General features: G+C 63.3%; 51 protein-coding genes (2 of these 51 cut by a window edge). 38 read left to right on the forward strand and 13 right to left on the reverse strand.

All coding sequences use genetic code 11. The features are described 5' to 3' along the window. From ABT23_RS05965 to ABT23_RS05995, 7 genes are all read left to right on the forward strand, one after another. Positions 1 to 6,123: the 3' portion of a filamentous haemagglutinin family protein gene (locus ABT23_RS05965; protein ID WP_296632552.1), read on the forward strand. 2,883 nt of this gene lie to the left of the window's left edge; the window shows 6,123 of its 9,006 coding nt (coding positions 2,884-9,006); the start codon falls outside the window, past its left edge; the stop codon is at positions 6,121 to 6,123. A 126-nt stretch (positions 6,124 to 6,249) separates the two neighbouring features. Further along, positions 6,250 to 8,004, forward strand: a complete 1,755-nt coding sequence (locus tag ABT23_RS05970) for a DUF2341 domain-containing protein (protein ID WP_296632554.1) — start codon at positions 6,250 to 6,252, stop codon at positions 8,002 to 8,004. A 9-nt stretch (positions 8,005 to 8,013) separates the two neighbouring features. Next, on the forward strand, positions 8,014 to 8,421 hold the full coding sequence (locus ABT23_RS05975; RefSeq protein WP_296632558.1) for a biopolymer transporter ExbD: 408 nt from the start codon (positions 8,014 to 8,016) through the stop codon (positions 8,419 to 8,421). A gap of 2 nt (positions 8,422 to 8,423) precedes the next feature. Continuing rightward, complete coding sequence (locus tag ABT23_RS05980; RefSeq protein WP_296632562.1) at positions 8,424 to 9,068, forward strand: energy transducer TonB; 645 nt, start codon at positions 8,424 to 8,426, stop codon at positions 9,066 to 9,068. A 39-nt stretch (positions 9,069 to 9,107) separates the two neighbouring features. Further along, positions 9,108 to 10,676 (forward strand): putative porin, encoded by a 1,569-nt coding sequence (locus ABT23_RS05985; RefSeq protein WP_296632564.1) that lies wholly within the window; start codon positions 9,108 to 9,110, stop codon positions 10,674 to 10,676. Continuing rightward, entirely contained in the window at positions 10,663 to 11,433 is a 771-nt protein-coding gene (locus ABT23_RS05990) for an ankyrin repeat domain-containing protein (protein WP_296632567.1), read from the forward strand. The genes ABT23_RS05985 and ABT23_RS05990 overlap by 14 nt, the downstream gene beginning before the upstream one ends. Positions 11,434 to 11,479: 46 nt before the next feature. Further along, entirely contained in the window at positions 11,480 to 12,160 is a 681-nt protein-coding gene (locus ABT23_RS05995; protein ID WP_296632569.1) for a hypothetical protein, read from the forward strand. Positions 12,161 to 12,333: 173 nt separating this feature from the next. On the opposite strand, the gene ABT23_RS06000 is transcribed toward ABT23_RS05995, so the two are convergent. After that, positions 12,334 to 14,253: an alkaline phosphatase PhoX gene (locus ABT23_RS06000; protein ID WP_296632571.1), complete on the reverse strand. Its 1,920-nt coding sequence runs from the start codon at positions 14,251 to 14,253 to the stop codon at positions 12,334 to 12,336. A 456-nt stretch (positions 14,254 to 14,709) separates the two neighbouring features. Here ABT23_RS06000 and clpS point away from each other — a divergent pair, with 456 nt between their 5' ends. The 18 genes from clpS (at position 14,710) to lon (ending at position 34,951) form a co-directional block, all read left to right on the forward strand. Further along, positions 14,710 to 15,018, forward strand: a complete 309-nt coding sequence (gene clpS, locus ABT23_RS06005; RefSeq protein ID WP_296632576.1) for an ATP-dependent Clp protease adapter ClpS — start codon at positions 14,710 to 14,712, stop codon at positions 15,016 to 15,018. Further along, complete coding sequence (gene clpA / locus ABT23_RS06010) at positions 15,019 to 17,271, forward strand: ATP-dependent Clp protease ATP-binding subunit ClpA (protein WP_296632578.1); 2,253 nt, start codon at positions 15,019 to 15,021, stop codon at positions 17,269 to 17,271. 156 nt (positions 17,272 to 17,427) lie between these two features. Further along, entirely contained in the window at positions 17,428 to 18,033 is a 606-nt protein-coding gene (locus tag ABT23_RS06015) for a hypothetical protein (RefSeq protein WP_296632580.1), read from the forward strand. Positions 18,034 to 18,374: 341 nt separating this feature from the next. After that, a complete protein-coding gene (locus ABT23_RS06020; protein ID WP_296632583.1) occupies positions 18,375 to 19,238 on the forward strand; it encodes an EpsD family peptidyl-prolyl cis-trans isomerase in 864 nt (287 codons plus the stop codon). Positions 19,239 to 19,356: 118 nt separating this feature from the next. Beyond that, positions 19,357 to 20,778: a mannose-1-phosphate guanylyltransferase/mannose-6-phosphate isomerase gene (locus ABT23_RS06025; protein WP_296632584.1), complete on the forward strand. Its 1,422-nt coding sequence runs from the start codon at positions 19,357 to 19,359 to the stop codon at positions 20,776 to 20,778. A 291-nt stretch (positions 20,779 to 21,069) separates the two neighbouring features. Beyond that, entirely contained in the window at positions 21,070 to 21,387 is a 318-nt protein-coding gene (gene flhD / locus ABT23_RS06030) for a flagellar transcriptional regulator FlhD (protein ID WP_296632588.1), read from the forward strand. Positions 21,388 to 21,437: 50 nt separating this feature from the next. Continuing rightward, a complete protein-coding gene (gene flhC / locus ABT23_RS06035; protein ID WP_018508397.1) occupies positions 21,438 to 21,992 on the forward strand; it encodes a flagellar transcriptional regulator FlhC in 555 nt (184 codons plus the stop codon). Between the two features lie 22 nt (positions 21,993 to 22,014). After that, positions 22,015 to 22,770, forward strand: a complete 756-nt coding sequence (locus ABT23_RS06040) for a class I SAM-dependent methyltransferase (protein ID WP_296632591.1) — start codon at positions 22,015 to 22,017, stop codon at positions 22,768 to 22,770. A 156-nt stretch (positions 22,771 to 22,926) separates the two neighbouring features. After that, complete coding sequence (gene motA / locus ABT23_RS06045; protein WP_296632593.1) at positions 22,927 to 23,787, forward strand: flagellar motor stator protein MotA; 861 nt, start codon at positions 22,927 to 22,929, stop codon at positions 23,785 to 23,787. Between the two features lie 53 nt (positions 23,788 to 23,840). After that, entirely contained in the window at positions 23,841 to 24,842 is a 1,002-nt protein-coding gene (gene motB, locus ABT23_RS06050) for a flagellar motor protein MotB (protein WP_296632596.1), read from the forward strand. 116 nt (positions 24,843 to 24,958) lie between these two features. Then, on the forward strand, positions 24,959 to 26,113 hold the full coding sequence (flhB, locus tag ABT23_RS06055) for a flagellar biosynthesis protein FlhB (protein WP_296632598.1): 1,155 nt from the start codon (positions 24,959 to 24,961) through the stop codon (positions 26,111 to 26,113). Then, positions 26,110 to 28,188: a flagellar biosynthesis protein FlhA gene (gene flhA / locus ABT23_RS06060; protein WP_296632601.1), complete on the forward strand. Its 2,079-nt coding sequence runs from the start codon at positions 26,110 to 26,112 to the stop codon at positions 28,186 to 28,188. Before flhB ends, flhA begins: the two co-directional genes overlap by 4 nt. After that, positions 28,185 to 29,384, forward strand: a complete 1,200-nt coding sequence (gene flhF / locus ABT23_RS06065; RefSeq protein WP_366366234.1) for a flagellar biosynthesis protein FlhF — start codon at positions 28,185 to 28,187, stop codon at positions 29,382 to 29,384. Before flhA ends, flhF begins: the two co-directional genes overlap by 4 nt. Before the next feature lie 14 nt (positions 29,385 to 29,398). Further along, positions 29,399 to 30,277 (forward strand): P-loop NTPase, encoded by an 879-nt coding sequence (locus ABT23_RS06070; RefSeq protein WP_296632603.1) that lies wholly within the window; start codon positions 29,399 to 29,401, stop codon positions 30,275 to 30,277. A gap of 2 nt (positions 30,278 to 30,279) precedes the next feature. Beyond that, on the forward strand, positions 30,280 to 31,020 hold the full coding sequence (locus ABT23_RS06075) for an RNA polymerase sigma factor FliA (protein ID WP_018508405.1): 741 nt from the start codon (positions 30,280 to 30,282) through the stop codon (positions 31,018 to 31,020). Further along, entirely contained in the window at positions 31,002 to 31,739 is a 738-nt protein-coding gene (locus ABT23_RS06080) for a flagellar motor protein (protein ID WP_296632606.1), read from the forward strand. Before ABT23_RS06075 ends, ABT23_RS06080 begins: the two co-directional genes overlap by 19 nt. A gap of 3 nt (positions 31,740 to 31,742) precedes the next feature. After that, complete coding sequence (gene motD, locus ABT23_RS06085; RefSeq protein WP_296632608.1) at positions 31,743 to 32,519, forward strand: flagellar motor protein MotD; 777 nt, start codon at positions 31,743 to 31,745, stop codon at positions 32,517 to 32,519. A gap of 59 nt (positions 32,520 to 32,578) precedes the next feature. Continuing rightward, entirely contained in the window at positions 32,579 to 34,951 is a 2,373-nt protein-coding gene (lon, locus tag ABT23_RS06090; RefSeq protein ID WP_296632611.1) for an endopeptidase La, read from the forward strand. Between the two features lie 218 nt (positions 34,952 to 35,169). Here lon and ABT23_RS06095 read toward each other — a convergent pair whose 3' ends face one another. The 6 genes from ABT23_RS06095 to ABT23_RS06120 all read right to left on the reverse strand — a co-directional run bounded on the left by ABT23_RS06095 (position 35,170) and on the right by ABT23_RS06120 (position 39,143). Next, a complete protein-coding gene (locus tag ABT23_RS06095; protein WP_296632616.1) occupies positions 35,170 to 35,793 on the reverse strand; it encodes a TlpA disulfide reductase family protein in 624 nt (207 codons plus the stop codon). Next, positions 35,714 to 36,298, reverse strand: coding sequence for a hypothetical protein (locus ABT23_RS06100; RefSeq protein ID WP_296632619.1), 585 nt, complete (start codon positions 36,296 to 36,298; stop codon positions 35,714 to 35,716). The genes ABT23_RS06095 and ABT23_RS06100 overlap by 80 nt, the downstream gene beginning before the upstream one ends. 143 nt (positions 36,299 to 36,441) lie before the next feature. Continuing rightward, positions 36,442 to 37,050 carry a glutathione transferase GstA gene (gstA, locus tag ABT23_RS06105; protein ID WP_296632621.1) on the reverse strand — a complete coding sequence of 203 codons (609 nt, stop codon included), beginning with the start codon at positions 37,048 to 37,050 and terminating at the stop codon, positions 36,442 to 36,444. A gap of 344 nt (positions 37,051 to 37,394) precedes the next feature. Continuing rightward, a complete protein-coding gene (locus ABT23_RS06110; RefSeq protein ID WP_296632787.1) occupies positions 37,395 to 37,922 on the reverse strand; it encodes a DsrE/DsrF/DrsH-like family protein in 528 nt (175 codons plus the stop codon). Between the two features lie 94 nt (positions 37,923 to 38,016). Continuing rightward, on the reverse strand, positions 38,017 to 38,250 hold the full coding sequence (locus ABT23_RS06115) for a sulfurtransferase TusA family protein (protein WP_296632624.1): 234 nt from the start codon (positions 38,248 to 38,250) through the stop codon (positions 38,017 to 38,019). A 287-nt stretch (positions 38,251 to 38,537) separates the two neighbouring features. Further along, positions 38,538 to 39,143, reverse strand: a complete 606-nt coding sequence (locus tag ABT23_RS06120) for a TetR/AcrR family transcriptional regulator (protein ID WP_296632627.1) — start codon at positions 39,141 to 39,143, stop codon at positions 38,538 to 38,540. Between the two features lie 120 nt (positions 39,144 to 39,263). Here ABT23_RS06120 and ABT23_RS06125 point away from each other — a divergent pair, with 120 nt between their 5' ends. From ABT23_RS06125 to ABT23_RS06135, 3 genes are read left to right on the forward strand one after another with little or no spacing between them, the layout of a single operon-like run. Continuing rightward, positions 39,264 to 40,091 carry a ScpA family protein gene (locus tag ABT23_RS06125; RefSeq protein ID WP_296632789.1) on the forward strand — a complete coding sequence of 276 codons (828 nt, stop codon included), beginning with the start codon at positions 39,264 to 39,266 and terminating at the stop codon, positions 40,089 to 40,091. Next, positions 40,072 to 40,764: an SMC-Scp complex subunit ScpB gene (gene scpB, locus ABT23_RS06130; protein ID WP_296632630.1), complete on the forward strand. Its 693-nt coding sequence runs from the start codon at positions 40,072 to 40,074 to the stop codon at positions 40,762 to 40,764. Before ABT23_RS06125 ends, scpB begins: the two co-directional genes overlap by 20 nt. Before the next feature lie 2 nt (positions 40,765 to 40,766). Beyond that, entirely contained in the window at positions 40,767 to 41,657 is an 891-nt protein-coding gene (locus ABT23_RS06135; protein WP_296632632.1) for a pseudouridine synthase, read from the forward strand. 39 nt (positions 41,658 to 41,696) lie between these two features. On the opposite strand, the gene ABT23_RS06140 is transcribed toward ABT23_RS06135, so the two are convergent. Then, entirely contained in the window at positions 41,697 to 42,362 is a 666-nt protein-coding gene (locus ABT23_RS06140; RefSeq protein WP_296632635.1) for a hypothetical protein, read from the reverse strand. A 172-nt stretch (positions 42,363 to 42,534) separates the two neighbouring features. Between ABT23_RS06140 and ABT23_RS06145 the strand changes: the two genes are divergently transcribed. From ABT23_RS06145 to ABT23_RS06170, 6 genes are all read left to right on the forward strand, one after another. Next, positions 42,535 to 43,653, forward strand: a complete 1,119-nt coding sequence (locus ABT23_RS06145) for a 4Fe-4S dicluster domain-containing protein (RefSeq protein ID WP_296632637.1) — start codon at positions 42,535 to 42,537, stop codon at positions 43,651 to 43,653. After that, complete coding sequence (locus ABT23_RS06150) at positions 43,650 to 44,498, forward strand: FAD/NAD(P)-binding protein (RefSeq protein WP_296632639.1); 849 nt, start codon at positions 43,650 to 43,652, stop codon at positions 44,496 to 44,498. The genes ABT23_RS06145 and ABT23_RS06150 overlap by 4 nt, the downstream gene beginning before the upstream one ends. Further along, positions 44,498 to 45,301 carry a sulfhydrogenase subunit delta gene (locus ABT23_RS06155; RefSeq protein ID WP_296632641.1) on the forward strand — a complete coding sequence of 268 codons (804 nt, stop codon included), beginning with the start codon at positions 44,498 to 44,500 and terminating at the stop codon, positions 45,299 to 45,301. The genes ABT23_RS06150 and ABT23_RS06155 overlap by 1 nt, the downstream gene beginning before the upstream one ends. Continuing rightward, a complete protein-coding gene (locus ABT23_RS06160) occupies positions 45,294 to 46,592 on the forward strand; it encodes a nickel-dependent hydrogenase large subunit (protein ID WP_296632644.1) in 1,299 nt (432 codons plus the stop codon). Before ABT23_RS06155 ends, ABT23_RS06160 begins: the two co-directional genes overlap by 8 nt. Beyond that, on the forward strand, positions 46,589 to 47,050 hold the full coding sequence (locus ABT23_RS06165; RefSeq protein WP_296632647.1) for a hydrogenase maturation protease: 462 nt from the start codon (positions 46,589 to 46,591) through the stop codon (positions 47,048 to 47,050). Before ABT23_RS06160 ends, ABT23_RS06165 begins: the two co-directional genes overlap by 4 nt. A gap of 96 nt (positions 47,051 to 47,146) precedes the next feature. Continuing rightward, on the forward strand, positions 47,147 to 49,375 hold the full coding sequence (locus ABT23_RS06170; protein ID WP_296632650.1) for an EAL domain-containing protein: 2,229 nt from the start codon (positions 47,147 to 47,149) through the stop codon (positions 49,373 to 49,375). A gap of 21 nt (positions 49,376 to 49,396) precedes the next feature. Here ABT23_RS06170 and prmB read toward each other — a convergent pair whose 3' ends face one another. Genes prmB through ABT23_RS06185 form a run of 3 tightly spaced genes read right to left on the reverse strand, consistent with a single transcriptional unit; the run spans position 49,397 to position 51,834 of the window. Then, positions 49,397 to 50,299 carry a 50S ribosomal protein L3 N(5)-glutamine methyltransferase gene (prmB, locus tag ABT23_RS06175; RefSeq protein ID WP_296632792.1) on the reverse strand — a complete coding sequence of 301 codons (903 nt, stop codon included), beginning with the start codon at positions 50,297 to 50,299 and terminating at the stop codon, positions 49,397 to 49,399. A gap of 20 nt (positions 50,300 to 50,319) precedes the next feature. Next, positions 50,320 to 51,480: a succinyl-diaminopimelate desuccinylase gene (dapE, locus tag ABT23_RS06180; protein ID WP_296632653.1), complete on the reverse strand. Its 1,161-nt coding sequence runs from the start codon at positions 51,478 to 51,480 to the stop codon at positions 50,320 to 50,322. 6 nt (positions 51,481 to 51,486) lie between these two features. Further along, complete coding sequence (locus ABT23_RS06185) at positions 51,487 to 51,834, reverse strand: ArsC family reductase (protein ID WP_296632656.1); 348 nt, start codon at positions 51,832 to 51,834, stop codon at positions 51,487 to 51,489. Positions 51,835 to 51,917: 83 nt separating this feature from the next. Between ABT23_RS06185 and ABT23_RS06190 the strand changes: the two genes are divergently transcribed. The 4 genes from ABT23_RS06190 to ABT23_RS06205 all read left to right on the forward strand — a co-directional run bounded on the left by ABT23_RS06190 (position 51,918) and on the right by ABT23_RS06205 (position 56,631). Continuing rightward, positions 51,918 to 53,714: an ABC transporter ATP-binding protein/permease gene (locus tag ABT23_RS06190; RefSeq protein ID WP_296632659.1), complete on the forward strand. Its 1,797-nt coding sequence runs from the start codon at positions 51,918 to 51,920 to the stop codon at positions 53,712 to 53,714. Continuing rightward, entirely contained in the window at positions 53,714 to 55,051 is a 1,338-nt protein-coding gene (locus tag ABT23_RS06195) for an MFS transporter (RefSeq protein ID WP_296632662.1), read from the forward strand. The genes ABT23_RS06190 and ABT23_RS06195 overlap by 1 nt, the downstream gene beginning before the upstream one ends. 2 nt (positions 55,052 to 55,053) lie before the next feature. Further along, on the forward strand, positions 55,054 to 55,482 hold the full coding sequence (locus ABT23_RS06200) for a GNAT family N-acetyltransferase (RefSeq protein ID WP_296632665.1): 429 nt from the start codon (positions 55,054 to 55,056) through the stop codon (positions 55,480 to 55,482). Positions 55,483 to 55,641: 159 nt separating this feature from the next. Then, on the forward strand, positions 55,642 to 56,631 hold the full coding sequence (locus ABT23_RS06205) for an NAD(P)-binding protein (RefSeq protein WP_296632668.1): 990 nt from the start codon (positions 55,642 to 55,644) through the stop codon (positions 56,629 to 56,631). On the opposite strand, the gene ABT23_RS06210 is transcribed toward ABT23_RS06205, so the two are convergent. Continuing rightward, positions 56,628 to 56,945 (reverse strand): chaperone modulator CbpM, encoded by a 318-nt coding sequence (locus ABT23_RS06210; protein ID WP_296632672.1) that lies wholly within the window; start codon positions 56,943 to 56,945, stop codon positions 56,628 to 56,630. The two genes, ABT23_RS06205 and ABT23_RS06210, sit on opposite strands and share 4 nt — an antisense overlap. 3 nt (positions 56,946 to 56,948) lie before the next feature. Continuing rightward, a protein-coding gene (locus ABT23_RS06215; RefSeq protein ID WP_296632675.1) for a DnaJ C-terminal domain-containing protein crosses the window boundary here: on the reverse strand, positions 56,949 to 57,050 show its final stretch. Its footprint extends 852 nt past the window's final position; 102 of the gene's 954 nt are visible here — the last part of the coding sequence; its start codon lies off the right edge, out of view; the stop codon is at positions 56,949 to 56,951.

Below are 57,050 nucleotides of genomic sequence, written 5' to 3' on the forward strand. Positions count from 1 at the left end.
AGCAAGCAGATTTCCGCCACGGCCGACGCGGTGAGCGTCGCTTCCGGTGCAACCCTCGACATCCGTGGCGGCGGTGATTTTGCTGCCATGGAATGGATACCGGGCATCGGTGGCTCGAAGGATGTGCTCGCGGCCGCCAACACCTATGCCATTATTCCTGGCGTGCTGTTCCAGCCTGGCGACGGCTATCTCAACGGCCTCGCGCCCGTCGGCGTGAATGCCGGCGCACCCTACACCATGGTGCACCTTGCCGCAGGCGCCGGTCTGCCCGAAGGGGACTACGCACTGTTGCCGGCCTATTATGCCCTGTTGCCCGGTGCTTATCTGGTGAAGGCGCAAAGCGCGGCCGGCTATACGAACCTCAACCCGGGCTATGCCGCGACGCAAGCCGACGGCAGCGTGATCGTGGCCGGCAGGCTGGGGTACGCGGGCACTGGCATACGCCAGTCTGTCTGGTCTGGGTTCAGCGTCCAGTCAGGCGCGGATGCGCTGACCCAGACCAGCTATCCACAAGCCGAGTATCTCGTGACCGGCAGCCAGTATTTCGTCGATCAGGCCGCGAAGAACAACACGTCCTTGCCGGCATTGCCGCAGGACGGGGGTCGATTGAGCATCGGCGCCCGGGGAAATCTGGCGTTCGAGGGAACGCTGCTGGCCGAGGCGGGGATGCGCGATGCGCTCGGGCAATACGGCGCCAACGGCCAGGTGGATATCTATGGGGCGAAATTTGCCATCGTGGACAACGCCGCCTCGGCTCCAAGCGGCTATACCAGCCTGAAAGCCGACGACCTGTCCAAGCTGGGAGCCGACTTGCTTATCGGCGGCAAGCGCACCGATACCGCAAACGGGCAGACGCTCGACGTTATCGCCAGTGACGTCCTCGTCGATCTCGATGGCGGGACCTTGCGTGCGCCGGAAATGTGGCTGGCCGCGACCGACACGCTGAACGTAACGGGTACGTCCACCCTGGAAGCGTCCGGCACGGTGGTCAGCCGGTCCGGCACGCTCAAGGTCAACGTGAACTCCGATGGTGGACAATATGGCGCTTTGCTGGGCCTGTCGGCTGCTGAGCTGGCACCCATCGTCAGAACCGGCGCGCTGGATACGGATCCTGCACATGGCAATCTTGATATCGCCGCCGGTGCGAAACTGAGCGCGAAGGGGGGATCCGTCGTCATCGATTCGACTGGCACGCCACACATGGCCGGCGTGGCGGAGAGCGATACCCTGGCGATCGGTGCGCGCCAGATCGCCCTCGGTGCCGTGCCCCAAAGCAGCACGGCGTTGACGCTGGGCAACGCGCAGCTGGCTGCGGCTGCGTTGGGCAGCGCGCGGAATTTTGTCCTGCGCAGTTATTCGAGTATCGATTTCTATGGCGCGGTGAACCTCGGCCAGACGGGCGGCGGCAGCTTCACGCTGGACAGCGCCGGTCTCGTCGGACATGCCGTGAACGGGACGGGGGCGGCAGTACAGTTGTCCGCCGGCCAGCTCACCCTGCAGAACCTGAGCGGTTCTGCTTATACGGGAACCGGTTCCGGCGCGGGCAGCCTTACCCTGAACGCCGACCGATTGGTGCTCGGCGACAGTGTGACGTCCGGCGGTCTCAACGATGGCGGCGTGACCGTGGCCGGTTTCAGCCAGGCCGACCTGAACGCAGGCGAAGTGTCACTGCAGGGCAGGGGCCTATTGACCGTCGCCGGCGATCTCAATATCGAGTCCGCGCGCGTCGCAGCGGCCGGCCAACAGGCGGATCAGCGGATCAAGGCCTACGATGCCGATACCCAGACCTGGCACGCCATCAAATTGACCCGGCCTGCCAACGCGCCAGCCCTGGCCGATGCACCGGCGCCGGGCGGCAAGCTCGCTCTTGATGGCAGTTCGATCGACTTCGACGGCAACGTCACGCTCGAATCCGGTCGTCTGGCGTTCGCGGCACATGGCGGGACGGCGAGCGACGGTGTCACGCTCAGAAGCGGTTCCAATATCGATCTCTCCGCCTATGAAAAGACATTTGCGCAGGGCACCGCTGACATCGTGGCCTCAGCCTCAGCTGGACGACTCACGCTGTCCAGCGATCATGGTTCCGTGGATGCCCAGTCCGGGTCGCGCATCGATCTGCAAGGTGGCGCAACGAGTGGCGATGCGGGCGTGTTGACCATCAACGCGGCGCACGGCACAGTGAATTTGAACGGCACTCTGCTGGCCAGCGCGGCCGGCGGCCAGCGGGCAGGCAGCGTTTATCTCGACACCGCGAGCCTGGCCAACTTCTCCATCCTCAACGCGGCGCTGGAGAACGGTGGTTTCGGGCTGAGCCGTTATCTGCGCGCACGCACCGGTGATATCGAGGTCACAACGGTAGATACCGCGACCGCACGGAACATCCAACTGGTGGCCGACGCAGGTGATATCGCTGTGAAGGGCATACTGGACGCCTCCGGCGTCGAAGGTGGGGGTAAGGTGGAACTCGACGCCGGTCAGGGCATCCACCTGCATGGCGGCAGCCGCATTCTGGCCAACGGCACTTCCGCCGACACCGGGGCCGACGCCGCCTATTCCGATGGCGGCGAGGTCGCCCTCTATGCACGCAATGGGCAGCTTGCGTTCGACAACGGCGCAGTGATCGATGTGTCCGCCGCCACGGCTGGCAAGTCGAGCAGTGGCGGGATCGTGTTCTCGGCGCCGAGGACGGCGGGCGGAAACGGCCTGCAGGCCACATTGGCGGGGCAGGTAAAGAGCACGGGCGGGACGGTGAGTGTGACGGGGGGACGTGCGCCCCAGCCCGGCACGGTCGTACTCGAAGGCTACAAGCGCTATACCGGCGTCGCGACGACATCCTCTGCCGCATCGACCTCAGGTGCAGTCTATGCGGATTACGATGCGTTCATGAACGCCGCCGATTCCATCCAGGGCGCGGCGCTGACTGCCCTCCAGGCCGGCGGTTCGGATGTGACAACCAACACATTGAAAGTGCGTGCGGGCGTGGAGCTCGTCAGCAACGGCGACATGACGGTCGATGCCGACTGGGATTTGACGAACGCCAACTGGCTGCGCACGGGCAGCAGCCAGTCGGCAGGGCGTTTGGCCCTGCGCGTCGCCGGCAATATCGACGTGAACGCCCGGCTCGGCCTGCCGGACGAAAGCGCGCTTCCGCCCGATTCGGGCTGGACCCTGGAACTGGCAGGCGGCGCGGATACCGCAGCTGCCGACGTGCTGGCGGTGATGCCCTCGACGACAGCGGGCGACGTGGTTCTGAACCCCGGCGGCAAGCTCACCAGCAGCACCGGCGATATCCGGATCGCCGCCGGACGGGATGTCAGGGCGACCACGCCAGCGTCGGTGGTGTACACCACGGGACGCGCAGTGGCCTTGCCCATCATGGCCGCCGATCCTGCACTGAACAAGAAATACTTCGCACCGGCGAGTGGCGTCAATTTCGTTGACGGCGGCAGTATTTCCATCAATGCCAAGCGTGATGTCACAGGCAGCGGCAGCTATGCCAACGTCAACGACTGGCTGCGGCGCAACACGGTCGTTCCCGGCACCACGCTCAATTCGTCGGTCAGCGTTGCGCGTGGCTACGCCTACCAGCCAGCCTACTGGTGGGTGGACCGCCTTGGCAACACGACCGCAAAAACCAAGGGGATAGAGGGGATCGCCACGCTGGGCGGCGGCAATATCGCCATCACGGCATCGAACACCATCAGCAATCTTTCGGTCGCCTCCGCCACTTCACGCTCGGCGTCGACCAGCGCGACCCTGGTGACCGTGAATGGCCGGAATACCATTCCGAGCGCGAACACCGTGTATGGCGGTGGCGACGTGCGCATCGACGCCGGCAGCGACCTGCTCGGCGGCCAGTATCTGATCGGACGCGGCCGCGCCAGATTCACGGCGGGCGGCGATATCGGCGGCCTCAATGGCGTCGCCGACAGCGCCACCGCACCGGCTTTCTGGCTGATGGGTTGGAGCGACGATCCGGCCTGGCGCGGCGCCCATGTCGACGTCGAAGCGCTGGGCGGCGTGATGCTCGGTAGCGCGGCCAATCCCACAATCACCGCAAGCCCGAAGAATGCAGGCGCCACGGTTTCGAACACGCGCCTGGGCTATCGGGGTACCCCCAGCTATTTCTTCAGCTACGCGCCCGAAGACACTCTGTCGTTGACAACGGTGGGCGGCAACCTGGTGATCGTGCCTGTCACCGAATCGGCCAGGAACATCCTGCCGCCGCGTTTCTCCGCCGCCGCCCTGGAAGGCAGCGTGAGCAGCGGTACTGGTCGGTTTGACGCCTCGAACGCCTTGATGGCCGGCGGTTCCAACGGTCTTGCTCAATTGCCGGACAGTAATGGCCTATTCCGTTTGTTGGCCGGCGACACCGTGCATGACCTGGTATTGCGGGCGGGCGACTATGATCCCGCCAACCTGGGCACGGCAAGCAGCCTGGTACTCGGGATCAGCGACTTCATCGCGCTGGGGAAATCCTATGCCTTCAATCCGCCGCTGGTTTCCGACGCTCGCATGGTCAAGCCATCCGTGCTGCCGGGTTATCGCTACGCTGTGGTGGCGGAAACGGGCGACGTCAGCGATGCCGCTTTCTACTTCCCGCAAAAGTCGGTGGTCATGGCCGGCCGTGACATCGCCAATGTGCAGCTCGACCTGCAAAATCTCGGCGACGATATCAGCAGGGTGGCGGCGGGCCGTGATGTGCTGTACTCGAACGTTCTGGGAAACGGCACGCAATGGGGATTGATGCCGCACATCCAGATTGGCGGTCCCGGAAAACTCCTGGTCGAGGCGGGACGGAACGTCAATCTTGGCGCAGTGAATGCCACCAAGTTCAGCGGCTCGGTGCTCGACTCGAACGACGTGACCCGCATCGATGCTGTTGGCAACACGACCAACGGCAGCCTGCAGACCGCGGGTGCGGCCTCGTTGATTGTCATGTCCGGCGTGGACACCGGTTTGCTCAGTACCGGGCAGGTCGATGGTCTGTTCAGCGTGCTGCGCAGTGTCGGCCAGTTTCAGGGCCTGCTCGGCCAGGTGCAGAGCAATGCGAAATCGACCGAGGCTGCCGTCGTCGAGGCGAACGCCGTGATCCAGGAGGCCAACCAGGCCATCGACGTGCTGTTTGCCGGCGCAGTCCAACCGGGTAGCCGCGCTGTGTATGAAGCGCCGATCGATCCGAATGCCGCTGCCGGGAGATCCGCAACAGGTCTGATGACCGATGCCTACAATGGCGCGCTTGCCGCGGCCAACAACGCGATCGCCGCGCTATTCAAGGCCGGCCGCACGGGTGACATCACGCTATACAACGCGCGCGTCAGCACCGGCACCAATCCGGGGGCGACAGGTGGCGACATCAACCTGCTCGCGCCCAACGGCAACATCAACGTCGGCCTGCCTACCGCCAGCAGCGGACGCAACATCGGGATCTATACGACCTCCGGCGGTGCCATCAATGCCTATCTGAGCGGCGACATGAACGTCAACCTGTCCAAGGTCGCGACTTTCCAGGGTGGCGACATCGTGCTCTACACCAGCGGCGACGGCAGCACCCTGGATGCCGGACGGGGTTCGCGCTCGGCGAGGACCAGTTCTCCGCCCCGGCTTGTCGCCGAACTGAAGGCCGATGGCACGCCGACCGGCAAGTTGCTGCTGTTACCGCCACTGGATGTCAGCGGCAGCGGCATCCGAACCGTCAGCTACGATCCGGACGGCTTCGGGCCACTACAGCAACCCGATCCGGGCAAGGTTTATCTGCTGGCACCGACTGGAACGATCGACGCCGGCGAAGCAGGGGTCAGTTCCGCCAGCGGACTGGTCGTGGCCGCGCTGCTAGTCAAGAATGCCGATAATTTCTCGGCGAGCGGAAGTTCCGTGGGAGTTCCATCCGTCTCGTCGGGCGTGCCGGCAGCGCCTGTTTCCGGTGATGCCGCAGCCAGTGCCAGTAAGGCGATGGATGCGATGGCTCAGGCAAATAATGCACTGGCTTCCGAAAAAGATGCAGACATCAAGTCGTTCCGTCCTAGTTTCGTTACCGTCGAGGTATTGGGTTTTGGGGGGGAATCCGCCGAATGCGGAAAGGACGATGCGCTCTGCCGGAAACAGAAAAATGGCGGCACTTGATTTCGTCTAAACAGGCCGCTCGAACCTGAGCCATTCGGCTCATGTCGGGTCAGGCTGTTTTCATGGCGACGCAACAGTCCGACGGCACACTCGTAGGCTTTGTTAATACCGCGAAGCCTGTCCGCCATGATCCGATTCCTGTTCCCCTTGCTGTTGATGTTGGCGGCCGCTCCGGCCCATGCGTGGTGGAACGGCGACTGGTCGGCGCGCAAGGCGTTCACGATCAATACGGCCGATTCAGGCGCAGGGGTGAAGGAAACGCAGGCCAACGTGCCGGTACTGATCCGCCTGCACACGGGCAACTTCGACTTTCTGAGCGCGAATCCCAATGGCTCCGATCTGCGCTTCGTGGCGGGTGACGACAAGACGCCGCTGAATTTCCAGATCGAGAAATTCGACAGCACCGCCGAGCAGGCCCTGATCTGGGTACAGGTTCCCAAGGTGGAAGGCGGCAAGGACAAGCAGCAGGTCTGGCTGTATTACGGCAACGAGGGCGCGCCTGCGGTTGGCGACGGCAAAGCAGTCTACGACCCCAGCTTCATGCTGGTCCAGCATTACGCGGAGGCCAGCGGTGCGCCGCAAGACAGCACGGCGGCGGCGATTCCATCCGGTACCTTCACCGCCACGCGCACTCCGGGCGGAGCGATCGGCGGAGCCGTCAAGTTCGATGGGACGCAAACGCTCGATATTCCTGCCGCACCGAAACTGGTCTATGGCGCGGTGGCCGGCATGACGATCTCGCTCTGGATCAAGCCAGACACGGCCGGCCAAACGGCTGAACTGCTGCATGCCGGGCAGACGCTGACGCTGGCACTGGAAGGCGGCAAGTTGGTCGCCCGTTCGGGCAGCGTCACGGTAAGCGGGCCGGATGTTCCCGCAACAGGCTGGAGCCAGGTGTCGGCGACCCTGGGAGACAAGCTTCGTGTGTATCTCAACGGTGCGATGGTAGCCGAGGCCGCAGTGGCGGCACCCGATGCGGCACTGGATCTGAAACTTGGCTCGGGCTTCAAGGGCGAGGTCGATGAACTGGAAGTGTCCAACATTGCACGCAGCGCGGATTGGCTGCGCCTGGCCGCGATGACGCAAGGCCCGGACAGCGACAAGGTGGTGCAGGCGGGCGAGGAAGAAAGCGAGGACAGCGGCGGCGATGCCTCCTACTTCGGCGTGATCCTGAAGAGCGTGACCCTGGATGGCTGGGTGGTGATCGCGGTGCTGATGGTGATGCTCGGCATCAGCATGTTGGTGATGGCGTCGAAGGCGTTGCTGGTGAGCAAGATCACCCGGGCGAACAAGGAATTCCTGGAAGCCTTCCATGATTTGAAGGCGCAGGATACGGCCAGGCTGGATGCCGACGACGATCCCGAGGATGCCGACCTGAAGGGCAGCGGCATGGCGGAGATCCTGTTCGGCCATCACGACCATCACCAGAACTCGACCCTGTACCGCATCTATCACGCCGGCATCCAGCAGGTGAAGAACCGCATGGGCAAGCGCACCGGCGTGGAACTGTCACCGCAGGCGCTCGATGTGGTGAAGGCCAGCCTCGATGCCACGGTGGTGCGCGAGAACCAGAAGCTCAACAGCCTGATGGTGCTGCTGACCATCGCGATTTCCGGCGGGCCGTTCCTGGGTCTACTCGGCACCGTGGTGGGGGTGATGATTACCTTCGCCGCGATCGCCGCCACCGGCGACGTGAACGTCGCGGCGATCGCGCCCGGCATCGCCGCAGCTCTGGTGGCCACGGTCGCGGGCCTCGCGGTCGCGATCCCGGCACTGTTCGGCTACAACTACCTGGGCTCGCGCATCAAGTCGATCAGTGCCGACATGCACGTCTTCGTCGACGAGTACATCGCGCGCATCGCCGAAACCTACAGCCGATAGGGGACGGACATGGCCGAGATCCGCGAAGACAACGAACCGTTCGACGATATCAACATCACGCCGATGCTGGACCTGGCGTATGTGCTGCTGGTCATCTTCATCATCATGACAACGGCGTCGGTGCAGGGCATCAAGGTCAACCTGCCGAAGGCGAGTAACACGCCGAGCCTGGCCAAGCCGAAGACCAAGTCGGTCACCATCGACGCCAACGGGCAGATCTATTTGGATACCTATCCGGTCAGCATGGCCGAACTCGAAAGCCGCCTGAAGAGCTTCAAGGCGATCACCCCCGATCTGCCGGTGGTGATTAAGGGCGATTCGAAGATCGCGTATGAAAAAGTGATCGACGTGATGGATTTGTGCGGCCGACTCGACATCACCCAGCTCGGTCTGGTGACGGCCAAGCAGACCAAATAACGATGCCGGCGCCCAAGCGATCCCTGCGCAGCCGGCTGCCGCTCATCGGCGGCCTGCTGTTCATGGCGCTGTTCACGGCGGGCGTGATCTGGGGCGTGATGCATTTCATCCAGGGCTCCGACAAGCCGGAGTCGCCAAAGATACAGACCATCTCGCTGGTCAGGCCACCGCCGCCCAAGCCGCCGGAAGAGAAGCCGCCCGAGCCGCAGAAGATCGACAAGCCGAAGGAAGAGGTCAAGCTCGACCAGCCCCAGCCACCTCAGCCCGAGGCACCGCCCCCGCCGCCCGGCGGCATACCCGACGGCCCGGCAGGCGGGATGGCGACTGATCTGGCCGCAGGTAGCGGGATCGGCATCGGCGGGGGCGGCGACCGGGACGAACGGCGCAGCTGGTATTCGAACATGATCTCGCGCCAGCTCGAGGATGAGTTGAGACGTGCCAAGCGTCTGCAGGGCAAGGATTACAAGGTGGTCGCGCAGATCTGGTTTAACCCGTCGGGTGGCGTCAGCCGGGTGCAGCTCGACAAGGGAACGGGCGACAGCGAACTGGACGAAGCGCTGCGCCAGGAAATTCTCCGGGTGAGCCTGCGTGACCCCTTGCCGGCCGACATCCCGCAGCCGGTCCGGCTGCGCGTGGTATCGCGCTGACATTCCGATTTTTGAACAGATTCCATTAACCCACTTATCATGAAAACTCATTACATCAAGCCCCTGGTCATGGCGTTGAGCCTGGCCTTTGCGTTGCCTGCCCAGGCCGGCAGCGAGCGCCAGGACCTCGAAACCCTGCGGGCGACGACGCTAGCCCTGGTGGATGCGCTGGTGAAGAAGGGCGTGCTGAGCGCCGAGGCGGCGCAGGACCTCGTCCAACAGGCCGAGAAAAAAGGCCAGGAAGCGGCCGAAGCCAGCGCCAGGGCCGAAACGGCGCCCGGCGTGGTGCGCGTGCCCTACATCCCCGAGGTGGTGAAGCGCGAAATCAGCGAGCAGATCCGCCAGGAAGTGGTGGCGCAGGCCAAGACCGAGCAGTGGGGCGATGTGAACGCAGTGCCGGAGTGGGTGGGGCGGCTGAAGTGGGACGGCGATATCCGCTTGCGCTATCAAGACGACTTGTTCGCGAATGGCAATGACCTCTATTACAACTTCGTTGACCCGGCGTCCGAGCTGGGCAGCTACAGCGACCCGATCAACACGACAGTGGACCGCCAGCGTCTGCGCGTCCGCGCGCGCCTCGGACTGACGGCCAAGGTCAGCGACTATGTCTCGACTGGGTTCCGCCTCTCCACTGGCAACACCACCGAGCCCTATTCCACCAATCAGACACTGGGCAACGATTTCAACAAGTACACGCTGGTGCTGGATCGGGCGTATGCCAAGGTCCAGCCGTGGGACTGGCTGTCCGTTTCCGGCGGACGTATCCCGAATCCCTTCTTCAGCACCGATCTGGTGTGGAGCGACAACCTCAATTTCGACGGTCTGGCCGCCACCTTCACGCCGTGGACGCGCAGCGACCGCAGCGGCAAGCCCTTCTTCACGCTGGGCGCCTTCCCGCTGAAGGAGGTCGAGACGTCGACCGTCAACCAGGCGAAGGACAAATGGCTGCTTGCCGCGCAGGCCGGGCTGGACTGGAAGATGGACGGCGACACGCGCTGGCGTTTTGGCTTGGCCTATTACGACTTCCAGAACATCGCCGCCGTCTACGATCCAGGTTTCGGATACTACGGCTATGCCGGTTCCGTGCTGACGGCGCACCAGAAAGGCAACACGCGATTTCGCGTGGCACCCAATTCATTGGATTACTCGAACCTGTACGGGCTGGCCGCCGACTACTCCCTGGTCAACCTCACCGCCACGCTCGACCTCGCGCACTTCGATCCCATCCACGTGATCGTCGACGGCGACGTAGTGAAGAACGTCGGTTACGACACGGCCAAGGTCAATGCGCTGCTGACGACGCCCCAGGCAGCCCGGACGCTTGGCTGGCAGAGCAAGGTCACGGTGGGCTGGCCTGCGATGCAGAACCGGGGCGACTGGCAGGCCTTCCTCGGCTACCGGCATCTGGAACGCGATGCGGTGCTGGATGCCTTCGCCGATTCCGATTTCCGTTTGGGCGGCACCAACAGCAAGGGCTTCTTCATTGGCGGTTCGTACGGCATGGACCGCAACACCTGGCTGACGGCCAGGTGGCTGTCGGCCGACGCGATCGACGGCCAGCCGTTTGGCGTGGACGTGCTGCAGGTGGATTTCAATGCGAAGTTCTAAGTGGCTGCTGGCGCTGCTGCTGATCAGCGGGCCGAGCCTGGCGTTCGACATGGAACGCGACGACTGGTTGTTGCCGGAGCCCAAACCCCTGGCACCCGAAGCGCGGCCGCGCTATGACCCGATGGCATTCGCGCGCATCAAGGAAACCGGCAACGATCGCGAGCCGGTCTATGCCGAAGGTACGCAGCGCGAGCTGATCGCGACGGCATCACGCAATGACATCAAAGGGGTGGAAGCGCTGCTGAAACGGGGCGTCAATCCGAATGCCGTGATCGATGAATGGGGCGAAAACGCATTGATGCATGCGGTATCGAACGGCAATGTCGAGATGACGCGCGTGTTGCTCGATGCCGGCGCCGATCCGGATCTGAAGGGGCGCGGCTTTACTCCCCTTGGCATGTCCGCCCTGCAAGGGCACGTCCGGATCGTCCGCCTGCTGCTGAAGGCCGGTGCGGACGTCGACAGGAAAAGCAATGACGGCAACACGCCCATCATCGCGGCCACGCTCATGCACCGGGTCGATGTGGTGCGGGAACTGCTGGCCTATCACCCCGACATGACGATCTGGAACCGGGAGGGCCGGGTGAGCCTGGGCATCGCAGTCGAGCAGGGCGACACGGATATCGTGACGATGATGCTGGCAGCCGGCGTGGATCCCAATCTCATGGATCGCAATGGCAACCGGCCGCTGTTCTGGGCGGGCGACCGTCAGGATATCGCCACCATGCTGGTGGCGCGTGGGGGGACCTCGTTTTGAAGCACATCGGCCACGACCTGTTTTTTCTTGTTCAGGGAATCAATCCATGAAACAGATACATCGGCTATCCGAGTATGTACGTCCGGCACGGCTGGGCACGTTGTCGCTGGCGCTCATGGTGTGCATGGCCAGCCTGGCGCCGCACGCCGAGGCGTCCGACAAGAAGGCCAGCCGCGAGCGCGAGGCCTTGCGGCGGGTACAGCAGCAGTTGTCCCAGGTACAGGGACAACTCGATGCCGTGGAACAGGAAAAGGCCCGGCTGGCGGCGGACCTGGAGCAGTCTCAGGCATCGTCAAAGACCGTGGAAGGGCAAGTGGCGAGCCTGAGGCACGGGCTTGGTGCCAGCAAGCAGCAACTTGTGGCGGCAACCCATGAGTTGACGCAGGTCAAGGAAGAACTGGCCACTGCATCGCAGCAGCTGGCTGACACTCAAAAGACCCTGGCCGACACCACCCAGGCCCTGCAACAGACGCGGGCGGAAAAACGCGACCTGGAAGCTCTCAAGACACGTCATGAACGCGACATCGCTTCGTGCGAGCGCAAGAATGTAGCGCTCTACGAGGTGGGGCGGTCGCTGATGGATCGTTTCGAACACAAGACGTGCGGCGAGATACTGGCAGAAAAGGAACCGTTTTCCGGCCTCAGGAAGGTGGAGACGGAAAACCTGCTGGAAGAATATCGCGACAAACTGGATGACCAGAAGCTGATCAGGCCACCTGGTGGTTGAGCTGTTCGCAGGTCATGATTTGCGAACAGCCGTAGCCGAGCCGTTTCAGGTGCTCGGTGCCGTTCAGTTCAAATAGGTTCACATGATACGGAGCGATCGTCCGGAACAGCTTGGGAGATGTTCCGGACGATACTGAGAGGCCCGCCTGGATGCCCAGGCGGGCTGGCAGGGCGTCAGTCGTCGTGCCGGGTGCATCCTTCGATCGTGAGATAGCCGACGGCCGCGCTGAACCGGCCGTTGTAATTGGCCTTCACCAGCGGATCCAGGATGGACTTCACCTTGTCGTGCAGCGGCGATTCCCAGTCGCCCGGGTGCTGGAAGTTGCTCATGATGTAGCTGAAGCCATTCACGTCGTCGACCGCGTGCAGGCCGGTGGACTCGGCGCCGGCGGGGCAGGACAGGATACGGCTCAGTTCCTTGGTGTCGACGTTGTAGGCCCACAGGAAGTTGTTCACGTGGTTGCCGCTGTCCTCGCCGATGAACAGGGTGCGCATCGCTTCGGAGTACTTGAGGTTGTCCGGGTTGGCGATCTTGTCGGCGTTGGCGCTGTTGCCCAGGGCGTCGCGCACCGCCAGGTCCTCGCCCACCAGGGCGGCGGGGGCGGACATGGAGACGGAGACCCATTCGCTGTGAATGCGGTCGCCGTCGCTGTCCTTCTGGCCGCCGGCCAGCACGTGCTCGTACACCGCGCCGGCCACGGGGCCCTGCACCTTGATGTCAGTAGTGCCGTCGACCATCGACTTGTAGATGTAGGACATGGCGGAATAGGCGCGCTTGTCAGCCGCGTTGACCGTGGTGCCTTCCATCTTGGTGAAGGCCATCGACGCGCCCTTGTAGGCGGCATAGCGGTGGGTTTCCAGGAAGGCGGCGGCCTTGTCCATGCCGGGCATGAACTTCACCCACTGGGCCTTGCCGTTGTACGCGATCTTCGCGTAGCTGGCGTCGTTCGGGTTGCTGGTCTTCACGTCGACGATGTCGGCGGCGGTCAGGGTGTCGGCCAGGGCCTTGATCTCGTCGCTGGTGGCATGCCCCAGCTTGATCCAGGAAATGTCGCCGGCGCCAGCGCCCACGCCGGACGTCTGCGTCCATTTGCCCACGTACAGGGTGCCGGCCGAGAGGTCGCGCTTGCGGTCGGCCACAAACATGAACAGACCGCCGTTGGTGGTGTCGTCGCCCATCAGCACGGTGCGCTCGTCGGGCATCACCTGCACCAGTTCGTGCGAGATGCGGCCCATGCAGTAATGCTTCTTGATGCTGCCCGTGCCATTGGGGTTCACGGTCACTTCCGGCAGGTGGCCATAGTGGTAGGGGTTGGCGGCATCCGGGTTGCCGTAGAGGTTCTGGCTGAACGCCTTGAACTGCGCGTTGCCGGCGATGGTGACCGCGTCGGGCTCGTATTCCTCGCTCGACAGATGCGTGTTCCAGGGCGAACGGCTGGCGCCGCAGGTGATCCACAGGCCATGCACGCCGCTGGTGTCCACGTTCGAATAGCTTTCCAGCGTCAGCTTGCCGGTACGCTTATCCTGGTCCAGGGCCAGAACCGCAATCGGTGAAGGCAGCATGCCGTACATCGAATCGCCGGCGACGTTCCGTGTCACGTATTCGAACTGCACCACCGCGAAGACACGCTCGCAATCGCGGCGGCGCGAGCGCGCGTGCCCGTGCCCCAGCGCGATCAGCGACATGCCATCCGGGCAGTCGGAGAAGAACTGGCGCTGGTCGGGCGAAGTCGTGTCGAGGATGGGTGCGTTGTTGATGTCGAAGTAGCCGCCGGCCAGGATGGAGCCGCCTTCCGCGCTTGGCACGGTGTCGCCGGTCAGGAAGAAAGTCTCGTAGCCCAGCGCGTAGGTCTCGGCATGGCGGCCGATGCTTTTCGTCAGGGTCGAGGCGACATAGGTCTCAGCCATTTGCGAAGGGTTGGCCAGCGAGGGGGCCGACATCGCATTGAACTGGTAGCGAACAGCCGCGCCCATCATGGGCCGAGCCTCGGCCAAAAGGGGCAAACCGGCCAGCGACGAGGCCAGCGGCAACATCGGTACGCCAGACAGCAGTTGGAGTGCGCGGCGGCGGGAATGGGAAACAGGTTCTGACATTGACGGATCTCCGGTATGGATTTGACGAAACCAGTCGCCGTCAGGCCGGCGACCGGGAACGCACAAAATCTAACAAGCCGCCGTGACAATGAAATGACGCGTACATGATCCCTTTGCGCAAAATCGGCCGGAACTGCCATTTCGGGCCACGATCATTTTAGGCTGCCTCCTGGCCGCCTGACGCGACTTTCGTGCTCGCGGCCCAGCCTGGTTCTCCCGTGGGCTGGGGACTTGCAAGGATCACGGCCATAAAGACGGCCATAAAAAGGGTTACACTCGACACCTGCCTGGAAGCGAAAATCCGCTATGGCGTGCAGTGAATAAGGGGGAGAGGCCGGTTTTCCTCGCTTTTCCCTCCCTCGCACCCCACTTAATTGTTTGGCCCTACTTCCAGCGGGCTTGAAAAATCCTTCCATCACATCAAAATAAAGCCAGTAATCCAGGCTTATTCCGGCTATGGCAACCAAGCGAGAAGGCACTACCCTACTGGAACCGTCTGCGGCAAAGGTCAAGCCGCCGCCCTTGTACAAGGTTCTGCTGCTGAACGACGACTACACCCCAATGGAATTCGTGGTGCTGGTCCTCAAAAAGTTTTTCGGCATCGACCAAGAACGGGCGACACAAATCATGCTCAAAGTGCATACTGAGGGTGTGGGTGTGTGTGGGGTATACCCAAGGGATATCGCTCACACCAAGGTCGAGCAGGTTGTGGATTTCGCGCGGCAGCATCAGCATCCGCTGCAATGTACGATGGAGGAAAGTTAGATGATTGCCCAGGAACTCGAAGTCACGCTGCACATGGCCTTCATGGACGCGCGGCAGAAGCGTCACGAATTCATTTCAGTGGAGCACCTGCTGATGGCGATGCTGGACAACCCGTCGGCAGCCGAGGTACTGCGTGCCTGCGGCGCCAATATCGATGCTATGCGCGACCAGCTCGGCAAGTTCATCGATGAGCACACCCCCAAGGTAGCGGGCGAGGGCGAGGTCGACACCCAGCCGACGCTCGGATTCCAGCGCGTGATCCAGCGCGCCATTCTGCATGTCCAGTCCTCCGGCAAGAAGGAAGTGACCGGCGCCAACGTCCTGGTGGCGGTATTCGGTGAAAAGGACTCGCATGCCGTGTATTTCCTCACCCAGCAGGGCGTGACGCGGCTCGATATCGTCAATTTCATCTCCCACGGCATTACCAAGACCCCGCAGAGCGAACCGGCGCGGCCGGACGAGGCCTCGGAAGTCAACGCCGAGGCGCCGACCAGTTCGCCGCTCGACAGCTTTGCGCAGAATCTGAATGCCCAGGCGCTGGCCGGCAAGATCGATCCCCTGATTGGGCGCGACCAGGAACTCGAACGCGTGATTCAGACGTTGTGCCGCCGCCGCAAGAACAATCCCCTGCTGGTAGGCGAAGCCGGTGTCGGCAAGACCGCGATTGCGGAAGGCCTGGCGCGCCGCATCGTCGAAAGCTCGGTGCCGGACATCCTGGCGCAGAGCACGGTGTATGCGCTTGACATGGGCGCCTTGCTGGCCGGGACCAAATACCGCGGCGACTTCGAGCAGCGCCTGAAAGGCGTGCTGAAGCAGCTGGCCGACAACCCCAAGGCGATCCTGTTCATCGACGAGATCCACACCCTGATCGGCGCCGGCGCGGCGTCCGGCGGTACGCTGGATGCATCCAACCTGCTGAAGCCGGCGCTGTCGTCCGGCAATCTGCGCTGCATTGGCGCGACCACGTACACCGAATATCGCGGCATTTTCGAGAAGGATCACGCGTTATCGCGGCGCTTCCAGAAGGTCGATGTGCCGGAACCCTCGGTCAACGAAACAGTGGCGATCCTGCGCGGCCTGAAATCGCGTTTCGAAGACCACCATGGTGTCAAATACACGGCGGCTGCGCTGACCACGGCGGCGCAGTTGGCCGCGCGCTACATCAACGACCGCCACCTGCCCGACAAGGCGATCGATGTCATCGACGAGGCGGGTGCCGCCCAGCGCATCCTGCCGAAATCGAAGCAGAAAAGGACGATCACCCCTCGGGAGATCGAGGACATCATCGCCAAGATCGCGCGGATTCCGCCCAAGACCGTCTCGTCCGACGACAAGAATTCCCTGAAGACGCTGGACCGCGACCTGAAGGCCGTGGTGTACGGCCAGAACGCGGCGATCGACGCGCTGGCGACCGCGATCAAGATGTCGCGCAGCGGTTTGGGCAATCCGCAGAAGCCGATCGGCAATTTCCTGTTCTCCGGCCCGACCGGCGTCGGCAAGACCGAAGTCGCGCGTCAGTTGGCCTACGTGCTGGGCGTCGAGCTGATCCGCTTCGACATGTCGGAATACATGGAACGCCACGCCGTCTCGCGGCTGATCGGCGCGCCGCCCGGTTATGTCGGTTTCGACCAGGGTGGACTCTTGACGGAAGCTGTCACGAAACACCCCTATGCCGTTGTTTTGCTTGATGAAGTTGAAAAAGCCCACCCGGACATCTTCAACGTGCTGCTCCAGGTGATGGACCACGGCACGCTGACCGACACCAATGGGCGCAAGGCCGATTTCCGCAACGTGGTGTTGATCATGACCACCAACGCCGGTGCGGAAATGCTCAACAAGGCGACCATCGGCTTCTCCAATGCGCGTGAAAGCGGCGACGAGATGGGCGAGATCAAGCGCATGTTCACCCCGGAATTCCGCAACCGGCTGGATGCCATCATCCCCTTCGCGCCCCTGACCGAGCCCGTCATCCTGCAGGTGGTCGACAAATTCCTGATGCAGCTGGAGGAGCAGCTGCACGAGAAGAAGGTCGACGCGGTCTTTACCGACGCGCTCAAGGCCTATCTCGCCAAGCATGGTTTCGATCCGTTGATGGGGGCTCGTCCGATGGCGCGCCTGATCCAGGACACCATCCGCAAGGCGCTGGCCGACGAACTGCTGTTCGGCAAGCTGGCGCATGGCGGCCGGGTGACCATCGACATCGACGCCAGCGAGAAAGTCAGCCTCGAATTCGAAGAAGCAGTTGCGGTATAAATCGGTCGCAGCAAAATTACCCATAAAGATTCCGTATGGGTGGTCGTAAGCCGTTCTAGATACAGGTGCGTCATGGTTTGATCGCGGCCCTCCGATGAGGTGGGGGCCGCGGCGATCAGGCGCCTGTGCACCAGTTGATCTAGAGAGGGCACGCCCATGAAGCTGTACTTCGCACCGCATATCGCCGTTCTTTCGCTGATATGTTCCCTGCCTATCTATGTCCATGCTGCCGATGCCGGGGCGGGCACGCCTGCCGTGTCCGGCGAGGACTTGACCGCGGCAAGCGAACGCATCCGTCAGACCGGTGCGCAGATGCGCGAGGACCTGAAGAAGGCTCGCGCACGCCTTGAAGCCCAGAAGGCGCAGCAGGAAGCGGAAAGAGCACGCCAGGAGGCTGAAAAGGCGCATCAGGAAGCCGAGCGTAAACGGCAGGAAGAACTGGAACGCCAGCAGGCGCTCAAGGAAAAACAGCAGCGCGAAGCCCAACTGGCCGCGCAGGAACGGGCACGCAAGGAAGCGGCCGCACGGGCGGAACAGGCCGAGCGCCAACGGCAGGAAGCGTTGCGCGCGAAGCAACTGGAAGCCGCCAAGCAGGAAGAAGCCAAGGCGAGAGCGGCCGCAGCGCTCAAGGCGGCGCGTGAATCCGTCGGCGTGCGGGCATTCGGGGGAGATGATCCGCAAGCCGCTCAAGCCGCCGCGAAGGCCAGGGCAGCCGAAGCGCTCAGAAAAGCGCGCATGTCGACCGGCGAGCGAGCGTTTTAAGGCCATCCGGGGACAATTGGGCATCCTGCGCCGGACAGCGGAGGTGCCAATTGGCGACTGGGAGGGGCAAACAAAAAGCGGCGCCAGAGGCGCCGCGAAAAACCCGGTGTGGCAGGAGGAGGAGCGCCTGGGGAAGAACCCCTACCGGGAGTGCTACATGTCGGAATATAGGTCAATAAGCGGCGAGTGCCATCGGTATATTGATCCGCTCCGGTGTAGTGATTTTGAATTACGGCGTAAATCTTTCTTTCTTGAGCATATTTTGAACGCCCGCTACCTTGGCTTGCTCAATGTGGTCGAATCCCGCACCATACCGGGCATTCAAGAATGCCGGAGTGTTGATGAAAAATCCCCGTGTCACCCTTGCAGTCATGCTGGCCGTATCTACGCTGCTGTCTGGCTGCGAACAGCCGGCAGCACCGCCCCCGAATACTGTTGCAGCCAAAGTAGGGGACGACACGATCAGCGAATTTGAACTGGATCGAGCGGTGGCTCGTCTGGGCTCCATGAGTGCCGCAGACGCCGCCGAGGCTCGGGGCAAGGTGCTGGAAGCCCTGATCGACCAGTATCTGGTCAGCCATGCCGCCAGGAACACGAAGCTGGACAAGTTGCCGGAGGTTGCGCTGGCCATGCAGCAGGCACAACGCCAGGTGCTTGTGGAGGCCTATATGGAACGCCTGTTCAAGGATCTGCCCCAACCTTCGGACGTTGCCATTCGGGACTACTACAACCGGCATCCCGAATTGTTTGCGCAGCGCAAGCTATACCGCGTCCACGAGCTCGAACTGCAACTGGCGGCAGGTCGGGTTGCCGAAGTGGAAGCACAGTTGAAGCAAAGCCGTAGCCTGGCCGAGTTCACCGATTGGCTGGGCACGCAAGGGATTGCCGTCAAGTCCGGCGAGGCGGTCAGGCCGGCAGAAAAGATCCCGGCCAGCATGCTGGCGCAACTTGTCAGAATGAAGGATGGCCAGGCGGTCGTGGTGCCGATGGACGCGGGTCGGGTCAGTGTGCTGCAATTGCTGGACAGCCAGGCGCAGCCCGTGTCGTTCGAGCAGGCCCGAGACGCGATCGTTCAGTTGATTCTGGGCGGGAAGCGCAAAACCCTGCTGGAAGCCGAAATCCACAAACTGCGTGGCAGCGGCAAGATCGAATATGCCAGCGGTTTTGCGCCCGCGGAGCCGGCCACGCAGTCCGGCAAGCCTTGAGCCCCAGCATGATCCTGGTCGCCGGGGAGTGGGCGGGCGGACGATTGCGGAAGTACCTCGGCGTCAGGAACGGAATTTGCCTCGTTAGAACGGAATTTCAATTTCAAGAGCACTCGACATGACCACCATTCATCCCGTGATTCTCTCCGGGGGCTCCGGCACCCGACTTTGGCCGTTGTCCCGTGCGGCGCTGCCCAAGCAGCTGCTGCCGCTTGCCAGCGACCGGAGCCTGCTGCAGGACACTGTCAGCCGATTGGCGAACATGCCGGAAATGGCCGTACCTTTGATGGTTTGCAACGTGGAGCATCGCTTCATGATTGCCGAGCAGATGCGCCAGATCGATACTGCACCGCGCGCCATCGTGCTGGAGCCGGTCGGGCGCAATACTGCCCCCGCGATTGCGGTGGCCGCATTGATGCTGTCGCGCGACGATCCTGACGCGCTGATGCTGATCCTGCCCGCCGACCATCTCATCGGCGACATTGCGGCGTTCCACGACGCGATCCGCACCGCGGCACAAGCCGCCCAGAACGGCCATCTTGCCACTTTCGGTATCGTCGCAGCCACGCCGGAAACCGGTTACGGCTATATCCGCAAGGGTGCGCAATTGGCCGATACCGCCGGAGCGCACCAGGTCGGGGCCTTCGTCGAAAAGCCCGACCTTGCCACCGCGCAGCAGTACGTCGAATCGGGCGAGTATTTCTGGAACAGTGGCATGTTCCTGTTCCGCGCGTCGGATTTCCTGCAGGAGCTGCAGGCTTTGCGGCCCGATATCCTGGACGCCAGCCGCGCCGCACTGGATGCCGCCACACTTGATCTCGATTTCGTACGGCTCGATCCAACTGCATTCGAGGCTTGCCCGTCGGAGTCGATCGATTACGCCGTCATGGAACATACCCGTCGTGCCGCTGTGGTCCCTGCGGACATGGCCTGGAACGATATCGGCGCCTGGTCGGCGCTGTGGGACGTGGCTGAAAAGGACGGGCAGGGCAATGCAATCCGTGGCGACGTCATGCTGGAAAACGCGCGCAACAACTTCGTCCGTGCCGAAACCCGCATGGTCGCGATGCTCGGCGTGTCGGACCTGGTGGTGGTCGAAACGGCCGACGTGGTCCTGGTCGCCAACAAGGACCAGGTCCAGGACGTCAAGAAACTGGTCGATCGCCTGAAAGCCGAGAAACGCTGCGAGCATCTGGTCCACAAGCAGGTGTATCGCCCTTGGGGATGGTATGAAGGCATCGACGAAGGCGAACGTTTCCAGGTCAAGCGCATCATGGTCAAACCGGGCGAAAAGCTCAGCCTGCAGATGCACCATCACCGTGCCGAGCACTGGATCGTGGTCTCCGGCACGGCCAGCGTCACCTGCGGCGACGAGGTCATGCTGTTGACCGAGAACCAGTCCACCTACATTCCGCTCGGCACCTCGCACCGGCTGGAAAACCCCGGCAAGATCGACCTGCATATGATCGAAGTCCAATCGGGCACCTATCTCGGCGAGGACGACATCGTCCGGTTCGAGGACATCTACAAGCGCAGTTAAGGGCGCCTGATCCCGCGCTGCGGGCTCCTGCCCGCAGCGGATTGGTTTTTCCTTGTTTTATCCCATTGTTTTTAATGAATTTATCCGGCTTTCCAGTGAGCCGGCCCGGCCGGCTTGCGCTTCATTCCGGCCTCGCGTGTAGGACAAACACCTACATCGGTGGTGATTGGTTTCCGTCCTTCAATACAGCGCTTGTCCACATTAACTTTCCCGGGTGTCGTCCGAAAACGAATTCACCACGCTGACTTAAGTGTGAGTTTGAAAAAAATTCAACGAAGAAGGACAGGCAAAATGAAAATGGACGAAATGCTGGACGAAATGCGCGACGTCAATCTGAACTACCTGATGCTGGCGCAGAGCATGATCCAACACGACAAGGCGACCGCCGTCTTTCGTCTGGGCATCAGCCAGGATGTTGCCGACCTGATCGAGGCGCTGACGCCCGCACAAGTCCTCAAGCTTGCCGCGTCCGGCATGATGGTGTCGCGCTTCCGCTTCGACGACGGCGTGGTGCTCAACATGCTGACCAACTACACCAAGGATCGCGCCATCGCCCAGTCCCACGCCGCCATCCTGATGGCCGGCCAAGCTGTGGAAGCCTTTGCCTGATTCTGTCGTACCTGCAGCAAACGTCGCAAATAAAAAAGGGGAGTGGCTTCATGAGCAAGAAAAGTCTGTTGACTGAAATGCGTGACACCCAACTGGCGATCGAACTGATCGAACTCGGCGCCCGCCCGCAGGTTCTTGAATCCGAAACCACACTGTCGCGCGAACGCTTGCTCAAGCTGTACAAGGAAGTCAAAGGCGTGTCGCCTCCCAAGGGCATGCTGCCGTTCTCGACCGACTGGTTCCTGACCTGGCTGCCAAACGTTCATTCTTCATTATTCATCAACATCCACCGCTACATCACGAAGAACAGCGATTGCAGCGGCATCGAGGCCGTGCTCAAGAGCTACCGCCTGTATCAGGAATACCTGCATACCAACCAGATCGAAGCCGTGCTGAGCTTCACCCGTGCGTGGACGCTGAATCGCTTCTTCGAAAGCCGCATGCTCGAAACGGCCGTGTGCAGTGGTTGCGGCGGCCACTTCGTGGTTCATCCCGACGACCTGAACAATCACTACGTGTGCGGCTTGTGCAATATGCCGGCACGCGCAGGCAAAACCCGCAAGGCCAAGGCGGAAGCCCAGACCGAACTGACCGCCGCCGCCTGACGGGCTTCTTCGGGAGCCGGTGATGGCGCGTCTGCCGGTCAGCCTTCAGTCGCTTGTCATCCAGTGCGCAGCCCTGTTGGCGGCCGTCTTCCTGAACTATCTGCTGCAGATTTCATTCTCGTATCAAGCCGCCCTCTGGCAACTTGCGTTCGCACAGGGCGGAATCGCGGCGCTCCTGAGCCGTGCATGGCGGCAGCCCGCGTGGTGGCCCCCCCTGCATCTCGGTTTCCTGCCTGCCGTACTCCTGGCCCGACAGGCTGATCTGCCTGCCTGGATCTATCTGGCCATATTCGTGTTGCTGGTCCTGTTCTACTGGAGCACGTTCCGCACCCGGGTGCCGTTGTATCTGTCCGGCCATGCAGCATGGCAATCTCTGGCATCCCTGTTGCCGCAAACCCCATTCAGCTTCATCGATCTCGGCAGCGGCCTGGGCGGTGTACCGTTCTATCTGGAAGCGAAATTTCCACACGGCCATTTTTACGGAACCGAAATTGCACCGGCCCCCTGGTTTATCAGCCGTGTGCGCGTCAGGCTCAAGGGGAGTCGGGTGGAATTCATGCGGGACGATTACGCAAGCCTCGATCTGTCTCGTTTCGATGTCGTGTTTGCCTTTCTTTCGCCCGCAGCCATGCCCGGGTTGTGGCAACAGGCGCAGGCCCAGATGCGCCCTGGCACGCTGTTCGTCAGCCTGGCGTTTCCGGCGGAAGACCGCCTGCCAGATCACGTGGTGGCAGGGGATGCAGATCCGCGCCACACGCTGTATGCCTGGCAAATGTAAGGCGTCGCAGAGTGGAAATACTCGCGCTGCGCCATCAAGTTTTTTGTGATTTTGTCGAATCCTCCACTTGAAAGCGCCAGTTCTTGGATGCTGCCAGACCGGGATGGAGCGGGGCCGCTCTCACTTGGTGTACCAATCAATAAGGGATAGACGGCCGTGCTAGTCATCGTTGGTTATATCGTTGTGGCGTTGAGTGTCTTTGGTGGCTTCGCACTGGCGGGCGGCCACCTGGCCGCGCTGTTCCAGCCGGTGGAATTGCTGATGATCGGCGGGGCGGCGGGCGGTGCGTTTCTGGTCGGCAACAACGGCAAGGCCGTTAAAGCCACGCTGAAGGCGCTGCCCACCGTATTCAAGGGATCGAAATACACGCGCGCGCTGTACATGGACATCATGGCGCTGCTGTATGAATTGCTGACCAAGATCCGCAAGGAAGGCCTGATGTCGGTCGAAGCCGATGTCGATTCGCCCGAGAGCAGTCCCTTGTTCACGAAATATCCGACCATCCTGGCCGATCACCACATCATCGAATTCCTGACCGATTATCTGCGCCTGATGGTGAGCGGCAGCATGAATGCCTTCGAAATCGAAAACCTGATGGACAATGAAATCGAAACCCATCATCACGAAGGCGAGGTGCCCGTGCATGTCGTCGCCAAACTGGGCGACGGTATGCCGGCATTCGGCATCGTGGCGGCGGTGATGGGGGTGGTGCACACCATGGAATCGGTCGGCCTGCCGCCGGCGGAACTGGGCATCCTGATCGCGCATGCGCTGGTCGGAACCTTCCTCGGCATCCTGCTGGCCTACGGTTTTGTCGGGCCGCTGTCCACGCTGCTCGAACAGAAGCTGCACGAATCGACCAAGATGTTCCAGTGTATCAAGGTGACCCTGCTGGCCAGCATCAATGGCTACGCGCCGGCGATTGCCGTCGAGTTCGGGCGCAAGGTGCTGTTCTCGACGGAACGTCCTTCCTTCAGCGAACTGGAAGAGCACGTCAAGAACGCGAAGTCGCGCTGATTTCGCGTTGCCTGTCCTGATCTCCATGACGCACCCATACCCCTAGGGCATAAATGAGCGAACAAAAAGCCCCCATCGTCATCAAGCGCGTCAAGAAAGTGGCGGGGGGCCACCATGGCGGCGCATGGAAGATCGCCTACGCCGACTTCGTGACGGCGATGATGGCGTTCTTCCTGCTGATGTGGCTGCTGGGCTCGACTGCCAAGGGCGATCTGGAAGGCATCGCGGAATATTTCAAGACCCCGCTGAAAGTGGCCATGCAGGGTGGCTCGGGCAGCGGCGACAGTTCCAGTGTGATCAAGGGTGGCGGTGCCGATCTGACACGCGAGACGGGGCAGATCAAGAAAGGCGAGACCAAGGCCGAAAAGAAATCCTACAACCTGAAAGCCGCCCAGGCCGAGCTCGAGCGCATCGAGGCGGCCAATCTCAAGCAGCTGAAGAAGCGCATGGAAATGGCGATCGACGCCAATCCCACCTTGAAGCAGTTCAAGCGGCAACTGCTGATCGACATCACCAGCGAAGGTCTGCGCATCCAGATCGTCGACGAACAGAACCGTCCCATGTTCAATCTGGCGAGCGCCGAGCTGCAGCCCTATACCAAGGTCATCCTGCATGAAATCGGCAAGATGCTGAACGACGTGCCGAACCGGGTTAGCCTGTCCGGACATACGGATGCCACGCCTTACGCCAACGGCGCACGCGGCTACAGCAACTGGGAACTGTCGGCCGATCGCGCCAATGCCTCGCGCCGGGCACTGATTGCCGGCGGTATGGACGAATCGAAAATGCTGCGAGTGGTTGGCTTGGCGTCATCCGTTCCGTTCGGCCACGCGGCGCCTCACGACCCGGTCAATCGCCGCATCAGCATCATCGTGATGAACAAGCGCACCGAGGATGCCATTACGAAGGAAGCCAGCGGCGTGAGCACGGCGGATGCCGCCGATGCACAGGACGAGCCTGGCCAGGCCAAGGCGCCGACCGGTGTTCCGAAACAAGATTCCTCTCCCGCTTCAAGTACGCCGATGCCTCCGCAGACGCCGCTTGAGGCGAAATAGCAGGCCAAATCCACCCTTATTCCCCTGATCGCCCGCACCGGGCCAAGCCAATAATTCACCCTGTAGAAAGCCCGTCTCGCGCAAGAGACGGTTCCCTCTAACCAGGTGAATCAGGGATGGCTGAAGAAAGCGATCAGGAACGGACAGAAGCCCCATCGCCACAGCGATTGGAAAAGGCGCGCGAAGAAGGCCAGGTGCCGCAATCGCGCGAGCTGGCTACGTTCGTCGTGCTGATGACCAGCGGCGCGGCCTTGTGGATGATGGCCAACGGCCTGGGCAAGACCATGTCGCAGATTGTGCGCGGCAGCCTGCAGTTCGATCCGGCCGTTGCGCGCGACAGCAACTACGTCATGACCCAGATGTCCGACCAGGTCCTGGAGGCCGCACTGGCACTGGCCCCCTTCCTGGCACTGGTGGTGATCGCCGTGTTGGCTTCGCCGCTGCTGCTGCGCGGCTGGCTCTTCAGCGCCAAGGCCTTCATGCCGGATTTCAAGCGCCTGAACCCGCTGTCAGGCATCAAGCGCATGTTCTCCAGCCAGGGTCTGGTCGAACTGGTCAAATCGCTGGCCAAGGTCGGTCTGCTGGGCGTGGTGGCGGTCTGGCTGATCTGGTCCAATCTCGACGCGATTTTCTCGCTCAGCATGGAAGAGCCGACCGACGCCATCCAGCACATGGGCGATCTCATCGGAAAGATCTTCCTGCTGGCCTCGGGCGCGATGATCTTCATCGTCGTGCTGGACCTGCCGTACCAGCTCTGGAGCTATTTCAACAAGCTCAAGATGAGCAAGGAGGAACTGCGCCAGGAAGCCAAGGAATCGGAAGGCGATCCGCACGTCAAGGCACGCATTCGCGCCCAGCAGCGCGAAATGGCTCGCCGCCGCATGATGGCCGAGATTCCCACTGCCGACGTCGTGGTGACCAACCCGACCCACTATGCCGTCGCGCTCAAATACACCGAGGGCAAGATGGGTGCGCCGCGCGTGGTGGCCAAAGGCGCCGACGCGGTGGCCGCGAAGATCCGCGAACTGGCGGCCGAGCACAAGATTCCGTTGCTGGAAGCACCGCCGCTGGCGCGCGCCTTGTTCCGCCACACCGAACTTGGCGACGAAATCCCGGCCACCCTGTACGCAGCGGTGGCCGAAGTGCTGGCCTACGTGTTCCAGCTGCGCCACTTCCAACAATTGGGCGGGGCCTATCCCGAGGCGCCGACCGCCTTGCCGGTCCCGCCTGAACTCGATCCGCTGCAATCCGGCATGGGGGCGAACGCATGAACGGTACCTTGAGCCTGTCCAATCTGTTCAGCAGCACCAATGCCCGCGCGCTGGCGGCACCGCTGTTCATCGTCCTCATCCTGGCGATGCTGGTGCTGCCGCTGCCGCCGTTCGCGCTGGACATGTTGTTCACCTTCAACATCGCGTTGTCCATCATGGTGCTGCTGGTCGGCCTGTCGACCAAGAAGGCACTCGATTTCGCCGCTTTTCCCACCGTGCTGCTGCTCTCGACGCTGCTGCGCCTGTCGCTCAACGTCGCCTCCACCCGTGTCGTACTGCTGCATGGCCACACCGGCCCCGACGCAGCGGGCAAGGTGATCGAGGCTTTCGGCCATTTCCTGGTCGGCGGCAACTACGCGGTCGGCATCATCGTGTTCGTCATTCTGGTGGTGATCAACTTCATCGTCATCACCAAAGGCGCAGGGCGGATCGCCGAGGTCAGCGCGCGCTTCACCCTCGATGCGATGCCAGGTAAGCAGATGGCGATCGACGCCGATCTCAATGCCGGCCTGATCGACGAGAACGAAGCGCGCCGGCGCCGTGCCGAGATTTCCCAGGAAGCCGATTTCTACGGCTCGATGGACGGTGCGTCGAAATTCGTCCGCGGCGACGCCATCGCCGGCATCCTGATCCTCTTGATCAACATCGTCGGCGGTCTGGTCATCGGCCTGATGCAGCACGACCTGTCGCTGGCGGACGCCGCACAGAATTACACCCTGCTGGCGATTGGCGACGGCCTGGTCGCGCAAATACCGGCCCTGGTCATCTCGATCGCCGCGGGCATCATCGTCAGCCGCGTCAGCACCGAGGAGGACATCGCCGGGCAGATGCTGTCCAACGTGTTCAACAAGACACAGGCGCTTTACATCACGGCCGCGATCCTCGGCATGATGGGCATGATTCCGGGCATGCCGAACCTGGCGTTCCTGTTGCTGGCCGGCGGCATCGTCTGGCTGGCCTGGAAAAGGAGCCACCAGAAGGAAGAGACGCCGCCCACCGTGGAGACTGTGCCCACCCCAGCCATCGAATCCCAGGAAGCCAGCTGGGAAGATGTCGCCCCTATCGACACCCTCGGGCTGGAAGTCGGCTATCGCCTGATCCCGCTGGTCGACAACGCCGCCGACGGCGAACTGGTGCGCCGCATCAAGGGCATCCGCAAGAAATTCGCCCGCGAGATCGGCTTCCTGCCGCCGGCTGTGCACATCCGCGACAACCTCGAAATCAATCCGAACAGCTACCGCATCACGCTGAAGGGTGTGGAAATCGGCAGCGGCGAAGTGCGCACCGGCTCTTTCCTGGCCATCGATCCGGGTACGGTCGCCACAGCATTGCCGGGTGTCGCAACGCAGGACCCGGCCTTCGGCCTGCCGGCCGTGTGGATCGAATCCGATCTGCGCGAGCAGGCGCAGGCCATGGGCTATACCGTGGTCGATCCCGGCACCGTGGTCGCCACGCACCTGAATCATCTGGTGACGCTGCACGCCGCCGAGCTGCTGGGACGCCAGGAAGCCCAGGCACTGCTCGACCATCTGGGCAAGAGCGCGCCCAAGCTGGTAGAAGACCTGGTGCCGAAGATGCTGCCGCTGTCCACTGTGCAGAAAGTGCTGCAGAACCTGTTGACGGAAGGTGTGGCCATTCGCGACATGCGAACCATCATCGACACCCTGCTGGAGCATGCCGCACGGGTGCAGGATCCGCATGAACTCACCTCGCTGGTACGGGTGGCACTGGGCCGTTCGATCGTGCAGCAGATTTACGGTTCGTCGAGCGAGCTGCCGGTGATCGCCCTCGACCAGAACCTGGAACGCCTCCTGCTGCAGACCCTGCAGGCAGGCCATGATTCGGCCGGCATGGAACCGGGCCTGGCCGACACCCTGTTGGAGCGGACCCAGGCCTCGACGCAGCGCCAGGAAGCGCTCGGCCATCCCGCCGTTTTGCTGACGCCGGCCGTGCTGCGTCCGCTCCTTGCACGTTTCCTGCGGCGCACGGTGCCGCAACTCAAAGTGCTTTCACACGCCGAAGTGCCTGAAGGCAAGCAGATCAAAGTGACTTCCCTGGTAGGAGGAGCAGCATGAACGTCAAACGTATCGTCGCCAAAACATCCCGTGAGGCCATGCGCCAGTTGCGCGACGCGCTCGGACCCGATGCGGTCATCCTTTCCAATCGCGCGGTCGATGGCGGTGTGGAAGTGCTGGCCCTGCCGGCCGAAGACATTGCCGCGATGGCGCCCCCCGCGGTGGATGAGCCCGTCGTGTCGCTGTCTCATCGCGCGAGGATGCAGGAAACGCTGCCCGAGCCGGAACCGGAGCCGGAAGTCACCATCAAGCGCCGCCTGATCGAACGGGTCGCCGTGCCGACCGAGGACAGCGCTCAGCTGGCGCAAAGCGTCATCAGCGAGATCAAGTCGATGCAGGCCCGGCTGGAAAGCCAGCTGGCGGATCTGGCCTGGCGCGATCTCCCGGGGCGCGATCCGGCAGGGGCGTCGATCATGCGCGACATGCTGGCGGCCGGCTTTTCCGCCACCCTGGCGCGCGAGATGCTGGAAACCCTGCCCAAGGGCGACGCCGAACAGGCGCAGGCCTGGATGCGCAACACGCTGATGAAGCGCCTGAACGTGATGCAGAGCGAAACCGACATGCTCGACGGCGGTGGCGTGTTCGCCCTGATGGGGCCGACCGGCGCCGGCAAGACCACCACTACCGCCAAGCTGGCGGCGCGTTTCGTGGTACGCCACGGCGCCGACAAGCTGGCGCTGCTGACCACCGACAGCTACCGGATCGGCGGTCACGAGCAGCTGCGCATCTATGGCAAGATCCTGGGCGTGACCGTGCATGCGGTGCGCGATGCCGCCGACCTGCGGCTGGCGTTGTCCGAACTGCGCAACAAACACACGGTCCTGATCGACACTGTCGGCATGAGCCAGCGCGACCAGGCCGTCGCCGAGCAGGTCGAGATGCTGTGCCAGGCCGGCAAGCAGATCAAAAGATTATTGTTGCTGAACGCGACCAGCCACGGCGACACCCTCAACGAAGTCGTGCAGGCGTATCAGACACGCGGTCTGGACGGCTGCATCCTGTCCAAGGTCGACGAGGCGGCCAGCCTCGGCCCGGCGCTCGACTGCGCGATCCGCCACGCCCGAAGACCTGCATCTGGCCAACCGCCAATACCTGATTCACCGCGCCTTCAAGACCCGCTCGCTGTCCTCGCCCTGGCAGCTGGACGACAGCGAGCTGGCCTTCGCCATGAGCGGCATTCAATCCATTCAACGTGAAAGCGCGGTGGCCCTTGGATAAATTTGTCAGCGACCAGGCCGCCGGGCTGCGCCGTTTGCTGGGGCAGACCGGATTTCAGGTCATTACCGTGATGTCGGGACAGCAAGGGGCGGGCAAGACTGCCGCGACCGCCAATCTGGCCGTCGCCCTGGCACGTTCCGGCCGCGATGTCCTCATCGTCGATCAGGACCGGCATGGGCGCGGTGCCTGCGCCGCGCTGGGGCTGACGCCGCGCCATGACGTGGCGGATGTGCTGGCCGGACATTGCACGCTGGATTCCCTGATTCTCACCGGCCCCGACAACGTGCAGGTACTGCCGCTGGGCGGCGGTTTCAACCGCCTGGGCCGCCTGTCCGAGCGCGACCAGGAATGGCTGGCGCAGAGTTTCAACCGCCTGCAGTGCGGCGTCGACGTGGTGCTGGTGGACATGGAGGAGGCGACCGACCCGGACGCCTTGCCGCTGGGCCTGGCCGCATCCGAAATCATGGTGGTGCTGCCGCCCGGCAACACGGCGATTACCCAGGCCTACACGCTGGTGAAGCGGCTGGCGCACAACTTCGGCAAACGCCAGTTCCGCCTGCTGCTCAATCGCATCGAGTCGCCTGAGCAGGCGCAGGCCGTCGCGCGCAATTTTGCCCATACCGCCGAACAGTATCTGAGGGTGTCGGTCGATTACCTGGGCTATGTCCCGCTCGACGAGCGTCTGACGCGTGCGGGCCATTTGCGCACCTCGGTGGTGGAGGCGTTTCCTGTCGCGCAGTCGACCTCGCAGTTCCGCAAGCTGGCCGACGGCCTGCTGCGCTGGCCGCAGCCCGCCAGCCTGGGCAGCGTCGGCGGGTTCATGCAGCGCGTGATCCAGGGCGGCCGCCTGGTGGAAGCCTACAGGAGATAGGGATGTACACCGCAACCGGCAAAAGCGAAAAGAGCGAGAAGAACGACCTGCTGGCGCAATACATGCCCATGGTGAAGCGCCTGGCGCATCACATGATGGGGCGGCTGCCGCCCAGCGTGGAAGAAGATGACCTGGTGCAGGCCGGCATGATCGGCCTGCTCGACGCGATCAGCCGCTACGACGAGGCGCAGAGCGCGCAGTTCGAAGCCTATGCCATCCAGCGCATCCGCGGCTCGATGATCGACGAGCTGCGCCAGTCCGACTGGATGCCGCGCAGTGCGCGCCAGTCGATGCGCAAGATCGAACAGGCGATCAATACGCTGCAGCACAAGCTCGGCCGGCAACCCAGCGAAACCGAGATTTCGGAATCCATGAAAATTCCGCTGGCCGAATACCAGGCCATGCTCGGCGACGCGCGCGGCCACCAGTTGCTGTATTTCGAGGACTTCGGCGAGTCGGACGAGGACGATTCCTTCCTCGACAAGCAATCGGCGGACGAGGCCAGCATGCCGCTGCCGCAGTTGCTCGACGCCAACCTGCGCGCCTGCATCATCGCCGGCATCGAAAACCTGCCCGAACGCGAGCAGCTGTTGATGTCGCTGTATTACGAACAGGAACTCAACCTGCGCGAGATCAGCGAGGTCTTCGGCGTCAGCGAGTCCCGTATCTGCCAGCTGCATGGCCAGGCCATCGCGCGACTGCGCGCCAAACTGAAGGAAGACGCATGGATCGTGGCAGCCTGATCGGGCTCGGGCTGGCTGCCGCCGCCGTACTGGGCGGCCAGGCGATGGAAGGCGGGCATATCGGCCTGTTCGTGCAGCCGGCGGCCTTCCTCATCGTGATGGGCGGCACCCTGGCTGCCGTGCTGCTGCATTACCCGCTGCCGGTCTTCATGCAGGGCATGCGCATGGCGAGATGGGTATTCCGCCCGCCCGAGCCGGAGGCCCTCACGCTCATTCGCCGTGTCGTCCAATGGTCCCACACCGCGCGTCAGGACGGTCTGCTGGCGCTGGAAAGGCACGTCAACATGACGCACGACCCGTTCCAGAAAACCGGGCTGCAATTGTTGATCGACGGTGCCGATGCGACCAAGCTGCGTGATACGCTCGACGTCCAGATCGTCAATTTCGAAACGAACGAACGCCAGGCGGCACGCGTGTGGGAAGCGGCGGGCGGCTATGCGCCGACACTCGGCATTCTCGGCGCGGTCATGGGCCTGATCCATGTGATGGAAAACCTGACCGAACCCGGCAAGCTGGGTACCGGCATCGCGGTCGCCTTTGTCGCCACCATCTATGGCGTGGGTCTGGCCAACCTGGTGTTCCTGCCCATCGCCAACAAGATCAAGTTCACCATCGCGCGCCGCGTGAGCGAGCGCGAGATCGTCTGCGACGGTCTCATGGGTATTGCGCAGGGCGACAACCCGCGCATCATCGAGGCGCGCCTGAAAGGCTATCTCTAACTCATGCGCCGCCGTCGCCGCATCGCCTCCGACCACGACAACCACGATCGCTGGCTGATTTCGTATGCGGACTTCATCACCTTGCTGTTCGCCTTTTTTGTGGTCATGTACGCCATTTCGGCCGTCAATGAGAACAAATACCGCATCCTGGCCAACTCACTCGGCAGCGCCTTCGGCAAGGCGGAAACAAACGACGTTCCGGTGCCGCAATTGCCGACAGTCACCTTGCCCCCTGAAGTCAAACAGCGCACCCTGAAACAGCAGCAGGCGATCGAAGAGCAGGCGCACATGACCGAAGTGGCGAGCAGCCTGCTCGACGTCATGGCCCCACTGGTGAAGGAAGGCCAGGTGCGGGTCACGCAGAGCCGTCGCGGCGTCAGCATCGAGATCAATGCGAATGTCCTGTTTGCGCCCGGCCGCGCCGAACTTGAGCCGCAATCGCTGAAGGTGTTGCAGGCCGTGGCGGAGAAATTGAAGAACGAGCCCTTCAACCTCGAGGTCACCGGCCATACCGACAACGTGCCGATCAGCAATTCGGCGTTTGCCTCCAACTGGGAACTGTCGGCGGTTCGGGCGACCAGCGTGGTGCGCCTGCTGGCCGACAGCGGCATCGCGCCGGCCCGCCTGTCCGCCATCGGGCGCGAGGCCAGCCAGCCGATCGCGCCCAACGATACGGCGGAGGGACGCGCCCGCAACCGGCGGGTCGAGCTGATGATCCTGTCGAGCATGCCGGACACGGTCGAGGAAATTCCGGTACGCCCCAACCCACCCCGGCCTTGAAAACGAGGGGATAGGCCCGATACTTCCAGTTCTGCTTTCAGGATTGAGACGATCAGACCATGCCCAATGACCCGCTAGAAGGCGAAATCCTCCCCGATGAGCGCCAGTTGCCGGCCGCGCCGGCATTGCCCGCCGAACTGTACCTGCTGCCGCTGACCGAAAAGCCGTTCTTCCCGGCGCAAACGCTGCCGTTGCTGATGAACGAGGCCCCCTGGTTGTCGACGGTGGAAGCCATCGGCGAAACCGCGCACCACATGGTGGGGCTGGTGGTGGTCAAGCCCGACAACACCGACGACGTCAAGCGGACGGATTTCCACAGCGTGGGTACGGTGGTGCGCATCCACCACCCGGTCCGTTCCGACGGCAAGATGCAGTTCATTGCCGAGGGCTCCAAGCGGTTTCGCATCGTCGAATGGTTGTCGGATACCCCGCCCTACAAGGTCCGGGTCGATTACCCGAACGAGCCCGGCAAGCCGGAATCGGAGGAGATCCGCGCCTATTCCATCGCCATCATCAACACGATCAAGGAGTTGCTGCCGCTCAACCCGCTCTATTCGGAGGAACTGAAGTTCTTCCTCAACCGCTTCGGCCCCAACGAGCCGTCCCAGCTGACCGATTTCGCCGCCAGCCTGACCACCGCGTCCAAGCAGGAGCTGCAGGAGGTACTGGAAGCCTTCAGCCTGAAGAAGCGCATGGAGAAGGTGCTCGTCCTGCTGAAAAAGGAACTCGACGTTGCACGCCTGCAATCGCAGATCCGCGAACGCGTCGACGAGAAGATGAGTGAGCAGCAGCGCGAGTTCTTCCTGCACCAGCAGCTGCGCGCGATCCAGAAGGAATTGGGCATCGCCAAGGACGACAAGACCGCCGAGCTCGACACCTTCCGCGAGCGTCTCGCCAAGCTGACGCTGCCCGAGCAGGCGCAAAAGCGCGTCGACGAAGAAATGCACAAGCTGTCGCTGCTGGAGACGGGATCGGCCGAATACACCGTCACCCGCAATTACCTCGACTGGCTCACCGTGCTGCCGTGGGGCGTGCATACGCAGGACAAGATCGACCTCGAGCGTGCGCGCCATATCCTTGACCGCGACCACGACGGGCTCGAAGACGTCAAGGACCGCATCATCGAATTCCTCGCCGTCGGCGCGATGCGCGGCGAGATGGCCGGCTCGATCCTGCTGCTGATCGGTCCGCCCGGTGTCGGCAAGACCTCCATCGGCAAATCGGTCGCCGAGGCGCTGGGGCGCAAGTTCTACCGCTTTTCGGTCGGCGGCATGCGCGACGAGGCCGAGATCAAGGGCCACCGCCGCACCTACATCGGCGCCATGCCGGGCAAGTTCGTACAGGCCTTGAAGGAAGTCGGCTCGGCCAACCCGGTCATCATGCTGGATGAAATCGACAAGATCGGCGCCAGCTACCAGGGCGACCCGGCGAGCGCCTTGCTCGAAGTGCTCGACCCCGAGCAGAACGCCGACTTTCTCGATCACTACCTCGACGTGCGCTTCGATCTGTCCAAGGCGCTGTTCATCTGCACCGCCAACGACTTCACCATCCCGTCGGCGCTGCTCGACCGCATGGAGGTCATCCGCCTGTCGGGCTACATCACTGAGGAAAAGCTCGCGATCGCGAAGCACCACCTGTGGCCGCGCGTACTCGAACGAGCGGGCCTCAAGAAGAACCAGCTCACGATCAGCGAAGGCGCGATCCGCCACGTCATCGAGGGCTACGCCCGCGAGGCCGGCGTGCGCAACCTGGAAAAGCAGCTGGGGCGGGTGGCGCGCAAGGCCGTGGTGAAAATCCTCGGCGGCGGCGCCACGCCGATCAAGATCGGCACGAAGGAAGTCGAGGCCTACCTCGACAAGCCCGTCTTCACCAAGGAAAAGCCCATCACCGGCGTCGGCGTCGTGACAGGCCTCGCCTGGACCGCAATGGGCGGCGCGACACTGCCGGTCGAGGCGTCGCGCATTCACACGCTGAATCGTGGCTTCAAGCTCACCGGCAAGCTCGGCGAGGTAATGAAGGAATCGGCCGAGATTGCCTACAGCTACGTCGCCTCGCACCTCAAGGCCTACGGAGCCGACTCGGCCTTCTTCGACAAGAGCTTCGTGCATCTCCATGTTCCGGAAGGCGCCACGCCCAAGGACGGCCCCAGCGCCGGCGTCACCATGGCCACCGCACTCTTGTCGCTGGCGAAGAACAAAAAGATTCCGCGACCGCTCGCCATGACCGGCGAACTCACGCTCACCGGCCAGGTCCTGCCGGTCGGCGGCATCCGCGAGAAAGTCATCGCCGCGCGCCGCATCGGCCTGCACGAACTCATCCTGCCCGATGCCAACCGACGCGACTTCGACAAGCTGCCCGACCACATCCGCGCCGGGATGACCGTGCATTTCGCCAAGCGGTATCAGGATGTGGCGGAGGTGGTGTTCGGGTAAGCGAGATTTTTCTCAGGCACTCAGGGGCACTGGAACAATGCTAAACAGCCAGGCAGGAGTTGACTTTCAGTATGTGAGGAGGAGGGGTCCACTTATCGACCGAAATGCACTCTTACGCCAGCAAGGCAAGCGCATCCGCTAGGATTCTTTGAGCGGTCCTTGCGAATCAGTAAGGTCGTATGAGGTTAGCCCCTATGCCCCAGGGCTTATCCTCCGCGCTACGCGGCCATCAACTTTTCTATCAGCGCATGGATCGCCGGGTGGTCAAATTCACGCCCGCCTACGGCCCGATAGGCGATCTGCCCGGTCTTGTCGATGAGGAACGTGGTGGGTAGGCCGGGAACGCCGTATGCCTTGGATACGGCGCTGTTGCTGTCCAGGAGCACGGGAAAGGTAGGCGCCGGATCCAACTGGCCGGTGAAGGCGAACAAGGTATCGGCGTCTTCCTGCTGGTCGCAGGCCAGGACTTGAAATGGCTTGCCCTTCAGCGCCTGATACAGCTTTTCCATGGACGGCAATTCACGCCTGCAGGGCGGGCACCAGGTCGCCCAGAAGTTGAGCAACACCACCCTGCCGGGATAGTCGGTCAGCTTGTGGATCTTGCCCTCCGTGTCCGGCAGGCTGAAATCCGGTGCCGGTCTGGGCGGTTTGACCGGGGCCAGTATGTGGGTGAGCGGCGGTTCCGGCAGATCGGCACGCGCCGTGCCCGTGGCCAGCAGGCCAAGGCCGAGCCCGCCCAGGGTGATCAGGGCATTACGCCGTTCAGGGTTTTCGAGGCGGGACGGGGAGCTCTTCGGGAGCGCACTGGAGCCCTTCGAGAACAGCGTGGAACGTTTTGCCATGTTGCCTCCAGGAATAATCGAGGTCGAAACGCGTGCCGTGGGGGAGCTTGACCGTGGAGAAGCCCTGGCCCCAGTCACCGACTTCTAGGGTCTGGGCCGCAGGCAGGATGGACCAGCCGAAATCCACGCCCTGGCTCTGCCATATCTTCAGCCACTCGGTCTTCGTCCGCAGCGGGTGCCGCACGCCATCGGCGGTGATCGCGCGCCAGTCAGCCACGTCGTAGCTGATGGGTTCGTTGGCCAGATTGCGTATGACGGAGCCGAAAATGCAGTACCCAGCCATTTCCTCCACCAGGGCGTGGGGGAAACCCTTGTTGGAATACACGGCACGCACGTTGTCCGGCATGAGCTGAAGAAGCTGAAGGCTGAACGGCGTGTCCGCGGACTGCCAGTTGGACAAGCCGTTGCTCGGGTTGGTGCTGTGCACGGTGCCCGCCATTGCCGTCGCAGCGGCAAGCAAAAGGGCTGGGAATGAATAGAGGGCGGATATCTTCATTTCACGCATGTTAGCAACCAATTTTACCGGTAGCCGCTAGGGCGAATTAAGTGCGTTACCCGTCAAGATAGGCTATGCGGTGATATCGCCAACGGGGCGTCGGGCCCGCGATGGTTATCCGCTTCGATTCCTGAAGCCGATGGCCGTCCCATCTACTTGAGCAGGCCTTCCTCGGCCAGCGCCTGCTGCACCGCCGGGCGCGTCGCCACGCGGCCCTGATAGGCGGTCAGAGCGGGCCAGCGCGAAAGATCCAAGCCGACATGTGGCGCCCACGAACTCACTGTGAACAGGTAGGCGTCCGCCACGCTGAAGCGCTCGCCCATGAGATAGGGCTGCGTCTCGAGTACCGCCGCGACATGGGCGAAACGCTGGGCCAGGCGCTCGGAGAACAGGGCCTTACAGTCAGGCGGGACACGTGGATCGAATAGCGGCGAATAGGTCTTGTGCAGTTCGGTGGAGATGAAGTTCAGCCACTGCATAAGACGGTATCGCGCCTGGCTCCCGTACACAGGCGCGAGTTCCTTGTCTCCCGCCTGGTCCGCCAGATACTGCACAATGGCCGGACCTTCGGTGAGCACATCGCCATCTTCCAGCGCCAGCGCGGGCACATAGCCGTCCGGGTTGATCTTGCGGTAGTCCTCGCCTGATTCCGTTTGGCCTGTCCCAAGGTCGACGCGTACAAGTTCCATGGGTACGCCAGCCTCGATCGCCACGATGTGTGGGGAAAGGGAGCAGGCTCCCGGGCTGTAATAGAGTTTCATGGCATTGCCTCCTTAAGAAGAGTGACAAATGGTTGGAATAGCCCGTCTGGTTGCCACCGTAGGAAGTCGTCGGGTCCATTAAACGCAGCCAACCCCGCGCTGTGTTCCCAGCTCGTCCGTTGCTGCATCCGATGTAGTCTATTAATGGGGCAGGTTAGTTTCCTCGTAGCCGGTCCAGATGTCGTTCGGCTTGGCGCTAAGGGGGCGACCTCGATTGTTCTTTGGCGCCACTTCGTGGCTTTCGGAACCATCTGTGGGGCAGGTCGTGCAAAACAACCCGCTTGTTACTGCACAATTGCCCAAGCCGTGCCGATGCTTCAGGCTCGACCCGGGCAAGTCTCGGCTCAGATGAACAGACACACATCCGACTTCTGCGCCTGCGGCAGGAAGCTCGCGGCGCCGATCCAGCCCGCGATCTCGGGGATGAACTCGTCCTGCGAATAGCCGAACAGGTCGACGGTCATCTGGCAGGCATAGAGCTTGGCGTCGGCTTCGAGGCAGGCGGCGCGCAGTTCGTCGATGCTGGCGACACCCTTGTTCTTCACGGTCTGTTCCATCAGTCCGGTTGCCACTTTCTCGAAGCCGGGCACACCGGCCATGACGACGTTAGGCACCTTCCAGTTGATGTCCTTGAGCCATTGCGGGCCGAACGGCATTTTCATCGGCATGCTCGGGTTGCCGAGCGGGCTGATCTCGAGGTGCAGGTTTTTCTTCAGCAGTTCGAGGCCGTAGAAGGTGAAGAACACCGACACGTCCCAGCCGAGCGCGCCGGCGGTGGAGGCGAGGATGAAGGGCGGGTAGGCCCAGTCCATCGTGCCCTTGGTGGCGATGATAGCCAGCGACGGCACGTGCGCGGCTTCGCGCTCGGCCATCTTGGCTTCGAAGCGCTGGTCGAACCATTGGTCGAGCAGCGCGGGGTCGAGGTGTTCGGCAAGCAGTTTGTCTGTGGCGCCCATGGTCGTCTCCTTAATTCTTGCGAATGAGGAATTCGAATTCGCCCTGGTTCTCGCTCGAGGAGACGAGTTCGTTGCCGGTCTGCTTGCAGAAGGCCTGCATGTCCTTGAGCGAGCCGGGGTCGGTTGCCACGATGGCGAGGGTCTCGCCCTTGGCCAGGTCGGTCAGGGCCTTCTTGGTGCGCAGGATGGGCAGCGGGCAATTCATGCCGCGGGCGTCCAGGGTCTGGGTTGCGTTCGTGCTCATGGTGAAACCTCCTCTAGTAGATGACCGTTCGGTCAAGATGATCGGCAAAAAAATTGCCGGGCGGAAAGGGGGAATGGTGCGGGTAGTGCGCTGCAAGGAACACGGATAAGTTCCCTTCGACTTCGCTCAGGGCAGGCTTCGACAAGCCCAGGCTGCGTCGTGAGCCTGTCGAACGGACGAACGGCAACTCATCCGGCGTTTGCCTGGCTGTGAAGGAGAGTCGCCTGTGGCCGCTAGACCGGTCGGTTAAGTCGCTGGCGAAAAAAAACCGGTCCGCGTGCATGATCTCAGTCGTGGGCCTGTTCGACGCGCAGCGTCTTGATGGCGGGGCCGAGGCGGTAGATCACCTCGGGGTCGTTCTGCGACTTGGCGAGCAGGATCACGCCTTCGAGATAGGCGAGCATGGCTTCGGCGGTCAGGTCGGCGTCGAGGGGCGCAATGGTGCCGGCGGCGACGGCTTCCTCGAGCGTCTCCTTGAAGCGCGACTTGGCCCGCGAAAAGATTGCCAGCAGCTTGGCGCGCAGGATGTCGTCCTGGGTGCTGACCTCGAGCGTGAGGTTGCCGAAGATGCAGCCGAGCATGCGGCCGTGCACCTGCTTGATCGACTTCTGCCAGAAGTAGGCCGCATCGACCAGATAGTCGATGCGCTCCATCGGCGGCAGGGCGGGGTCGAAGGCCTCGGCGACGAAGCCGTGGGCCCATTCGTCGGCGAATTCGTCGATCACGGCCATGACCAGGTCGCGCTTGGACGGGAAGAAGTGGTAGAAGCTGCCTTTCTGCACGCCGGCGCTCTCGCAGATTTCCTGGATGCCCACGTTGGCGTAGCTGCGCGAGTGGAAACGCGGCTTGGCGGCGGCGATGATGCGGGAGCGGGTGTCGGTGGCGATGTTCATGAACCGGATGCTAGTTGACCGTTCGGTAAAATGCAAGCGTCGGACGGAAAGAGGCGCCACACCGGGATTACGATGGCGAATTCCCGAGAGATGGCGGGGGAGTCGGGTAAAATGCCGTCCATGACCGACGCCGCGCTCCTCGATCTCGCCCCCGAAGCCGCCCCCGCCGCACCCGTCATCAAGGTGCGCGGCGAGCCGCTCACAGAACTGCCGCAGGATCTCTACATTCCGCCCGACGCGCTCGAGGTCTTCCTCGACGCCTTCGAGGGCCCGCTCGACCTGCTCTTGTACCTGATCCGCAAGCAGAACCTCGACGTGCTCGATATCCCGATGGCCGCGCTCACCAAACAGTACATGGCCTATGTCGAGGCGGCGCGCGCGACGCGGCTGGAACTGGCGGCCGAATACCTGCTGATGGCGGCGATGCTGATCGACATCAAGTCGCGCATGCTGCTGCCGCGCCGCGAGCAGGCCGAGGAGGCGGGCGAGGGCGAGGACCCGCGTGCCGAGCTGGTGCGCCGCCTGCTGGAATACGAGCAGATGAAGCTCGCCGGCCAGCATCTCGACGCGCTGCCGCAGGCCGGGCGCGACTTCGACACCGTGAGCGTCTTCCTGCCGGCAGCGGCCAAGCGCCTGCCGAGCCTGCATCCGGAGGAACTCGCCGCGGCCTGGCTGGCGATCCTGTCGCGCGCCAAGAACCGCACCCACCACCGCATCGGCCGTCAGGAGCTGTCGATCCGCGAGCACATGAGCCGCATCATGAAGCGGCTGACGCCGGGCGAATTCATGGAATTCAAGGACTTGTTCCCGGAATCGTCGACCGTGCATGAACTCGTGGTCACCTTCCTCGCCGTGCTCGAACTGACCAAGGAAACTCTGCTCGACGTGACGCAGGCCGAGCCGTTTGCCCCCATTTACGTGAAGCTCCATGAATCTGCAACCGAGTGACAATCCCGATGATCTGAAGGTCGTGCTGGAAGCGGCGCTGCTGGCGGCGGTCGAGCCGCTGACGTTGGCCGAGCTCAGGCGCATGTTCGAACAAGAAGAATCGAATCCAGGCCTGTCCAATGATGTGCTGCGCCGCGCGCTCGACGATTTGCGCGCGCAGTGGCACGGCCGCGGCGTGGAACTGATCCAGGTGGCCGACGGCTGGCGCTTCCAGACGCGCGCCGAGATGCAGCCCTGGCTGTCGCGGCTGAAGAACGAGAAACCACCGCGCTACTCGCGCGCGGTGCTGGAAACGCTCGCCATCATCGCCTACCGCCAGCCGGTGACGCGCGGCGACATCGAGGACATCCGCGGCGTCTCGGTCAATCCCAACATCATCAAGACGCTGGAAGAGCGCGGCTGGATCGAGGCCATAGGCCATCGCGACGTGCCCGGCCGGCCGGCGCTGTTCGGCACTACCGGCCACTTCCTCAGCGACCTGGGGCTGCGCACGCTGTCCGAACTGCCGCCGCTGGAAGAGCTCGGCAATCTGGTCACCCCGGACGAAACCGCATTAATTCCTGAATTGCGTGAGGAATTGGCGGACAATGACGTCCCCCCGACGTTTGGCGCGGTGATCGAAACCGCCCGCGCAAGCACAGCGTCGGATAGCGCAGTTACCGAGATTTCCTGAATATGGCCCGCCCCGCATCCCCCATCCGCCGCTCGCCCACCGCCCCCATGGGGCGCGCGGCGAGCCGCCTGCAGCAGGCGATCGCCCCCGAGGCCCCGAGCGAGCGGCTGCAAAAAGCGCTGGCCTCGGCCGGGCTCGGCTCTCGCCGCGAGATGGAGGAATGGATCGCCGAAGGCCGGGTGCAGGTCAACGGCGAGACCGCCACGATCGGCAGCAAGGTCGGGCCGCGCGACATCGTCAAGGTCAGCGGCCGCCGTGTCTACCTGCGCTTCGATGAAAAGCGCACGCGCATCCTGATCTACCACAAGTCGGAAGGCGAGATCGTCACCCGCGACGATCCCAAGGGCCGCGCCACGGTATTTGATGCGCTGCCCAAGCTGCGCGGTGCCAAGTGGATTTCCATCGGCCGGCTGGACTACAACACCGACGGCCTGATGGTCTTCACCACCTCGGGCGAGCTTGCCAACCAGTTGATGCACCCGCGCTTCGAAGTCGAGCGCGAGTACGCGGTGCGCGTGCTGGGCGAACTGACGGAGGACATGATCGCGCAGCTGCTGGCGGGCGTGGAACTCGACGACGGCCCGGCGCAGTTGCAAAGCTGCTTCGCCGCCGGCGGCGAGGGCGCCAACAAATGGTATCGCGTGGTGATCAAGGAAGGCCGCAAGCGCGAGGTGCGGCGGCTATTCGAGCATTTCGGCCTGACGGTGTCGCGCCTCACGCGCATCCGTTTCGGCCCGATCGCGCTGCCGCCGCAGTTGCGGCGCGGGCAGAAGATGGAACTCGACGACGATCTGGTTGCGCGGGTGATGGAATGGGCCGGAATGGCCCCCAGCCCGCGGCGGCAGACGCGCGGGGTGCCCGACAAGCACACCCGCAAGCCGCGGATTCGCTGAATCCTGTAGCCAGGCGGGCATGGCCCGCCTGGCCTCGTCTTACTTCTCGGTCATTTTCTTGATCACGCCTGCGGCCCATTCGCGGCCGCCCAGGCCGAACGCCAGCGCGAAGGCCAGTCCGACCGCGCCGAAGCCGATCTGGAACGCCGCAGTGAGGAGGCTGGTGCCGATCTGGAGCTGTTCGAGCGCCACGAACACCACGAAGATGATGACCGCATATTCCGACAGCGTGCTGATGGTGAGCGCGCCCTGCACGCCGATGTTGTTGAGGTAGGCGAACACCATGCGGTTGATGAAGCGCGCCACCAGCACGCCGAATACCAGGACCAGGATGGCGACGATGATGTTGGGGATGTAAAGCACGATCTTGTTGAACAGATCGGCCACGATATGCAGGCCGAGGCTGTTGGCCACGGTCACGACGACGATGAAAATGACGACCCAGTAGGCCAGCTTGGCCAACAGGCGTGACAGGCTGAGTTCGAGATTGCCCTGCTTGAGGAAGGCTTCTATGCCGGTTTTCTCGGCCAGGCTATCGAAATGCAATACATCGAGCAGCTTGGTGACGCCGGTTCGAACCAGATTCGCAAACAGCCAGCCGATGAATAGAAGCAGCAGGGCTGCCAACAACTGCGGGACAAACGCAGCCAGTTGCGTCCAGAAAGACGTCAGGGACGAAACGAATACATCGAGTTGTTGCTGCATGACTCACTCCTTCATTCATTACTGCGTAAATGGCGCATTATAACGAACGCTGCATGACGGCCTTTCCGGCTCGTGACGCTGTCGCAGTGGCATACACTATTTGTTCTGCCTGCGATTTTATGCATACACTGTAAAAAACCAATGTAAAAAACCAAGCGGAGGCGTCCGGCCCATGCTTTCTTCCCAATCCGACCGTGCTGGATTTCTGCCGCTTGCGCAGTTGCCTTCCCTGCTGGCCCGGCTCAGGGAGCGGGGTTATCAATGCCTGGGACCCACGGTGGAGCAGGGTGCCATCGTCATGCGCGAACTCGAACCGCCGGATGACTTGCCGCGCGGGATACAGGCCGAGCAAACGCCCGGCCGCTATCGGCTCACGTCCGATCCCCTCAACCGCTATTTCGCCTGGGCCAACGGCCCCCAGGCCATCAAACCGCACACCTTCGCACCGAAGGAATCGCTGTGGCGCGTCGAACGCGACGAGGCGGGCAAGCTGCAGTTTACGGCCGACCACCCGCCGCTTCTCCGGCAAGCCATCATCGGCGTGCGCGCTTGCGACCTGGCGGCGCTGGCCTTGCAGGATGCGCATTTCCTGCGCGAAGACCGGCGCGACGCGCATTATGCGCAGCGACGCGACAACTTGTTCCTGGTCGCCGTGCAATGTGCCGAGCCGGCGTCGACGTGTTTTTGCGTGTCGACCGGCGATGGCCCCACCCCGACCGCCGGCTATGATCTTGCGTTGGCAGAATTGGCGGATGGTTTTGTCATCGTGGCGGGCAGCGGGCAGGGACAAGCGGTGCTGGATGATCTGAACCTGGTATTGGCCACCCCGCAACAGATCGAGGCGGCCCGCCAGCAGGGCGCATCCGCCGCCGCCGTCCAGACCCGCGGCCTGCCGAGCCGTCATTTGCGCGACAGTCTGATGAGCCGGCTGGAACATCCGCGCTGGGACGAGGTGGCGGCGCGTTGCCTTGCCTGCGGCAATTGCACGGCGGTGTGTCCCACCTGTTTCTGTCATGCCGAGGCCGACACCCTGGCGCTCGACGGCGCGGCCAGCGAGCATGCGCGAATGTGGGATTCCTGCTTCGTCGAGTCGCACGGCCATTTACACGGTTTCAACGTACGGGCCGACATCCGTGGCCGCTATCGCCAGTGGCTGACCCACAAGCTGGCCACCTGGCATGACCAGTTCGGCCGCAGCGGCTGTGTCGGCTGCGGCCGCTGCATCGCCTGGTGTCCGGTCGGCATCGACCTGACCGAGGAAGTCGCCGCCCTCACCGAGGGGCAGCCATGAACATGTCGAACCGTCTCGATGCCGGCCCTCCGCATGCCGCCACCGTCCTGGCGCGCATCCAGGAGTCGCCGACCATCTTCACGCTGCAGTTGCGGCTCGATGATGCAGCCGCGCAGGCGGCCTACCGTTTTGCGCCCGGCCAGTTCAACATGCTGTATCTCTACGGCGTCGGCGAAGTCCCGATTTCCATCATGTCGGATCCGGAAGAGCGCGATCTCGTCGGCCACACCATCCGTGCACTGGGACGCGTCACCCGGGGGTTGGCCGCACTCAAACCGGGCGATCGGGTAGGGCTGCGCGGACCGTTCGGACGCGGCTGGCCGTTGCAGGAAGTCGGCGGATGCGATGTTGTGCTCGTGACAGGCGGCCTCGGCTGCGCACCGGTTGTGTCGGTGATTCATTACGTGCTGCGGCGGCGCGAACGCTTCGGCAAGCTCGTCATCATCCAGGGCGTGAAGCATGCCGAAGACCTGATCTGGCGCGAGCAATACGACCGCTGGGCGAAACTGCCGGATACCCAGGTGTTGGTGGCGGCCAGCGAGGGGGCCGCGTTGTGGCCTTGGCATGTCGGGCGGGTGACGGAATTGTTCGGCCTGGCCAATTTCGATCCGGGCTGTGCCGTGGCCATGATGTGCGGGCCGGAAGGCATGATGCGCAGTGCAGGGGATGCCCTGCTGGCACGCGGCCTGCCCGAGTCGCGCCTGTATCTCAGCATGGAGCGCAACATGCAGTGCGCGGTTGGCCGCTGCGGCCACTGCCAGTTCGGAGGGGCGTTCGTTTGCCGCGACGGCCCGGTGTTCAACTGGAGCGAGGTCAAGGCCCTGCTCGCACACAAGGGGTTCTGATGAGCCTGCAGACCGCTCACTCGAGCAAACCGCGCGTGGCCGTGCACAAGTTCAGTTCCTGCGACGGCTGCCAGTTGTCTTTCCTCAATCTCGGCGAGGCGCTGCTGACGCTCGCCGAGCGGATCGATCTGGTGCACTTTGCCGAAGCGGGGCCGCTCGATCCGGATACCGGCGTGGATGTGGCATTCGTCGAGGGCAGCGTGTCGACGCCGGAAGATCTCGAACGCATCCAGCGCATCCGTGCCCATAGCGGTCTGCTGATCGCCATCGGCGCCTGCGCCACCTCGGGCGGCATCCAGGGTTTGCGCAACCACGCCAAGGGCGCGGAATGGGTGGCGCAGATATACAGCCATCCCGAGGCGATCGCCAGCCTGGAACGCTCGACGCCGATTTCCAGCCATGTGAAAGTGGATTTCGAGCTATGGGGCTGCCCGGTCAGCGGACCGCAGATGCTGGCGGTGGTCAATGCCCTCCTGCTCGGCGTGACGCCGCGCGACAACGTCGACAAGGTGTGTACCGAATGCAAGCGCCAGGGCTACCCTTGCGTGATGGTGACCCACGGCATCGCCTGCATGGGGCCGGTGACGCGGGCGGGTTGCGGCGCACTGTGTCCCAGTCTCGGCCGCGACTGTTATGGTTGCTATGGCCCGGCAGAAAATGCCAACACCGATGCGCTGGCCATGCAGTTCGGCCATCTGGGGCTGACGCCCGAGGCCATCGTGCGGCGTTTTCAGTCGATCAACAGCCAGGCGCCGGTGTTTCTCGCGGCCGCCGACAAACTGAGGATGGGCGCGCATGACTGAACGGCGCAGCGTGGCGATCCACGTTCCGGTGCTTGCCCGGGTGGAAGGCGAGGGCGCGCTCGATTTACGCATCGAGCAGGGTGACATCGCCGAACTTCGCCTGCGTATTTTCGAGCCGCCGCGCTTCTTCGAGAAATTCCTCGAAGGTCGCCACTACTCCGAGATCCCCGACATGGTGGCGCGCATCTGCGGCATCTGTCCGGTGGCATACCAGGTGACCGCGGCGCAGGCGCTGGAAAGACTCTTCAATGTCGAGTTAAGCCCGTGGGCACAGGCCATGCGCCGGGTGTTCTACTGCGGCGAATGGATCCAGAGCCACAGCCTGCACATCCACCTGCTGGCGGCGCCGGATTTCTTCGGCTGCGGCAACGCCATCGAACTGGCACGCATCGCGCCGGACGAGGTGCGTCGCGGGCTACGGATCCAGGGTCTGGGCAACGAGCTGATGGACCTGTTCGGCGCCCGCTCGGTGCATCCGGTCGGGGTACGCATCGGCGGCTTCCATGGCGCACCCTCGCTGGCGCGCATCCGCGACATGCGGGACAAACTGCACGCCGCGCTGCCCGAGGCCGAAGCGCTGATCCGCTGGGCCGCCACCATTCCGGTGCCGCAGGACGACCAGGCTTTCGTGTCGGTGGCGACGCAGAATTTGAGCGATTACGCCATCGAGCGTGGCGAGATCGGGACCAGCGATGGCTTGCGTATCGGGGCGGAGGCCTTCGACGCGCATTTCGCCGAGCGTCACGAACCGCATTCCACCGCACTGTTCAGCACCTATCACGGGCAGCCGTATCTGGTCGGGCCGCTGGCGCGCCTCAACCTCAACCACGCGCATCTGCCCGGCGCGATCAGGGCGCTGCTTGCCGATATCGGCTTCGTGCTGCCCAGCCGCAACCTGTTTCACAGTCTGCTGGCACGTGCAGTGGAAATCTGGCTCGCACTCCATGAAGCGCTACGTCTGCTCGACGGCTATCGCGTGCCGGACTCGCCCTGGGTGCCCGCCACGCCGCGCGCCGGCGTGACGACCGGCTGCACCGAGGCGCCGCGCGGACTGCTGTGGCATCGCTACGAGATGGACGCCGAAGGCCGCGTCGTCAACGCGCGCATCGTGCCGCCGACCAGCCAGAACCAGGGCCGCATCGAGGAGGACCTGCGGCTGTCGCTGCTGAATTTCGGGCTCGACCATCCGGACGACGTGCTGCGCCTGCATTGCGAAAAAGTCATCCGCAACTACGATCCCTGTATTTCCTGCGCCACCCATTTTTTGCGGATGAATGTCGCGCGCATATGAGCAAGGTCCGCATCCTCGGCATCGGTTCGCCGTCGGGCGACGACCAGGCCGGCTGGCTGACCGTGGATGCCTTGGCGGATTGCGGTGTCCAGGGCGAGCATGAACTTGCCATCGACAAGCTGGACAGGCCCGGCGCCAGCCTGATCGGCCTGCTGGAACAGGCAGATTGGGTCATCCTGGTCGACGCCATGCAAAGCGGCGATCGGCCTGGCCGCATCAAACGTTTCGACCAGGATGCGTGGCCGGGCTACACGCAGGGTCTATCCAGCCACGGGCTCGGCGTGCTCGATGCGCTGTCGCTGGCGCGCGCGTTCGGTATCCTGCCGCCCCGGCTCGATCTGTATGGCATCGAAATCGCGCTTGCCTGCCCCGGCGGCGAGGCCGGCGACGACATCCAGGCAGCCGCACGACAACTTGCCCGACACATTGCTGCCGACTTGGCCACCGCGTCTCGCTAGCCGGTTCGCGCTTAGTACCGGGCTGGATATTAGGTTAGGCTACATCCGCAACAGCCAGGGCACCTGGCGTGGTTTGATCTACAGGGATTTATTTGCGTGGTTTTCCGTATTCTTCTGCAGGCCTGTCTGTTCTGGTTGTTGTCGGGCTCGCCGGCAATGGCCGTGCAAGGCGGGATTCCTGTCCGGGTCGGCGTGGCCGACAATCCTCCCATCGTCACGGCAACGCCCGGTGTGCCGCCCCAGGGTATCGCGATCGACGTCATCCGTGCGGTGGCGGATCGGGAAGGCTGGCGGATCACCTACGTTCCCGATTCCTTCGACAATCTCCTTTCCCGCCTCGACAAGGGCGAGATCGATCTGCTTGTGGGGATTGCCTATAGCGAGGAACGTGCGAAGCGCTTCCAGTTCAGCCAGCAGAGCCTGATCGGAAACTGGGGCATGGTGTTCCGCCATATCCGGTCCCGCATCGAGTCGCTGCCCGATCTCAAGGGCAAGCGGGTCGCGCTCATGCGGGGCAGCACGCACAGCCAGGCGCTGATCGATTTGGCGAAGCAGTTCGACGCGGGATTTACGCCGGTCTACGTGGATACCTATGCGGATGTGTTGCGGGCGATCATCGAACGCCGGGCTGATGCAGGCGCGGTGAACCGGGTGTTCGCGGCGCTGCATGTCCACCCCAACGACATGGTCGCGACCGGCATCGTATTCAATCCCATTTTCGTCCATTACGCCGCCCCGAAGCATGCTGATCCCGCCCTCCTGCATGCATTGGATCGGGACCTGGCTGCGCTCAAGGCTGATCCCGGGTCGGCCTATTACGCGTCGCTACGGCGTTGGCTCGAAGCCGCGCCTGAAACGCGCTATCCCAGCTGGCTGTCGTGGGCCGTGGCTGCGGTCGCAGGCTTGTTCGTCCTGGCGTTGGCGATCGTCGGCTTGCTGCGCTACCAGGTCAAGCGGCAGACGGGCGAGCTGCAGCGCCGTGCCGATCTGCTGCAGACTGAAATCCAGCAGCGTGAAACGGCCCAGCAACACCTGAACCAGCTGGCTTATTTCGACGGGCTGACGCAGCTGCCGAACCGCGAAGGTTTCCGCACCGCACTCGAAAGAATGCTGTCCGCCCTGCAAGGCAGCGAAGCGCGACTGGCCCTGTTGTTCATCGACCTCGACCGGTTGAAGAACATCAATGACGGACTCGGTCATGGGGCAGGCGACCTCTTGCTGCAGCAGGTCGCCCAGCGCCTGCAATCGGTGTTGCGCGCGCACGATCATCTGAGCCGTTTCGGCGGCGATGAATTCGTGGCGATCGTATCCGATATCGACGTGCAGACGGATGCCGAACTGGTCGCCACCCGTCTGCTGAACAGTCTTGCCATGCCGATCGATATCGGCGCCACCCAGATATACAGTAGCGCCAGCATTGGCATTGCACTGTATCCCGACGACGCATCGTCGGTGGAAACGCTGCTCAAGCATGCCGACACGGCCATGTATCAGGCGAAGGAACAAGGCGGCAATCGCTTCCTGTTCTATCACGCGCAGCAGACCGCGCGCGTGGTGGAGCGGCTGACGCTCGACACCCGCCTGCGCCAGGCGCTGGAACGCGACGAATTCCTGTTGCATTACCAGCCGATCGTGGAACTGGAAAGCGGGCGCATCGTCGGGCTCGAGGCGCTGCTGCGCTGGAACGATCCGGACCAGGGACTGGTGCCGCCCGGCGCATTCATTTCAGCCGCCGAAGACACCGGCCTGATCGTCCAGCTCGGCGAATGGGTGCTGGAGGCCGGCTGCGCTCAATTGCACGCCTGGCAGAAGCAGGGCAGGGCTGCCGAATTGACGCTGGCCGTGAACGTCTCGACCCGGCAGTTCGAAGGGGGGCGCCTGGTGAAATCGGTTGCCCAGGCACTTGCGCGTACCGGCCTGGCTGCGGAGTGCCTCGAACTCGAGATTACCGAGAACGTGATGCTGATCATGAACGACGAGGTTCGCAGCAGTCTCGACAAACTGCGCAGCATGGGAGTGCGACTGTCGCTCGACGACTTCGGCACCGGCTATTCCAGTCTGAGCTACCTCAAGCAGCTGCCGTTTCACGCGCTCAAGATCGACCAGTCGTTCGTCCGCCGGATCCCGGACCAGGCTGGCGATACCCAGATCGTCACGACCATTCTGGCCCTGGCGAAAGGACTCGGGCTGGAGGTGATCGCCGAAGGCATCGAAACCTCGCAGCAGTATGACTTCCTGCGCGAGAACGGTTGCGAATTCGGTCAGGGCTATCTGATGAGCCGGCCGCAGGCGGCGGACCAGCTGGTCGCGCTGCTGGACCGGTAGCGCGCGTCAGGATCGGCCTGATTACCGGCCGGCGAGATCCTCGCGCCGCAGCATGAACACGTACTGGTCACCGCTCTCGGTGTCGAGCCAGGTGAAGGGCAGGGCAGGATAGGCGGCTTCGAGCGCCTCGCGGTTGTGGCCGATTTCGACCACCAGCAGGCCGCCGGGATTGAGGTGGGCCTGGGCGCCGGCCAGAATCTTCCGGGTGGCATCCAGGCCGTCCTCGCCCGAGCCCAGCGCCAGCGCGGGTTCCGCCTGGTATTCCGGCGGCAGCGCGGCAACCGATTCGGCGTTCACATAGGGCGGGTTGCTGACGATGACGTCATAGGTCCGGCCGTCCAGCGCCGCAAACAGATCCGATTCGACCAGCTCGATACGGTCCGCGAGACCGTAATCGCCAACGTTCTTTGCGGCGACGTCGAGCGCATCCTTCGAGAGGTCGACTGCATCGACTTCCGCGTTGGGGAAGGCCAGCGCCGCGAGAACGGCGAGACAGCCGGAGCCGGTGCAGAGGTCAAGTGCACGCGTCACCTCGTCCGGATTGTCCACCCACGGCGCCAGCTGTTCGTGCAGCAACTCGGCGATGAAGGAGCGCGGCACGATCACGCGCTCGTCGACATAGAAACGGTGCGCGCCCAGCCAGGCCTCGTGGGTGAGGTAGGCGGCAGGCAGGCGTTCGCGCACCCGGCGCTCGATCACCGCCTGCACCTGCTCGGACTCGCCGTGCGTCAGGCTGGCATCGAGGAAGGGTTCGAGCCGGTCGAGCGGCAGGTGCAGGGTATGCAGGATCAGATAGGCTGCCTCGTCGAAGGCATTGTCGGTGCCATGGCCGAAAAACAATTCGGCCTCGTTGAAGCGCGACACGGCGAAGCGCAGCCAGTCGCGCACGGTGATCAGGGATTCGGTGTCTTCGAAGTGTTTCATCGCGCGGGTTCTGGTCAGGGTCAAGCCAGCAGTTTTTCCAGCGTCTTCTGGTAGATCGCCGCCAGCTGCTCGATGTTTTCCACCGCGACATGTTCGTTCAGCTTGTGGATGCTCATGTTGAGCGGGCCGAACTCGACGACTTCGCGGCAGATGTCGGCGATGAAGCGTCCGTCCGAGGTGCCGCCGGTGGTCGACAGTTCGGGGGTGAGGCCGGTGACCTCGTGGATGGCTTCGCTCAGGCGATCGCACAGGGGGCCGCGCGGGGTGAGGAAAGGCTTGCCGGACAGGCTCCAGTCGATTTCGTAATCGAGGCCATGACTGTCGAGGATTTCATTCACCGCGTCCATCAAGCCTTCGGCGGTGCTGGCGGTGGAGAAGCGGAAGTTGAACTGGATTTCGACCACGCCGGGGATGACGTTGGTGGCGCCGGTGCCGGCGTGGATGTTGGAGATCTGCCAGGTGGTGGGTGGAAAGTAGGCATTGCCCTCGTCCCACATGGTGTCGGCGAGCTCGGCGATCGCCGGTGCGGCGAGATGGATGGGATTCTTGGCCAGGTGCGGGTAGGCGATGTGACCTTGGACGCCCTTGACGCGCAGGGTGCCGGACAACGAGCCGCGCCGCCCGTTCTTGATGGTGTCGCCGAACTCGGCGGCACTGGTGGGTTCGCCGACGATGCAGTAGTCGAGTGTCTCGCCGCGTGCCTTCAAGGCTTCGACGACCTTCACCGTGCCGTCGGTGGCCGGTCCTTCCTCGTCGGAGGTGAGCAGGAAGGCGATCGAGCCGCTGTGCCCGGGATGCGCGGCGATGAAACGCTCGGTGGCGGTGACGAACGCGGCGTCGGAGGTCTTCATGTCGGCGGCGCCGCGCGCGTACAGTTTGCCGTCGCGCACCGTCGGCTCGAAGGGATCGGATAGCCATTGCTCGAGCGGGCCGGTGGGCACCACGTCGGTATGGCCTGCAAAACAGACCACCGGTGCGGCCGTGCCCTTGCGTGCCCATAGATTGTCGACGCCGTTGTGACAATGGCGCTCGATGTGGAAGCCGAGTTTCTGCAGACGCGCGGCGATGAGGTCGTGGCAGCCGGCATCGTCTGGCGTCAGCGATTTGCGTTTGAGCAGTTCGATCGCAAGCGCCAAGGTTTCGTTGGCAAGGATTCCATTCTCGGGCGTTTCATTGGCCATGCAGTTTCATTCTCCGAACAAGGCTTGATATTGTTCTTCGGCAAAGCCGAGATGGTATTTCCCGTTTCGCTCCAGCACCGGCCGCTTGATCACGCTGGGGTAGGCCTGCATCAGCGCGATCGCACTGGCATCGTCGATGACCGCCGCCTTCTCCGCATCGGTGAGTTGGCGCCAGGTCGTGCCGCGCGTATTTACCAGTGCCTGCCAGCCGACCTGCGCGACGACCTTGCGCAGCCAGGTCGCGTCGACGCCCTGTTTCTTGAAATCGTGGAAGACGACGTCGCACGCATGGTCATCGAGCCAGGCGCGTGCTTTTTTCACCGTCGTGCAGTTGGGAATACCGTAGAGCTTCATGCCGTTGTTTTTGTCCGCTGCCGGAATGCATCGCATCGGACGTAAAATCAGGAAAAACCGAATTCGTAATTCTACCCGACCTGATGCATCCCGCCGTTCATTCCCATTCGCCCCCGCCGCCGCCTGGCGACCCCAGCCTGCGCTCGATCAGCCGCCTGTTTCCCTATTTATGGGAATTTCGCGGCCGCGTATTGCTGGCACTGGCGCTGCTGGTCGGCGCCAAACTGGCCTCGGTGGCGGTGCCGCTGGTGCTGAAGGACATCATCGACTCCCTGAACAAGCCGCGTCCCGAACTGGTGCTGCCGCTGGCCTTCATCGTCAGCTACGGTCTGTTGCGCTTCGTCAGCACCACCTTTGCCGACCTGCGCGACGTGGTGTTCGCCAAGGTCACGCAGCGCGCCATGCGACGCATCAGCATGGCGGTGTTCCAGCACCTGCACGCGCTGTCGCTGCGCTTTCATCTGGAAAGGCAGACCGGCGGCATCACCCGCGACATCGAGCGCGGCTCCAAGGCGCTGTCCAGCCTGGTCGGCTATCTGCTGTTCCGCATCACGCCCACGGTGCTGGAAATCCTCTTGGTCGCAGGCATCCTGTTCGTCAAGCTCGACTGGGTGTTCGGGGTGCTGACGCTCATCACCCTGGCGGCCTACATCGGCTTTACCGTGACCATCACCGAATGGCGCACGCAGTTCGTGCGCCGCGCCAACACCCTCGATTCCGAGGCCTACGGCCGCGCCATCGACAGCCTGCTGAACTACGAGACGGTCAAATACTTCGGCAACGAAAAATACGAGGCCGCGCGCTATGACAAAAGCCTGATCGAATGGGAAGACATGGCGCTGAAGTCGCAGCGCTCGCTGGGCATGCTCAATGCCGCCCAGGCCGGGACCATCGCGATCGGGGTGACGCTGATGGTGCTGCGCGCCGCCAACGGCGTCGTGCACGGTACGCTGACACTGGGGGATCTGGTGATGGTCAACGCTTTCCTGCTGCAGATGTTCCAGCCGCTGAGCTTTCTCGGCGTGATGTATCGCCAGATCAAGGAGTCGATCACCGACGTCGAGCGCATGTTCGCCTTACTGCAGCGGCCGCGCGAGGTGGAGGATGCCCCCGATGCGCGCGACCTCGACGTGGTGGCGGGCGAGGTGAGGTTCGAGCATGTGAGCTTCGCCTACAACGCCGACCGACCGATCCTGCATGATGTCAGCTTCACCATCCCCGCCGGCAGGACCGTGGCGGCGGTGGGGTCCAGCGGCGCCGGCAAGTCGACGCTCGCACGATTGCTGTTCCGTTTCTACGATGTCGGCGCGGGCAGCATCCGCATCGACGGCCAGGACATCCGCCAGGTCACGCAGGACAGCCTGCGTGCCGCCATCGGCGTGGTGCCGCAGGACACCGTGCTGTTCAACGACAGCATCTACTACAACATCGCCTACGGCCGACCCGACGCCCGCCGCGACGAGGTACTCGAAGCCGCGCGTGCCGCGCATATCCTGCATTTCATCGAAGCTCTGCCGCAGGGATGGGACACGGTGGTGGGCGAGCGCGGACTGAAGCTCTCGGGCGGCGAGAAGCAGCGTGTGGCGATCGCGCGCACGCTGCTGAAGAATCCGGCCATCCTGATTCTGGATGAGGCCACCTCGGCGCTCGACACCAAGACCGAAAAGGCTATCCAGGCCGAGCTACTGGAAATCGCGCGCAGCCGCACCAGCCTCATCATCGCGCACCGCCTCTCCACCGTGGTCGAGGCCGACGAGATCCTGGTGATGGAAGGCGGGCGCATCGTCGAGCGCGGACGACATACCGATCTGCTGGCGAAAAATGGCGTATATGCCCACATGTGGGCATTGCAGCAGCAGGCCGAAGAGGAAGTCGCCTGATGAGCAGCCCTTCGACTCCGCTCAGGACAGGCCCTTCGACTCCGCTCAGGACAGGCCTGCTGCAACCCGGCGTGCGCCGGCGCGAAGTCTGGGCATGGGCGATGTACGACTTCGCCAATTCGGGCTACACGACGGTCGTCATCACGGCCGTGTTCAGCGCCTATTTCGTCGCGGCGGTGGCCGGCAACGCGCCGTGGGCGACTTTCGTCTGGACGCTCGCGCTGTCGGTTTCCTATGCGTTGGTGATGCTCACGGCACCGCTGATCGGCGCGTATGCCGATGCCCACGCCAACAAGAAAATGCTGCTGTGGCTGACCACGCTGGGCTGCGTCGGCTTCACCGCGCTGCTGTATTTTGCCGTGCCTGGCGCACTGACGCTGGCCATCGTGGGGCTGGTGCTCTCCAATTATTTCTTCGGCACCGGCGAAAACCTGATCGCCGCATTCCTGAACGAACTCGCGCGGCCGCGTGCACTGGGCCGGGTATCCGGCTGGGGTTGGTCGCTCGGCTACGTGGGCGGGCTGGTGTCGTTGGGCGCAAGCCTCGCCTACATCAGCTGGGCGCAGGCGCATGGCCAGGAAGCCGCGGCCTTCGTTCCGGTCTCCATGCTGATCACCGCCGCGCTGTTCCTGCTGGCGAGTTTGCCGACGCTATTGATGTTGCGCGAGCGTGCCGTGCCACAACGCGACCGAACGGCGCGCAACGCCTGGGCCCAGGTGCGGCACACGCTCGGCCATCTGGAATACCTGCCCGACCTCAAGCGCTTTCTCGTCTGCACCGTGCTGTATCAGGCCGGCATCCAGGCTGTCATCACGCTGGCGGCAATCTACGCCAACCAGGCATTTCACTTCAGCACCCAGCAAACCATCCTGCTGGTGCTGGTGGTCAACATCACGGCGGCTGTCGGCGCCTTCGTCTTCGGTCATGTGCAGGATCGGGTCGGCCATGTGCGCCTGATTGCGTTCACGCTGGTCGGCTGGATCGTGATGGTGCTGCTGGCCTGGGCCGCGCCTGACGAACGCATGTTCTGGGTGGCGGCCAATCTGGCCGGGCTGTGCATGGGGGCCTCGCAATCGGCCGGGCGGGCCATGGTGGGATTGCTGGCGCCACCGGCACAGGAGGCCGAATTCTTCGGCTTGTGGGGCCTGGCGGTCAAGCTGGCGTCGATCGTCGGCCCGCTGACCTATGGGATTGCGAGCTGGATCACGCAGGGCGACCACCGCCAGTCGCTGCTCATCACCGGTTGTTATTTCGTCGCCGGACTATGGATGCTGGTCGGCGTGAAAGCGGCGCGCGGCCATCGTGCCGCGCGGCGGTTCGCCCGCATCGGCGCGTAGCGATGACGGCCTTCACGATTGGAGAAACCGACTGGACCCGCGATGCGGCACGCCTCGGCGCCGTGCGGCGCGCCGTGTTCATCGACGAGCAGGGAGTCCCGGAAGCGCTGGAATGGGATGAATACGATGCCGTCTCGACGCATTGGCTCGCCCTGGCCGGGGATGGCTCGCCCATCGGTTGCGCCCGCCTGCTGCCCGACGGACACCTCGGCCGCATGGCCGTGCTGCCGGCCTGGCGCGGGCGCGGCGTGGGCCGGGCCTTGCTGGATCGGATCCTGCGCGCCGCGCAGGCGCGCGGCCAGACCGTGCTCAGACTCAGTGCACAAACCCATGCCGCAGGATTCTATGCCCGCGCAGGATTTGTCGCCGAAGGTGCCGAATACGAGGAAGCCGGCATTCCGCATGTGGCCATGCAGAGGGTATTGGCCTGAGCGCTTGTGTATCAGTCTGAGCAGAGTTTTTGAATCGGCATTTAAGAATTTGCTGATACAGTTCGATATGGAACGGGAAGCCGCGCGCGCCATGCGCCGTGCGCTCCCCCACGGCGATACGGGAGATCGTCGCGTGGTCATATACAAGGATGGAAAGGCATGACAAAACTGAGGGCAGGCCCTTCGACAGGGCTCAGGGCAGGCATCGTTGGGGCGGGGATTGCGGGTGCAAGCTGTGCAGGCACGCTCGCCGCGGCGGGCTGGGAGGTCGACGTGTTCGACAAGGCGCGTGGCGCGGGCGGGCGCCTGTCGACCCGGCGTACGGAACAGGGCTGGGCTACGCTGGGTACCCCGTTCATCTCCGCCAAGCGCGAGCCTTTCCGCAGCCAGTTGCGCGACTGGGTGCGACAGGGCTGGGCCGCACCGGTTCGCGGCAACGTCTGGCAGGGACGCGCCACCATCTCGTGGGGGGAAGCGCAGTTGCAAAACCATTTCCGTCCCACCATCGAACCGTCGCAGCTGGTTCGCAAACTGCTCGGCGATGCCCGCCTGCACACCCAGTCACGCGTGGCGACCCTGCAGCCGCGAACGATCATCCTCGAGAATGGCGAGGTGCACGGCGACTACGACTGCGTGATCTGCAGCGTGCCCACGCCGCAGGCCATTCCCATGCTCGATGCGCTGCCGCTGTTGCGTGAGCGCCTGGGCGAGGTGCGCTATCGTCCGATCTGGTCGTTCCTGATGCGCTGGGAGGGTGGCCCCGCGGCGGACGTCATCAAGTTCGACGACCATCTGTTGAATCTGGCGGTACGCCAGACGGCCGACGGCCCCGGCCTGTGGGCGGTGCACAGCAGCCACGAATTCGCCGAAACCTACCTGGAAGCTTCGGAGATGGAGGCCAGCAACCGCGCGGCTTCGGCACTGATGGGCCTGTTGGGACTGCCGTGGCCGGTCGAGATCGAAGCCTCGCACCTGTGGCGCCATGCGCGTCCGCAGACCTCGGTCGGCGGCTTCTGGGTCAGCGACCGCGAGAGCCGGGTCGCCCTGATCGGCGACGGCATTGCTGGCGTCGGGGTCGAGCGGGCGTGGGAGAGCGGCGTGCGGCTGGCCCAGGCGCTGGTTCAGGCCCGGGAAGAACTCCTGATCTAGCGATCCCTTCCAGGGGCGGCCTGGCGGGTCAGCGCCCGCAGCGTGTCCATTTCCTCCAGCAGGTCGGCCACCAGGGCGGCAAGTTCCGGCACGGCGTCGAAGTCACGCTCCAGTTGCCGCATGCGCCGCGCGCGCAGCAGGCTGGCGCCGGAAAACCGCCAGGTGCCTGCCACGCTTTCGGCATGCGGGAAGAGGCCTTCCTCGATATGGCGGATGAGCCAGACGGGCTCCACGCTGCAGGCAGCGGCCACCTGTTCCAGCGTCAGCCAGGAATCCTCCATCAGGCAGCCGATCAGAATATCGTCGTCTTGCATGGCTCAATCCTTTTCCTGCGCGCGCGGATCGAACGCGAGTTCGCGCGCCATCGTTTCATACAACTCCCGCGCCCTCGGCGTCGTGGCCGGCGGCAGCACCACCTG

The sequence above is a fragment of the Thiobacillus sp. SCN 63-57 genome (assembly GCF_001725555.1).
In the GTDB taxonomy this organism is placed as follows: domain Bacteria; phylum Pseudomonadota; class Gammaproteobacteria; order Burkholderiales; family Thiobacillaceae; genus Thiobacillus.

What these genes read in the sequence shown, in the direction of transcription:
- ABT23_RS05970 (WP_296632554.1), top strand. Translation starts at nt 6,250, where the DNA reads ATGATCCGATTCCTGTTCCCCTTGCTGTTGATGTTGGCGGCCGCTCCG.
- ABT23_RS05975 (WP_296632558.1), top strand. Translation starts at nt 8,014, where the DNA reads ATGGCCGAGATCCGCGAAGACAACGAACCGTTCGACGATATCAACATC.
- ABT23_RS05980 (WP_296632562.1), top strand. Translation starts at nt 8,424, where the DNA reads ATGCCGGCGCCCAAGCGATCCCTGCGCAGCCGGCTGCCGCTCATCGGC.
- ABT23_RS05985 (WP_296632564.1), top strand. Translation starts at nt 9,108, where the DNA reads ATGAAAACTCATTACATCAAGCCCCTGGTCATGGCGTTGAGCCTGGCC.
- ABT23_RS05990 (WP_296632567.1), top strand. Translation starts at nt 10,663, where the DNA reads ATGCGAAGTTCTAAGTGGCTGCTGGCGCTGCTGCTGATCAGCGGGCCG.
- ABT23_RS05995 (WP_296632569.1), top strand. Translation starts at nt 11,480, where the DNA reads ATGAAACAGATACATCGGCTATCCGAGTATGTACGTCCGGCACGGCTG.
- ABT23_RS06000 (WP_296632571.1), bottom strand. Translation starts at nt 14,253, where the DNA reads ATGTCAGAACCTGTTTCCCATTCCCGCCGCCGCGCACTCCAACTGCTG.
- clpS (WP_296632576.1), top strand. Translation starts at nt 14,710, where the DNA reads ATGGCAACCAAGCGAGAAGGCACTACCCTACTGGAACCGTCTGCGGCA.
- clpA (WP_296632578.1), top strand. Translation starts at nt 15,019, where the DNA reads ATGATTGCCCAGGAACTCGAAGTCACGCTGCACATGGCCTTCATGGAC.
- ABT23_RS06015 (WP_296632580.1), top strand. Translation starts at nt 17,428, where the DNA reads ATGAAGCTGTACTTCGCACCGCATATCGCCGTTCTTTCGCTGATATGT.
- ABT23_RS06020 (WP_296632583.1), top strand. Translation starts at nt 18,375, where the DNA reads ATGAAAAATCCCCGTGTCACCCTTGCAGTCATGCTGGCCGTATCTACG.
- ABT23_RS06025 (WP_296632584.1), top strand. Translation starts at nt 19,357, where the DNA reads ATGACCACCATTCATCCCGTGATTCTCTCCGGGGGCTCCGGCACCCGA.
- flhD (WP_296632588.1), top strand. Translation starts at nt 21,070, where the DNA reads ATGAAAATGGACGAAATGCTGGACGAAATGCGCGACGTCAATCTGAAC.
- flhC (WP_018508397.1), top strand. Translation starts at nt 21,438, where the DNA reads ATGAGCAAGAAAAGTCTGTTGACTGAAATGCGTGACACCCAACTGGCG.
- ABT23_RS06040 (WP_296632591.1), top strand. Translation starts at nt 22,015, where the DNA reads ATGGCGCGTCTGCCGGTCAGCCTTCAGTCGCTTGTCATCCAGTGCGCA.
- motB (WP_296632596.1), top strand. Translation starts at nt 23,841, where the DNA reads ATGAGCGAACAAAAAGCCCCCATCGTCATCAAGCGCGTCAAGAAAGTG.
- flhB (WP_296632598.1), top strand. Translation starts at nt 24,959, where the DNA reads ATGGCTGAAGAAAGCGATCAGGAACGGACAGAAGCCCCATCGCCACAG.
- flhA (WP_296632601.1), top strand. Translation starts at nt 26,110, where the DNA reads ATGAACGGTACCTTGAGCCTGTCCAATCTGTTCAGCAGCACCAATGCC.
- flhF (WP_366366234.1), top strand. Translation starts at nt 28,185, where the DNA reads ATGAACGTCAAACGTATCGTCGCCAAAACATCCCGTGAGGCCATGCGC.
- ABT23_RS06075 (WP_018508405.1), top strand. Translation starts at nt 30,280, where the DNA reads ATGTACACCGCAACCGGCAAAAGCGAAAAGAGCGAGAAGAACGACCTG.
- ABT23_RS06080 (WP_296632606.1), top strand. Translation starts at nt 31,002, where the DNA reads ATGGATCGTGGCAGCCTGATCGGGCTCGGGCTGGCTGCCGCCGCCGTA.
- motD (WP_296632608.1), top strand. Translation starts at nt 31,743, where the DNA reads ATGCGCCGCCGTCGCCGCATCGCCTCCGACCACGACAACCACGATCGC.
- lon (WP_296632611.1), top strand. Translation starts at nt 32,579, where the DNA reads ATGCCCAATGACCCGCTAGAAGGCGAAATCCTCCCCGATGAGCGCCAG.
- ABT23_RS06095 (WP_296632616.1), bottom strand. Translation starts at nt 35,793, where the DNA reads ATGGCAAAACGTTCCACGCTGTTCTCGAAGGGCTCCAGTGCGCTCCCG.
- ABT23_RS06100 (WP_296632619.1), bottom strand. Translation starts at nt 36,298, where the DNA reads ATGCGTGAAATGAAGATATCCGCCCTCTATTCATTCCCAGCCCTTTTG.
- gstA (WP_296632621.1), bottom strand. Translation starts at nt 37,050, where the DNA reads ATGAAACTCTATTACAGCCCGGGAGCCTGCTCCCTTTCCCCACACATC.
- ABT23_RS06110 (WP_296632787.1), bottom strand. Translation starts at nt 37,922, where the DNA reads ATGGCCGAGCGCGAAGCCGCGCACGTGCCGTCGCTGGCTATCATCGCC.
- ABT23_RS06115 (WP_296632624.1), bottom strand. Translation starts at nt 38,250, where the DNA reads ATGAGCACGAACGCAACCCAGACCCTGGACGCCCGCGGCATGAATTGC.
- ABT23_RS06120 (WP_296632627.1), bottom strand. Translation starts at nt 39,143, where the DNA reads ATGAACATCGCCACCGACACCCGCTCCCGCATCATCGCCGCCGCCAAG.
- ABT23_RS06125 (WP_296632789.1), top strand. Translation starts at nt 39,264, where the DNA reads ATGACCGACGCCGCGCTCCTCGATCTCGCCCCCGAAGCCGCCCCCGCC.
- scpB (WP_296632630.1), top strand. Translation starts at nt 40,072, where the DNA reads ATGAATCTGCAACCGAGTGACAATCCCGATGATCTGAAGGTCGTGCTG.
- ABT23_RS06135 (WP_296632632.1), top strand. Translation starts at nt 40,767, where the DNA reads ATGGCCCGCCCCGCATCCCCCATCCGCCGCTCGCCCACCGCCCCCATG.
- ABT23_RS06140 (WP_296632635.1), bottom strand. Translation starts at nt 42,362, where the DNA reads ATGCAGCAACAACTCGATGTATTCGTTTCGTCCCTGACGTCTTTCTGG.
- ABT23_RS06145 (WP_296632637.1), top strand. Translation starts at nt 42,535, where the DNA reads ATGCTTTCTTCCCAATCCGACCGTGCTGGATTTCTGCCGCTTGCGCAG.
- ABT23_RS06150 (WP_296632639.1), top strand. Translation starts at nt 43,650, where the DNA reads ATGAACATGTCGAACCGTCTCGATGCCGGCCCTCCGCATGCCGCCACC.
- ABT23_RS06155 (WP_296632641.1), top strand. Translation starts at nt 44,498, where the DNA reads ATGAGCCTGCAGACCGCTCACTCGAGCAAACCGCGCGTGGCCGTGCAC.
- ABT23_RS06160 (WP_296632644.1), top strand. Translation starts at nt 45,294, where the DNA reads ATGACTGAACGGCGCAGCGTGGCGATCCACGTTCCGGTGCTTGCCCGG.
- ABT23_RS06165 (WP_296632647.1), top strand. Translation starts at nt 46,589, where the DNA reads ATGAGCAAGGTCCGCATCCTCGGCATCGGTTCGCCGTCGGGCGACGAC.
- prmB (WP_296632792.1), bottom strand. Translation starts at nt 50,299, where the DNA reads ATGAAACACTTCGAAGACACCGAATCCCTGATCACCGTGCGCGACTGG.
- dapE (WP_296632653.1), bottom strand. Translation starts at nt 51,480, where the DNA reads ATGGCCAATGAAACGCCCGAGAATGGAATCCTTGCCAACGAAACCTTG.
- ABT23_RS06185 (WP_296632656.1), bottom strand. Translation starts at nt 51,834, where the DNA reads ATGAAGCTCTACGGTATTCCCAACTGCACGACGGTGAAAAAAGCACGC.
- ABT23_RS06190 (WP_296632659.1), top strand. Translation starts at nt 51,918, where the DNA reads ATGCATCCCGCCGTTCATTCCCATTCGCCCCCGCCGCCGCCTGGCGAC.
- ABT23_RS06195 (WP_296632662.1), top strand. Translation starts at nt 53,714, where the DNA reads ATGAGCAGCCCTTCGACTCCGCTCAGGACAGGCCCTTCGACTCCGCTC.
- ABT23_RS06200 (WP_296632665.1), top strand. Translation starts at nt 55,054, where the DNA reads ATGACGGCCTTCACGATTGGAGAAACCGACTGGACCCGCGATGCGGCA.
- ABT23_RS06205 (WP_296632668.1), top strand. Translation starts at nt 55,642, where the DNA reads ATGACAAAACTGAGGGCAGGCCCTTCGACAGGGCTCAGGGCAGGCATC.
- ABT23_RS06210 (WP_296632672.1), bottom strand. Translation starts at nt 56,945, where the DNA reads ATGCAAGACGACGATATTCTGATCGGCTGCCTGATGGAGGATTCCTGG.